Annotated in this window: 50 protein-coding genes and 1 pseudogene (1 of these 51 running past the window's edge); 20 read left to right on the top strand and 31 right to left on the bottom strand. The window is 71.0% G+C overall.

The annotated features are described in order from the left end of the window. Positions 1-194 precede the first annotated feature (194 nt). Both ACFWZH_RS25425 and ACFWZH_RS25430 read left to right on the top strand, forming a co-directional pair. Positions 195-1439 (top strand): D-alanyl-D-alanine carboxypeptidase family protein, encoded by a 1245-nt coding sequence (locus tag ACFWZH_RS25425; RefSeq protein ID WP_384435520.1) that lies wholly within the window; start codon positions 195-197, stop codon positions 1437-1439. Between the two features lie 293 nt (positions 1440-1732). Then, positions 1733-1936, top strand: a complete 204-nt coding sequence (locus tag ACFWZH_RS25430) for a cold-shock protein (protein WP_085922226.1) — start codon at positions 1733-1735, stop codon at positions 1934-1936. A 78-nt stretch (positions 1937-2014) separates the two neighbouring features. On the opposite strand, the gene ACFWZH_RS25435 is transcribed toward ACFWZH_RS25430, so the two are convergent. The 3 genes from ACFWZH_RS25435 to ACFWZH_RS25445 all read right to left on the bottom strand — a co-directional run bounded on the left by ACFWZH_RS25435 (position 2015) and on the right by ACFWZH_RS25445 (position 3984). Further along, a complete protein-coding gene (locus ACFWZH_RS25435; RefSeq protein ID WP_384435524.1) occupies positions 2015-2593 on the bottom strand; it encodes a GNAT family N-acetyltransferase in 579 nt (192 codons plus the stop codon). Between the two features lie 57 nt (positions 2594-2650). Then, entirely contained in the window at positions 2651-2845 is a 195-nt protein-coding gene (locus ACFWZH_RS25440) for an antitoxin (RefSeq protein ID WP_384435527.1), read from the bottom strand. A 113-nt stretch (positions 2846-2958) separates the two neighbouring features. Beyond that, positions 2959-3984 carry an alpha/beta hydrolase gene (locus tag ACFWZH_RS25445; RefSeq protein WP_384435530.1) on the bottom strand — a complete coding sequence of 342 codons (1026 nt, stop codon included), beginning with the start codon at positions 3982-3984 and terminating at the stop codon, positions 2959-2961. Positions 3985-4178: 194 nt separating this feature from the next. On the opposite strand from ACFWZH_RS25445, the gene ACFWZH_RS25450 reads away from it, so the two are divergent. After that, positions 4179-4493 (top strand): hypothetical protein, encoded by a 315-nt coding sequence (locus ACFWZH_RS25450; RefSeq protein ID WP_384435532.1) that lies wholly within the window; start codon positions 4179-4181, stop codon positions 4491-4493. 44 nt (positions 4494-4537) lie between these two features. Here ACFWZH_RS25450 and ACFWZH_RS25455 read toward each other — a convergent pair whose 3' ends face one another. Genes ACFWZH_RS25455 through ACFWZH_RS25480 form a run of 6 tightly spaced genes read right to left on the bottom strand, consistent with a single transcriptional unit; the run spans position 4538 to position 14130 of the window. Beyond that, on the bottom strand, positions 4538-7579 hold the full coding sequence (locus ACFWZH_RS25455; RefSeq protein ID WP_384435535.1) for an alpha-mannosidase: 3042 nt from the start codon (positions 7577-7579) through the stop codon (positions 4538-4540). Positions 7580-7639: 60 nt separating this feature from the next. Then, complete coding sequence (locus ACFWZH_RS25460) at positions 7640-9733, bottom strand: endo-beta-N-acetylglucosaminidase (protein ID WP_384435538.1); 2094 nt, start codon at positions 9731-9733, stop codon at positions 7640-7642. Beyond that, positions 9730-11016, bottom strand: a complete 1287-nt coding sequence (locus ACFWZH_RS25465) for a glycosyl hydrolase (RefSeq protein WP_384435541.1) — start codon at positions 11014-11016, stop codon at positions 9730-9732. Before ACFWZH_RS25465 ends, ACFWZH_RS25460 begins: the two co-directional genes overlap by 4 nt. Positions 11017-11061: 45 nt before the next feature. After that, positions 11062-11958, bottom strand: a complete 897-nt coding sequence (locus ACFWZH_RS25470; RefSeq protein ID WP_384435543.1) for a carbohydrate ABC transporter permease — start codon at positions 11956-11958, stop codon at positions 11062-11064. Next, on the bottom strand, positions 11955-12824 hold the full coding sequence (locus tag ACFWZH_RS25475; protein ID WP_384435546.1) for a carbohydrate ABC transporter permease: 870 nt from the start codon (positions 12822-12824) through the stop codon (positions 11955-11957). Before ACFWZH_RS25475 ends, ACFWZH_RS25470 begins: the two co-directional genes overlap by 4 nt. Positions 12825-12837: 13 nt before the next feature. Continuing rightward, positions 12838-14130 carry an ABC transporter substrate-binding protein gene (locus ACFWZH_RS25480; protein WP_384435549.1) on the bottom strand — a complete coding sequence of 431 codons (1293 nt, stop codon included), beginning with the start codon at positions 14128-14130 and terminating at the stop codon, positions 12838-12840. 352 nt (positions 14131-14482) lie between these two features. Here ACFWZH_RS25480 and ACFWZH_RS25485 point away from each other — a divergent pair, with 352 nt between their 5' ends. Both ACFWZH_RS25485 and ACFWZH_RS25490 read left to right on the top strand, forming a co-directional pair. Further along, positions 14483-15583, top strand: coding sequence for a LacI family DNA-binding transcriptional regulator (locus tag ACFWZH_RS25485; protein ID WP_384435552.1), 1101 nt, complete (start codon positions 14483-14485; stop codon positions 15581-15583). Positions 15584-15643: 60 nt separating this feature from the next. Continuing rightward, on the top strand, positions 15644-17104 hold the full coding sequence (locus ACFWZH_RS25490; RefSeq protein ID WP_384435554.1) for a phytoene desaturase family protein: 1461 nt from the start codon (positions 15644-15646) through the stop codon (positions 17102-17104). Positions 17105-17233: 129 nt separating this feature from the next. Here ACFWZH_RS25490 and ACFWZH_RS25495 read toward each other — a convergent pair whose 3' ends face one another. From ACFWZH_RS25495 to ACFWZH_RS25505, 3 genes are all read right to left on the bottom strand, one after another. After that, positions 17234-17686 carry a spore-associated protein A gene (locus ACFWZH_RS25495; RefSeq protein ID WP_384435557.1) on the bottom strand — a complete coding sequence of 151 codons (453 nt, stop codon included), beginning with the start codon at positions 17684-17686 and terminating at the stop codon, positions 17234-17236. A 255-nt stretch (positions 17687-17941) separates the two neighbouring features. Further along, a complete protein-coding gene (locus ACFWZH_RS25500) occupies positions 17942-18805 on the bottom strand; it encodes a lysozyme (RefSeq protein WP_384435560.1) in 864 nt (287 codons plus the stop codon). 442 nt (positions 18806-19247) lie between these two features. After that, on the bottom strand, positions 19248-19901 hold the full coding sequence (locus ACFWZH_RS25505) for a transglycosylase SLT domain-containing protein (protein ID WP_384435562.1): 654 nt from the start codon (positions 19899-19901) through the stop codon (positions 19248-19250). A 721-nt stretch (positions 19902-20622) separates the two neighbouring features. Between ACFWZH_RS25505 and ACFWZH_RS25510 the strand changes: the two genes are divergently transcribed. Then, positions 20623-21105 (top strand): hypothetical protein, encoded by a 483-nt coding sequence (locus ACFWZH_RS25510; RefSeq protein WP_384435565.1) that lies wholly within the window; start codon positions 20623-20625, stop codon positions 21103-21105. Between the two features lie 150 nt (positions 21106-21255). Here ACFWZH_RS25510 and ACFWZH_RS25515 read toward each other — a convergent pair whose 3' ends face one another. The 7 genes from ACFWZH_RS25515 to ACFWZH_RS25545 all read right to left on the bottom strand — a co-directional run bounded on the left by ACFWZH_RS25515 (position 21256) and on the right by ACFWZH_RS25545 (position 26853). Continuing rightward, positions 21256-21957: a transglycosylase SLT domain-containing protein gene (locus ACFWZH_RS25515; protein WP_384435568.1), complete on the bottom strand. Its 702-nt coding sequence runs from the start codon at positions 21955-21957 to the stop codon at positions 21256-21258. A gap of 486 nt (positions 21958-22443) precedes the next feature. Further along, positions 22444-23292, bottom strand: a complete 849-nt coding sequence (locus tag ACFWZH_RS25520) for an SRPBCC family protein (protein ID WP_384435571.1) — start codon at positions 23290-23292, stop codon at positions 22444-22446. Next, the gene (locus tag ACFWZH_RS25525) at positions 23289-23606 is read right to left on the bottom strand and encodes an ArsR/SmtB family transcription factor (RefSeq protein ID WP_384435574.1); all 318 of its coding nucleotides are present in this window, start codon (positions 23604-23606) and stop codon (positions 23289-23291) included. Before ACFWZH_RS25525 ends, ACFWZH_RS25520 begins: the two co-directional genes overlap by 4 nt. A 64-nt stretch (positions 23607-23670) precedes the next feature. Further along, a complete protein-coding gene (locus tag ACFWZH_RS25530; protein ID WP_384435576.1) occupies positions 23671-24573 on the bottom strand; it encodes an alpha/beta fold hydrolase in 903 nt (300 codons plus the stop codon). 88 nt (positions 24574-24661) lie between these two features. Beyond that, a complete protein-coding gene (locus ACFWZH_RS25535) occupies positions 24662-25903 on the bottom strand; it encodes a beta-ketoacyl-[acyl-carrier-protein] synthase family protein (protein ID WP_384435579.1) in 1242 nt (413 codons plus the stop codon). Continuing rightward, complete coding sequence (locus ACFWZH_RS25540; RefSeq protein WP_384435582.1) at positions 25900-26130, bottom strand: acyl carrier protein; 231 nt, start codon at positions 26128-26130, stop codon at positions 25900-25902. The genes ACFWZH_RS25535 and ACFWZH_RS25540 overlap by 4 nt, the downstream gene beginning before the upstream one ends. Before the next feature lie 270 nt (positions 26131-26400). Beyond that, complete coding sequence (locus ACFWZH_RS25545; RefSeq protein ID WP_384435585.1) at positions 26401-26853, bottom strand: MarR family winged helix-turn-helix transcriptional regulator; 453 nt, start codon at positions 26851-26853, stop codon at positions 26401-26403. Between the two features lie 129 nt (positions 26854-26982). Here ACFWZH_RS25545 and ACFWZH_RS25550 point away from each other — a divergent pair, with 129 nt between their 5' ends. Beyond that, on the top strand, positions 26983-27393 hold the full coding sequence (locus ACFWZH_RS25550) for an organic hydroperoxide resistance protein (protein ID WP_384435588.1): 411 nt from the start codon (positions 26983-26985) through the stop codon (positions 27391-27393). Positions 27394-27459: 66 nt separating this feature from the next. Here ACFWZH_RS25550 and ACFWZH_RS25555 read toward each other — a convergent pair whose 3' ends face one another. From ACFWZH_RS25555 to ACFWZH_RS25570, 4 genes are read right to left on the bottom strand one after another with little or no spacing between them, the layout of a single operon-like run. Further along, complete coding sequence (locus ACFWZH_RS25555) at positions 27460-28851, bottom strand: GH1 family beta-glucosidase (RefSeq protein WP_384435591.1); 1392 nt, start codon at positions 28849-28851, stop codon at positions 27460-27462. Continuing rightward, on the bottom strand, positions 28848-29747 hold the full coding sequence (locus tag ACFWZH_RS25560; protein ID WP_384435594.1) for a carbohydrate ABC transporter permease: 900 nt from the start codon (positions 29745-29747) through the stop codon (positions 28848-28850). Before ACFWZH_RS25560 ends, ACFWZH_RS25555 begins: the two co-directional genes overlap by 4 nt. Further along, complete coding sequence (locus tag ACFWZH_RS25565) at positions 29740-30666, bottom strand: carbohydrate ABC transporter permease (RefSeq protein ID WP_384435596.1); 927 nt, start codon at positions 30664-30666, stop codon at positions 29740-29742. The genes ACFWZH_RS25560 and ACFWZH_RS25565 overlap by 8 nt, the downstream gene beginning before the upstream one ends. Next, positions 30663-31982, bottom strand: a complete 1320-nt coding sequence (locus ACFWZH_RS25570; RefSeq protein ID WP_384435599.1) for an ABC transporter substrate-binding protein — start codon at positions 31980-31982, stop codon at positions 30663-30665. The genes ACFWZH_RS25565 and ACFWZH_RS25570 overlap by 4 nt, the downstream gene beginning before the upstream one ends. 151 nt (positions 31983-32133) lie before the next feature. On the opposite strand from ACFWZH_RS25570, the gene ACFWZH_RS25575 reads away from it, so the two are divergent. Beyond that, positions 32134-33447, top strand: coding sequence for an ROK family protein (locus ACFWZH_RS25575; RefSeq protein ID WP_384435601.1), 1314 nt, complete (start codon positions 32134-32136; stop codon positions 33445-33447). Positions 33448-33613: 166 nt separating this feature from the next. On the opposite strand, the pseudogene ACFWZH_RS25580 reads toward ACFWZH_RS25575, so the two are convergent. The 3 genes and pseudogenes from ACFWZH_RS25580 to ACFWZH_RS25590 all read right to left on the bottom strand — a co-directional run. Further along, a pseudogene (locus tag ACFWZH_RS25580) lies at positions 33614-34522 on the bottom strand (MFS transporter); the annotation flags it as partial. Between the two features lie 251 nt (positions 34523-34773). Then, entirely contained in the window at positions 34774-36480 is a 1707-nt protein-coding gene (locus tag ACFWZH_RS25585) for an amidohydrolase (RefSeq protein ID WP_384435604.1), read from the bottom strand. A 136-nt stretch (positions 36481-36616) separates the two neighbouring features. Continuing rightward, positions 36617-38146: an APC family permease gene (locus ACFWZH_RS25590; protein ID WP_384435607.1), complete on the bottom strand. Its 1530-nt coding sequence runs from the start codon at positions 38144-38146 to the stop codon at positions 36617-36619. A 199-nt stretch (positions 38147-38345) separates the two neighbouring features. Here ACFWZH_RS25590 and ACFWZH_RS25595 point away from each other — a divergent pair, with 199 nt between their 5' ends. The 4 genes from ACFWZH_RS25595 (at position 38346) to ACFWZH_RS25610 (ending at position 40959) form a co-directional block, all read left to right on the top strand. Then, positions 38346-39050, top strand: coding sequence for a helix-turn-helix domain-containing protein (locus ACFWZH_RS25595; protein ID WP_384435610.1), 705 nt, complete (start codon positions 38346-38348; stop codon positions 39048-39050). 388 nt (positions 39051-39438) lie between these two features. Beyond that, positions 39439-39675: a DUF6400 family protein gene (locus tag ACFWZH_RS25600; protein WP_384435613.1), complete on the top strand. Its 237-nt coding sequence runs from the start codon at positions 39439-39441 to the stop codon at positions 39673-39675. 2 nt (positions 39676-39677) lie between these two features. Next, positions 39678-39908 (top strand): hypothetical protein, encoded by a 231-nt coding sequence (locus ACFWZH_RS25605; RefSeq protein WP_384435616.1) that lies wholly within the window; start codon positions 39678-39680, stop codon positions 39906-39908. Positions 39909-40071: 163 nt separating this feature from the next. Next, entirely contained in the window at positions 40072-40959 is an 888-nt protein-coding gene (locus ACFWZH_RS25610; protein ID WP_384435619.1) for a hypothetical protein, read from the top strand. Between the two features lie 29 nt (positions 40960-40988). Here the strand turns inward: ACFWZH_RS25610 and ACFWZH_RS25615 are convergent, their stop codons facing one another. Next, complete coding sequence (locus ACFWZH_RS25615) at positions 40989-41840, bottom strand: hypothetical protein (protein ID WP_384435622.1); 852 nt, start codon at positions 41838-41840, stop codon at positions 40989-40991. A gap of 373 nt (positions 41841-42213) precedes the next feature. On the opposite strand from ACFWZH_RS25615, the gene ACFWZH_RS25620 reads away from it, so the two are divergent. The 6 genes from ACFWZH_RS25620 to ACFWZH_RS25645 all read left to right on the top strand — a co-directional run bounded on the left by ACFWZH_RS25620 (position 42214) and on the right by ACFWZH_RS25645 (position 47881). After that, the gene (locus ACFWZH_RS25620; RefSeq protein ID WP_384435626.1) at positions 42214-43062 is read left to right on the top strand and encodes a hypothetical protein; all 849 of its coding nucleotides are present in this window, start codon (positions 42214-42216) and stop codon (positions 43060-43062) included. Positions 43063-43065: 3 nt separating this feature from the next. Next, positions 43066-44004, top strand: a complete 939-nt coding sequence (locus ACFWZH_RS25625; RefSeq protein WP_384435630.1) for an SDR family oxidoreductase — start codon at positions 43066-43068, stop codon at positions 44002-44004. A gap of 626 nt (positions 44005-44630) precedes the next feature. Continuing rightward, positions 44631-45062, top strand: a complete 432-nt coding sequence (locus tag ACFWZH_RS25630) for a hypothetical protein (protein WP_384435633.1) — start codon at positions 44631-44633, stop codon at positions 45060-45062. Positions 45063-45266: 204 nt separating this feature from the next. Beyond that, positions 45267-45875 carry a TMEM175 family protein gene (locus ACFWZH_RS25635; RefSeq protein WP_384435636.1) on the top strand — a complete coding sequence of 203 codons (609 nt, stop codon included), beginning with the start codon at positions 45267-45269 and terminating at the stop codon, positions 45873-45875. A 132-nt stretch (positions 45876-46007) separates the two neighbouring features. Further along, the gene (locus tag ACFWZH_RS25640; RefSeq protein ID WP_384435639.1) at positions 46008-47405 is read left to right on the top strand and encodes an alpha/beta hydrolase family protein; all 1398 of its coding nucleotides are present in this window, start codon (positions 46008-46010) and stop codon (positions 47403-47405) included. Between the two features lie 191 nt (positions 47406-47596). Then, positions 47597-47881, top strand: a complete 285-nt coding sequence (locus tag ACFWZH_RS25645) for a hypothetical protein (protein ID WP_384435641.1) — start codon at positions 47597-47599, stop codon at positions 47879-47881. A gap of 71 nt (positions 47882-47952) precedes the next feature. On the opposite strand, the gene ACFWZH_RS25650 is transcribed toward ACFWZH_RS25645, so the two are convergent. Then, positions 47953-51600 carry a WD40 repeat domain-containing protein gene (locus ACFWZH_RS25650; protein WP_384435644.1) on the bottom strand — a complete coding sequence of 1216 codons (3648 nt, stop codon included), beginning with the start codon at positions 51598-51600 and terminating at the stop codon, positions 47953-47955. A gap of 125 nt (positions 51601-51725) precedes the next feature. Here ACFWZH_RS25650 and ACFWZH_RS25655 point away from each other — a divergent pair, with 125 nt between their 5' ends. After that, on the top strand, positions 51726-52367 hold the full coding sequence (locus ACFWZH_RS25655) for a hypothetical protein (protein WP_384435647.1): 642 nt from the start codon (positions 51726-51728) through the stop codon (positions 52365-52367). Between the two features lie 284 nt (positions 52368-52651). On the opposite strand, the gene ACFWZH_RS25660 is transcribed toward ACFWZH_RS25655, so the two are convergent. The 3 genes from ACFWZH_RS25660 to ACFWZH_RS25670 all read right to left on the bottom strand — a co-directional run bounded on the left by ACFWZH_RS25660 (position 52652) and on the right by ACFWZH_RS25670 (position 54998). After that, on the bottom strand, positions 52652-52939 hold the full coding sequence (locus ACFWZH_RS25660) for a peptidoglycan-binding protein (RefSeq protein WP_384435650.1): 288 nt from the start codon (positions 52937-52939) through the stop codon (positions 52652-52654). Positions 52940-53128: 189 nt separating this feature from the next. After that, positions 53129-54001, bottom strand: a complete 873-nt coding sequence (locus ACFWZH_RS25665) for an undecaprenyl-diphosphate phosphatase (protein ID WP_384435653.1) — start codon at positions 53999-54001, stop codon at positions 53129-53131. Positions 54002-54221: 220 nt separating this feature from the next. Then, positions 54222-54998: a TVP38/TMEM64 family protein gene (locus ACFWZH_RS25670; RefSeq protein WP_384435656.1), complete on the bottom strand. Its 777-nt coding sequence runs from the start codon at positions 54996-54998 to the stop codon at positions 54222-54224. 412 nt (positions 54999-55410) lie between these two features. Here ACFWZH_RS25670 and tuf point away from each other — a divergent pair, with 412 nt between their 5' ends. Next, positions 55411-55868 carry the 5' end (the start) of an elongation factor Tu gene (tuf, locus tag ACFWZH_RS25675; RefSeq protein WP_384435659.1) on the top strand. 715 nt of this gene lie beyond the right edge of the window, so 458 of the gene's 1173 nt are visible here — the first part of the coding sequence; it begins with the start codon at positions 55411-55413; its stop codon lies off the right edge, out of view.

The raw sequence follows: 55868 nt of genomic DNA on the forward strand, positions 1-55868 counted from the left end.
CCCCTGCTCCCCCCACAACCGGACCCGTTTCGCCCCCCCCCCCGCGGGGTAAAACGTGATTTGCAACCCCCCCCGGGGCGGGGTGGGGCGGGGGCGCGCGGGGGCCGCCCGGGCGCCCCACGGCGCACGGTGGCCGGGCATCGGATGGAGTACGCCAACCGGCGCGCGGCCAGGGGCGTTCTTAGCGTGGCCTCATGTCGAGCGTGAGGTGGGTCCCCGTCAGAATCGTGACCGCGCTGTCGGTTTGTGCCGCGAGCCTGCTGGCCGCGACCGGGCCGGCGCGCGCCGACGGCCCGCACGGCGTCGACGACCTGCGGGCCGGCGCGTACGCCGCCGGGCCGGGTGCCCCCGGGAGCCGGCTGGACCGCCGCGGCCTGCAGTTCCTGCCCCGGCCGGAGGTGCCCGCGCCGCCCAAGGTCTCCGCGCTGTCGTGGATGGTGACGGACCTGGCGAGCGGCAGCATCCTGGCGGCCGAGAACGCCCACCGGCCGCTGCCGCCCGCCAGCACGCTCAAGGCCCTCTTCGCGCTGACCGTGCTGCCGAGGTTCTCCCAGCGGGAGGTGCACACCGTCTCCGCCGCCGACCTGACCGGCATCGAGGCGGGCAGCTCGCTCGCGGGCCTGCGGCAGGAGGTGCCGTACCGCGTCGCGGACCTGTGGTACGGCGTGTTCCTGCGCTCGGGCAGCGACGCGGTGCACACCCTGGCCGGAATGAACGGCGGCTGGGACAAGACCATCGACGACATGCAGGAGATGGCGCGCCGCCTGGGCGCACGCGACACCAGGGTGGAGTCCGCGGACGGCTTCGACACGCCGGGCCAGTACTCGTCGGCGTACGACCTGTCGCTCTTCGGACAGGCCGGCCTGACCAACCCCGACTTCGCCCACTTCGCCTCGACGAAGTGGGCCGAGGTCCCCGAGGGCGCCCCGGACGCGTCCGAGATGCAGAACACCAACCGGCTGCTGGTCGGCTCGCACGGCGTCCGCCCGTACGACGGCCTGATCGGGGTGAAGAACGGCTATACGTCGCACGCCGGCAACACCCTGATCGCCGCCGCCGAGCGGGACGGTCGCCGGCTGCTGGTCACCGTCATGCACCCGCGGTCCGGCGGCCGCAACGCCGTCTACGAGGAGACCCGCGCCCTGCTGGACTGGGGCTTCGAGGCGGCTCCGCGGGCCGCGGCCGTCGGCATGCTGCCCACGATGGCGCCGGGGGAGCGGCAGGAGGGGCCGGAGCACGTCGTCCACCGGCCGCAGCCGCCCGCCGCACCGCACAAGGCGGCGGTCGCGGCGCAGGCCGCATCCGATGCCGAGGTGCGCCACCGGTGGCTGGTGTCGGCCGCCGGAGGCGTCGGCGCCGTGGCCGTCGCCGGGCTCGGATCGGCGCTGTGGTGGCGTCGGCGCGCGCCGCGCGAAGCCGGGGAGGGGGAGTCGGACTGAGGCTGCTTCCGCACCACCGGTCGTCGCACATCAGTCCGATGTGTCAGGGGTACGGGGGACGTCCGCTGGCCTTGCCCGGTGATGGGCGACGCGTCAGCAACGGTTGTACCGCCCGCCGGGCGTCGCTCGGTGTAGCGTCCTGATCAGCTGTCGTGGTTCCGAAGTACCGGGCGCCCGTGTCGCATTCACGGGCGTTCCTGCTGTGCGGTGCGTGTCCGGGCCAAGGCGATCACCTCCGGTTTCCGCGGTACGCGCGGAAACCGACGCAAGCCCATTGAACGAAGGAGACGTACATGGCTTCCGGCACGGTGAAGTGGTTCAACTCGGAGAAGGGCTTCGGCTTCATCGCACAGGACGGCGGCGGTGCCGACGTCTTCGCGCACTACTCCAACATTGACGCCACCGGCTTCCGTGAGCTGCAGGAGGGCCAGAAGGTGACCTTCGAGGTCACCCAGGGACAGAAGGGACCCCAGGCGGAGAAGATCCGGCTGGCGTGAGCGCGGCCGCAACGGCACCGGCGCCCGCTCCCGGACCCCCGGGGGCGGGCGCCGCCGTGCACGGTGCGCCACCGGCCCTCAGGGGCGGCGGCCGTTGAGGATCTTCTGGAAGAGCCGGTGGTCGCGCCAGGCCCCGTTGATGTGCAGATAGTCCTCGGCGGTGCCGAACAGGGTGAAGCCGCACTTGGTCAGCACCCGCTGTGAGGCGGCGTTGTGGACGAGGGTCCCGGCCTGCAGCCGGTGCAGCCCCAGCTCCGTGTCGGCGGCGGCGCAGACCGCCCGCAGCGCGGCGGAGGCGAGCCCGCGGCCCACCTGGCCCGCGTCGATCCAGTAGCCGACGTTGCCGCTGTGGAACGGGCCCCGCACGATGCCGGAGAGGGTGATCGTGCCGACGATGTCCGGCTCGGCCGCGCCCCCGTCCGGCTCCCGGACCAGCACCCAGGGCATCGACCGCCCGGCACCGCGCTCCGCGAGCATCTCCCGCAGCCGCTCCGCCTGTCCGGCGGGGGTGAAGAAGGCCTCGTCCCGGTCCGGCTCCCAGGGGCGCAGATGATCACGGCTCCGCAGGTAGGAACGGGCGAGGCCGGCGGCGTCCTCGGACACCGCCGGGCGCATCAGGACATCGGACGTGAGCCGGACGGACGATGCGGAGATCATCCGTACAGCGTACGGGCGAGGCGGCGGCCCCGGGTCGCCCGCGCGACAACCGCCGGTTCAGCCCTGTGGCGGCCGCTCCCTGCCCTGCCCGCCGCCGAACTCGTCCCTGAGCTTGTCCTGGCCGGTGTCGACCTGCCCCGTGTACTTGCCCCGGGTCTTGTCGTCGACCATGTCGCCGGCCTTGTCGATGCCCTTGTCCGTCTGGGATTCGTGGCCCTTCAGCATGTGCTTGATCTTGTCCAGCATGGACATGAGTCGTCCTCCTCACCACGGTCCCCCCACGACTCCAGCATCGCCCTCCACCAGGCGATCTGCATCCGCGCACCGGGGGCGCCGCCCCCCCCGCCCCCGGCCGCCGTCCCTCTTCAGGAGCCGCTCGCCACCGGCCCCTTCAGCTGGTCGCTGATGAACTTGATCGAGCCGTCCGCCATGCCCTTCTGGTAGTCCCAGGCGTTGTGCCGGCCGCCGGGTATGAGCTGCATCGAGGTATGTATCGGACCCTTGCCGTAGGTCCGGCGGAACTTCTCTATCGAGGCGGGGACGGTGGCGGACTCCCTGCTGCCGGCCTGGAAGGCGAGGTAGACGTCCGGGCCGCCCTTCTGCAGGAGGCGCTGGGCGAGCTTCTCCGGGTTGTTGGCGTCCTTCTCCGCCTGGTGCCCCGCCCACAGGGGCGAATCCGGCACGATGTCCGGGCCGCTGGCGATCGCCGCCTTGAACTTCTCCGGGTACTTCAGTACGGACTTCAGCCCCGCGAAACCACCCGAGGACGAGCCCATGAAGGCCCAGCCGTCGCGCGACTTGTACGTACGGAAATTGGCCTTCGTGAGGTTGACGACGTCCTCGGTCAGCCAGGTCCCCATCTTCTGCTGCCCGGGGATGTCGCTGCCGTCGTGGTACTGGGTGTCCGGGTTGAGCATCGGCATCACCACGATGAACGGCAGGCTCTTGCCCTCCGCGGTCCACTTCGTGATGTTCTCCTGCAGCGCGATGTCGCCGCCGACCCAGTAGTTGGTGACACCGCCCTGCTCCTTCGGGCTGCCCAGACCGCCCGGCAGGGCTATCAGCACCGGAAAGCCGCTCTTGGCGTACTTCGGGTCCTGATACTCCTTCGGGGCCCAGACCCAGACGCTGCCGGTGACGCCCGATTTCGCGCCCTTGAGCGTCGTGCGCGCTATATGGGTGCCGTCATCCAGCGTGCGGGTGATCCGGAAGTCGCTCTTGGGTCCGGTGGGCAGCAGGGTGTCGGCGTCCACGGGCTTGACCCGCGCGCCGCCCCCGTCCTTGGAGCCGGCGTTGAAGTCGACCGGGTTTCCGGTGTCCGAGCAGCCGGTGAGCAGCGCGCAGCTGGCGACGAGGGTGGCCGTGAGCGCGACGGCATAGCGATGTTTCAACGGTGACTCCGCGACGGGGTGATCAAGTACAAGTGCTCATAAAGAGGGAAAACCGATGGCCGGGGTTCCCTCGTCGGCCCCCTCGTCGCGCGGGCCCCGACCCCGGCTCACCCGTTCGGCGTACTGCCCCCTCGGCGGATTCGGCTCGGCCCGCTCGACGGGCACCGCGTCGCGGTCCGGCCGAGAATGCAGCGGTGAGCGATGAACACCGCAGTGCCGACCACACCGTGCCGCGCGCCGTGCCGGGTGACGAGGAGAGACGGCTTGCCAGGAAGGCGCTGGCCGGCCGCGCGCGGGACGCGAACGATCTGACGTTGCTGATGGACATGCTGGGCCTGGATCCGAGCCGCGATCCGGGCCAGGAGCCGTACGGCCTGGAGCTGGGCCCGGGCCCCTTGCCCGGCCGCGGGCGACGGGCCGGGCGCGGCGCCGGGCGCGAGCGGCGCGCCGAGCTGCGGCGCGACACCTGCCGCGACGCCCGGTCGCGCTCGGGCCGGCCCAGGCCCTGACATCCGCCCCGGGCCCGCCCACCGCCCGATCGGCACGTCGCCCCTCAGCGGTCCCCCGCCCGGCGCAGCCGCAGGGTCACGATCTGGAACGGGCGGAGCCGCATCCGTACCGTGCCGCCGTCCCGCTCGATCGCCGGGCCGTCGTCGGTCGGCCGTTCCAGCAGATCGGTGGTGACGGCGCCGGCCACCTCGAAGCCGGCCGTCACCGACGTGACCGCCCGCCCGCCGTGCGCCTCGTGGAGGCGCACGATCACATCGCCGCTCGCGTCGTCGGCGAGCTTGACCGCGGTGACCACCGTCGCGTCGTTGCCGACCGTGATCAGCGGCGGCACCGGCTCCGCGCCGGTGATCCGGCGCTCGGGCAGGTTGATGCGGTGTCCCTCGCGCACCGCGTCGCCGATGGCGGCGCCGGGCACCAGCGCATAGCGGAAGCGGTGCACGCCCTGGTCGGTCTCGGGGTCGGGGAAGCGCGGGGCGCGCAGCAGGGAGAGCCGCACGGTCGTGGTCGTGCCCAGGTCGCCGTCGTCCCGGACGGTACGGGTGACGTCATGGCCGTAGGTCGCGTCGTTGACCAGCGCGACGCCCCAGCCCGGCTCCTCCAGATGCACGAACCGGTGCGCGCACGCCTCGAACTTGGCCGCCTCCCAGCTGGTGTTGGTGTGCGTGGGCCGGTAGAGGTGCCCGAACTGGGTCTCCGCGGCGTAGCGCTCGGCGTGCAGGTCCAGCGGGAACGCGGCCTTGAGGAACTTCTCGGTCTCGTGCCAGTCGACCTCGGTGTCGATGTCCAGGCGCCGCTGCCCGCGCATCAGCGTCAGCGACTGCACCACCCGTGAGTCGCCGAAGGTACGGGTCACCCGCACCGTAGCCGCGTCCCCGGAGACCTCGCCGAGCACGACCTCGTCGGCGTCCGTCAGATCGGTGACGACATTGCGGTAGAACGCATCCACGTCCCAGGCATCCCACATGTTGGGGAAGTCCGGGTGGATCTGCAGCAGGTTCGCCGCCGCGCCCGGAGCCACCGCCTCACGGTCGGCCCGCCGGTCGTACGCGGAGACCACCAGGCCGCGGCCGTCGATCTCGATCCGCAGCAGGCCGTTGGCGAGCGTGAACCCGCCGTCGTCACGGGCCGCGGCGGACACCTCCGGCCCCTCGGCCACCGCGGGCGCCACCGCACCGGCCGCGACCCCGCCGCGGGCGTGCGGCGCGGAGTTGGCCACCAGCTCCCCGCCGCCGTCGCCGGCCAGCGCCGCCAGCGCGGCGGCGATGATCCCCTCCAGCTCGGCGGCGACCGACGCATACGTCCGCTCCGCCTCGCGATGCACCCAGGCGATGGAGGAGCCGGGCAGGATGTCATGGAACTGATGGAGCAGCACCGTCTTCCAGATCCGGTCCAGCTCGGCGTAGGGGTAGGGGTGCCCGGCCAGCACGGCGGCGGTGGCCGACCAGAGTTCGGCCTCCCGGAGCAGCTGCTCGCTGCGCCGGTTGCCGCGCTTGGTCCTGGCCTGGCTGGTGAGGGTCGCGCGATGCAGCTCCAGATACAGCTCGCCCACCCACACCGGGGCATGCGGATACTCCGCCTCCGCCTTCGCGAAGAAGTCCGCCGGCCGTTCCCACTCCACCGTCGCCGAACCGTCCAGGTCGCGCAGCCGGCGGGCCTTGGCGATCATCTCGCGGGTGGTGCCCCCGCCGCCGTCGCCCCAGCCGGTCGGCGCCAGCGAGTGCCGGGCCACCCCCTTGTCCTTGAAGTTCCGCGCCGCATGGGCGATTTCGCTGCCCGCCATCTGGCAGTTGTAGGTGTCCACCGGCGGGAAGTGGGTGAAGATCCGGGTGCCGTCGATGCCCTCCCAGCGGAAGGTGTGGTGCGGAAAGGCGTTGACCTGACTCCAGGAGATCTTCTGCGTCAGCAGCCACTTCGACCCCGCCGCCTTGATGATCTGCGGCAGCCCCGCGGCGAAACCGAAGGTGTCCGGCAGCCACGCCTCGTCGTTCTCGACGCCGAACTCCTCCAGGAAGAACCGCTTGCCGTGCACGAACTGACGGGCCATCGCCTCCGACCCCGGCATGTTGGTGTCCGACTCCACCCACATCCCGCCCGCCGGTACGAACCGCCCCTCCGCGACCGCCTTCTTGACCTTGGCGTAGACCTCGGGCCGGTGCTCCTTGATCCAGGCGTACTGCTGCGCCTGCGACATGGCGTAGACGAACTCCGGCTCGTCCTCCAGCAGCGCCGTCATGTTCGACGTCGTACGCGCCACCTTCCGCACGGTCTCGCGCAGCGGCCACAACCACGCCGAATCGATGTGCGCATGCCCCACCGCGCTGATCCGGTGCGCCGACGCCCCCGCGGGCGCCGCCAGCACCGCGCTCAGCTCCGCACGCGCCGCCCCCGCCGTCGCGTTGACCCGCTGCAGGTCCACCGCGTCCAGCGCCCGGCCGACCGCCCGCAGCACCTCCCAGCGCCGCGGACCGTCCACCGGGAGCTCCACCATCAGCTCGCCCAGCACCTCCAGGTCCAGGATCAGCTCCCACACCTCGGTGTCGAACACCGCCAGATCCATCCGCGCCAGCCGGTACTGCGGCTCGCTGCCCGCGGTCTCCCGGTCGCCCAACGGGGTCGGCCGGAAGGGGTGGACATCGAGGATGACGGGGTTGGACGCGGCCTCCAGATGCCACTCGACACGCTCGCCGCCACGGACCGGCGCGCCCACCCGCACCCACTGGTTGCGCGGATTGACCGCCTTGACCGGAGTGCCGTCGGGCAGATGGACCAGCGCCTCGCACTGGAAGCCCGGCATCCGCTCGTCGAATCCCAGGTCGAGCACGGCCTCCACGGTGCGGCCCGCCCACCGCGCGGGCACCTCGCCGACCACCTTGAACCAGGTCGTGCCCCAGGGCGCGCCCCAGGCATCGCCCACCGCCACCGGCGTGTGCGCGGCGGCCAGGCCCTCCGCCACCGGTACCGGCTCGCCCGGCGCGACCCACGCCGAGACCTCCAGGGGAACCGATTCCGGATACAGCGCGGGCCGAATGCGCTCGTCCAGGACCCGCTGGAGACGGGCTTCGATCAGTGCGCGATCGTCATGCATGGCGATGACTCCGTAGCGTCGAGGGGTACGGGAGGCAGAGACGGCCCCCAACTTCCGTCCCTACCAGGGGAGTTCGACCTCGGCAGGCTCCGAGACGGTGAACAGTTCCTGCACGGCGCGCACCTGGAGCCGGGCGGCCGGCTCGCCCTGCGCGCGCCGCAGCCCCGGTAGGTGGAAGGCCGTGCCGCAGGTGCCGCCGAGGAACCGGCGCGTGCCGTCCGGGAGCCGGCGGTGCAGCTCGTAGTGGCGCACCGGACCGGCGGCCCGCCGCCAGCGCAGCCGCAGCGAGGTCGCCCCGTCGACGGTGGCGGTGTCGGTGACCTCCAGTCCGGTGGGCGGGGCCGGGGCGGTGACCGCGTCATGGACCGCCAGTGCCCCCAGCCGCCAGGCCACCGGCGCGCCGCCGCGGCCGGTCAGCCGCACGCCCAGGGCGTGGACCGGGCCGGTGCCGAGCGGGCCGAGCCGCACCGAGTCGGTGCGCCAGCCGCCGCCCGGCTCCAGGGTGCCCGCCGGCAGGTACCGGTACGGGGCGGGCCGGCCCGGCGCCGGCGCTTCCCGTAAGGCGATCGCGACCTCGACGGCCACCGGGCCCGACGACGGATCGAGGCGATGGGTGAGATCGAGGACCGTCCCGACGCCGGTCGGCAGCCGGGCACCGAACAGCTCCAGCGTGGCCGGCGCGTCCAGGGCGCCGCGCACCAGCAGACTGCTGCCGCCGCGCCAGGCGTCGGCGAAGTCCAGCGACACGTCCGGGCGCCGGCCCTTGGTCCATACCGCCCAGCGTCTGGGCGGCAGCCGGTCCTGCAGCCCGAGATGGTTCCAGGGCGTGTCGGACGTGATCGCGCCGTCCTCGTACCAGCGCAGGCCGTGCCCGGTGTTGAAGGTGCTGGCGAACGGCAGCGCGCCGAGCGTCGCACGGTCGGCGACCGCGGTGGCCGGTGCCCGCCAGCCGCCGCCCTTGCCGCCGGGCCTGGTCGGATCCAGGCCCGCACCGGACCAGAACCGGTCGTCCGCGGCGTGGAACTGGCCCGGCGTACGCCCCGCGGGCAGGTGGGAGAGCGTCCACTCGGGCCGGTAGAAGCCGTACGACACGACATGGTCGCGCCCGGCGGGGACGATCGCGTCCCAGTCGGTGCGGGTGTCCCAGCCCGCCGACTCCACGTCGACCCCGGCCCACAACTCATAGCGGCTGCGGCCCAGCCGGTCCGCCAGGCGCCCCGACTCCGCCAGCCGCCCCGCGCTCCAGCGGAAGTCGACGAACAGCGCATCGGCGACCGGTCCCGCCGCGTCCTGGAAGAACGGCCGGTTCAGCTCGTTGAGCGCGCCCTGCCAGCCGACCTGCCCGGTCGTGTTCATCGCGTCGTACCAGGTGATCCGCAGACCGTGCGGGGCGCCCGCGGCCCGCAGCGCGCGCAGGAACGCCTGCATGTCGGCGGCCAGCGCGGCATCGCCGCCCTCGGTCTCGGCGTTGATGAACCAGCCGTCGAAGCCGTACACCGTCGCGACCTGCACCAGTTTGGCGGCGAGCGGGAAGCGCCCGGAGGCGTCCCTGCGCACCAGGTCGCGGGTCCAGCGCAGCTGCCCGCCGTAGGCGACCGGCGGGAGGAAGACGGTGCCGAGGACGGGGACGCCGTTGCGGTGCGCGGCGTCGACGACCGGGGCGTTCGGGGCGAGGATCAGGCCCTCGCCGGAGGAGCCGCCCCAGAAGACCAGCTCGTCGAGGTACGCCCAGTGGGTCGGTGCGTAGTAGTCGGCCGTCGCCGAGCCCTGTGACGGGTTGCCCGCGGTGTGGTCGAAGGCCGCCAGCGCGCTGATCCGGGCCTGGCCCGTGCGCGCCGTGGTGTTCGCCGGGACCGGGGTGAAGCGCTCGGCCAATGGCACCGTCGCCGTGTTGAACGCCAGGTCCCGGTCGGTCTCGGGCCGCCAGTCCGCAAGGCTCCGCCAGGTGATGCCGTCCCCGGGTGTGCCCGACGGCAGCGAGTCGGGGAACCAGTACGACGCGTATGGCTGCAAGGAGTCCGCGGCACGGGCCCCGGGGCGGCCGGCGGCCAGCGCCGAGCCGCCCCCGAGGGACGGCCCGAGCAGCGCGGCCGCGGCACCGGCCCCGGCCAGCAGTACCCGGCGGCGGGGCAGATGCGACGGTTGACGGTTCATGAGGTGCTCCTCCGGTGGGGGACGGACGGCGACGGGCGGCGCGCGGGGCCGACCTCGTCGGGTGTGCAGACCTCGGTGATCCCACGGGACGTCAGATGTGCGGTGTCGGTGGCGAGTTCGGCCAGTACGAGAGCCGGCCGGGCCCCCTGGGCGGCCAGCTCCGCCCAGGCCTCGAAGACCGGGCCACCGGGCGCGCACACCGAACGCCGCGGCGCCGCCTTCACACCGCCGGTGTCGACGACCAGTGCGGTGCTGCGCACCGGCGGCCGGTGCGCCCGGCCCCGGTACGCCTCGACCAGCGCCGCGATCGCCCGGCCCACCGGCTTGACCGTACGGTCGTTGCGCAGCAGGCCCAGCCCGTACTCCAGCTCGGGGAAGTCGGCGAGCGAGCGCGCCACATCGTGCGAGCACCACCAGGTGACGCCCCACAGGTCCGGGCAGTCCAGCGCGGCCGCGACGGTGGCCCCGGTGAAGCGCGCCGCGCCCTCCTCGGGGATGTGCGGGGCGGGGGCGCCGACCTCCTGGAGCCACACCGGGCGGTGCGGGTCCTCGGCCCAGGCCTTGGACAGCTCGATGAGGTACGCGGCGTGCTGCTCGGTGGCGGTGCCGGTCGGCCCGTGCCGCTGTGCGGTGCCGTTGAACACCCAGGAGTGCACGGCCGTGACGGCGCCGAGCCGGGCGGCCTGCGCGGGCGTGAAGGGGTGGCCGTCGCGGTACCAGACGTTGTCGTACTCGGCGTGCAGATGCATCCGGCCCGGCGCACCGCGCTCGCACGCCGCGAGCATCCGCCGCAGCCAGGCGTCGGCCTGCTCGTCGGTGATCCGGTCCGGGTCCGGGTGCGGACCGTCCGAGAACTGGTTGATCTCGTTGCCGAGCGTCATCCCGAGGAAGTTCGGCCGGTCGGCGAGCGCCGCCGCCAGCGTCCGCAGATACTCCTCCTGGCCCGCCAGCACCTCCGGGTCGGTGAAGATGTTCCGGCGGTGCCAGGTCTGCGTCCAGGCGGGAAGGAAGTCGAAGCTCGACAGATGGCCCTGCAGCCCGTCGACGTTGACGTCGAGGCCGCGTTCGGCCGCGGCGTCCGCCAGCTGCACCAGCTGCTCCACGGCCCGCGGCCGGATCAGGGTGCGGTTGGGCTGGAAGAGCGGCCAGAGCGGGAAGACCCGGATGTGGTCCAGGCCGAGGGCGGCGATCGAGTCGAGGTCGGCGCGCACGGCGTCCAGGTCGAAGTCGAGCCAGTGGTGGAACCAGCCCTGGGTGGGGGTGTAGTTGGCGCCGAATCGCATGGGACTCCTGTCGGTACGGGCGGGAATCGGGCGGGCCGGGGCGGGTCAGCCCTTGACGGCGCCCTCGCCGACGCCGCGGAAGAAGTAGCGCTGCAGACAGGCGAACAGCACGATCAGCGGGACGACGGCGATGACGGTGCCGGCCGCGACCAGCCGCTGGTTGTCCGCGAAGGTGCCGTGCAGAAAGTTCAGTCCGATGGTCAGGGTGAACTTCGACTGGTCGCTGAGCACGATCAGCGGCCACAGGAAGTCGTCCCAGGCGCCCATGAACGAGAAGATCGCCACGACCGCGAGGGTGCCCCTGACCGACGGCAGCGCGATCCGTACGAACCGCTGCCAGGCGTTGGCCCCGTCGACGAACGCCGCCTCCTCGACCTCGTACGGCAGATGCGCGAAGGCGTTCCGCATCAGCAGCACGTTCATCGCCCCGATGCAGCCGGGCAGCACCACACCGAGCAGGGTGTTGTTGAGCTGCAGTTCCCGCATCGTCACGAACTGGGCGATCATGATGCTCTCGACCGGCACCAGCATCGCCATGATGAAGACGACCAGTGCGGCCCCGCGGCCCCGAAAGCGCATCCGGGCCAGTGTGTAGCCGGCGAGCGCTGCCCCCGCGCAGTTGGTGACCACATTGGCGGTGGCGACCTTCAGGGAGTTCAGGGCGAAGTCCCAGACCGGGATGATCTCTGCGACGCCGGCGTAGTTGGCCAGTGTGGCGTCCTGGGGGATCAGGCTGGGCGGATAGCGGTAGATGTCCTCGCCCGGCCCCTTGAGGGACGTGGACAGCTGCCACAGGAACGGCCCGACGGTCAGTGCCAGCACGGCGAGCAGCAGGAGGTAGCGGAGCGGCAACCGCCACCACGGCAGCCGCCGCCGACCGTCGCGCCGCTGCCGCCGCCCGTCGCGCCGCCGCCGTGGCGCGACGGCCCCCGCGGCGTTCACGCCTCCTCCTTGCGGCCGGCGCGCAGCACCAGCAGCATCAGCCCGAGAGTGATCACGAACACCACCACGGACAGCGCGGAGGCATAGCCGACCCGGCCGCTGAGACCGGTCCCGGCCTGCTGGACGAGCATCACCAAGGTGGTGTCCTCCCCGCCGGGGCCGCCGGTCGGACCGGCCATGAGATAGACCTCGGAGAACACCTTGAAGGCGCCCACCGCGGACAGGGCGGCCACCAGCACCATCGTGCCGCGCACCGCGGGCACCGTGACGGTCACGAAGCGGCGCACCGCCCCCGCGCCGTCGACCGCGCACGCCTCGTGCAGCTCCGGTGGAACGTTCGCCAGCGCCGCCAGATAAATGATCATGTAGTAGCCGAGGCCCTTCCAGACGGTGACCGCCATCGCGCTGAGCAGCAGCAGCCAGGGGTCGCTGAGGAAGCCCGCCCTGCCGAAGCCCAGGCCCTCCAGAAGGGCGTTGATCAGCCCCCGGTCGTCCAGCAGCCACACCCAGATCAGACCGACCACGACCACGGAGGCGACCACCGGCGTGTAGAACGCGGCGCGGAAGAACGTGATCCCGGGTATCTGCCGCTGCACCAGCATGGCCAGCAGCAGCGGCAGGATCACCAGCAGCGGGACGACCCCCAGGACGTACAGCAGGCTGTTGCGCAGCCCCGTCCAGAACATCGCGTCATGGATCAGCTCCTGGTAGTTGGCACCACCGACGAACCGGCCCGCGGTGAGCGTGCGGGCATCGGTGAAGGAGTGCGCCACCGTGCTGAGGAACGGGTAGAGGCCGAACGCGGCCACGATCAGCAGCCCGGGACCGAGGAACAGCCAGGGACTGGCCGGCTTGTGCGTCTTCATGGGCCGTCCGGCCTCAGCCGGTCTTCAGCAGGCGGTTGCACTCGGCGACCGCGCCGTCCAGCGCCGCCTCGGGTGACTGCCTGCCTTGCACGGCCTTGGCGACCGCGTTGCGCAGCACGGTCTTCATCTGGTCGCTGAGCAGCACCGGGGTGTAATTCACCGCGGTCTTCAGCGACTTGGCCGACGCCACCCGTACCCGGGTCGCGTCGGTGCCGTCCTCCTTGGTGAAGTACGGGTCGTCCAGCGAGCCCTTGGTGCTCGGGAAGATGGTCACCTTCTTGGCGAAGGCCATCTGGTTCTTCCTGTCGGTGACGAAGTGCGCGAACGCGACCGCCGCCGGCTTGACTTCGCTCTGCGCGTTCACCATCAGGCCCTGGACGTACATATTGGCCTTACCGGTGTTGTTGACCGCGTCGGTGATACCGATGTGCCGGTAGAGGCCCGGTGCCTCCTTCTTGAAGTTCTCCAGATCGAGCGCGCTGCCCGGATTCATCGCCACCGACTGCTGCTGGAACTTCCGCCCCGACGACTCCGCCTGCGCGGTCAGCGCCTGCGAGTCCAGCGCCCCGGACGCATACAGCTCCTTGTAGTGCCGCAGCAGCTCCACGCCCTTGGGCTCGTTGAACGTGAACTCCGTGCCGCGGGCGTTCATCAGCCGTACGCCGTACCGTCCGAAGTCCTCGATCGACGGCGTACTGGCGAGCATCGCCATCTTCCGCCCGCTCCTCTTCGCCATCGCGACCGCGTCCTTGAAGAGCTGGTCGTAGGTGGTCGGGGGCTTCTCCGGGTCGAGTCCGGCCCTCTTGAAGAGGTCCTTGTTGTAGAACATCGGCCCGGTGTTCAGATACCACGGAAAGGCATAGACCCCCGGCAGCCCCGGCATCTCATGACTCTTCCACGCGCCGGGGAGGTACTCCTCGCGGTACTTTCCCGCCGCCTTTTCCAGGTCGAGCGCCACCCCCGCCTTGGCCAGCGGATAGGCGAGATCCGGCGATACATTGACGACGTCCGGCAGCGTCCCGCCCGCCGCATCCGCGCTCAACTTCTGCGGGTAACCCTCGGCCGGCTGATCCACCCACTTCACCCTGGTGTCCGGATACTCCTGCTCGAAATCCGCGATGACGCCCTCGAAGTAGTCCTTGAAATTGGCCTTGAGGTTCCAGGTCTGGAACGTGACCTGCCCCTCGACCTTCCCCGAGGCGCCGTCCGCCCCGTCGGATCCCCCTGAAGGACCGCATGCGGCCAAGGCGAGCACCGGGATGACCCATGCCGCCGTCGCGGCAGTCGCTCGACGGGAAAAACGCATGACTGGCGGCTCCTTTGCTCGAACCAGACACCGATGCGGAGACTGCCGCGCAGGACCATATAAATCAGTGGCCGAAAAAATAAGCCAGTGCTGTCGATCAGGAAAGCGGGCGGCGGATTTCTCGACGAGCCGCTCCGCCGAGTATTTCGCTGGTCCTCGGGCGACGATGCGGCAGACGCTACTAATGCGTTTTAGTAGGTGTCAACACCCAGGTCCCGAAAAACCTCTTCCCGTGCCATGCGAACGCCGTCTTCCGGACGTTCTCAACGGCTGTCCGAACGGGGTTTGACACCGCACTCGCCGCTGATCAGACTGGGCGCACTAATGCGGTTCAGGTCGAGGAGAGCCCGCCATGACAGCGCCCGGTGAGGCCGCCCGCCGGAGGCCGGCGCGCCGACCGACGATCAAGGACATCGCCCGCCGGGCCGGAGTCTCGGAGAGTGCCGTCTCCTTCGCCCTCAACGACCGGCCGGGCGTCTCCCAGGACACCCGCGCCCGGGTACGGCGCGTCGCGGAGGAACTGGGCTGGCAGGCCAACAGCGCGGCCCGCGCACTGTCCGGCGAACGCGCCGGGGCCCTGGGACTGGTGCTCGCCCGGCCCGCGCGGACCCTGGGCGTGGAGTCCTTCTTCCTCCAGCTCGTCTCCGGCATCCAGGAAGTGCTCTCGGCGCGCCGGATCGCGCTGCTCTTCCAGGTCGTCGAGGACCTCGACGCCGAGTGCGCGCTCTACCGCCGCTGGTGGGCCGAACGCCGGGTGGACGGCGTCCTGGTCGTCGACCCGCGCACCGAGGACCCGCGACCGGAGCTGCTCGCCGGACTCGGCCTGCCGGCCGTCGTCATCGGAGGCCCGTCCGCCCCCGGCCCAGGCGCGGCCGAGCGGACGGCCGCCCACCCGCAGTCCCTGCCCTCCACGGTCTGGGCCGACGACTCCCAGGCCATGGCCCGGGTCCTCGACCACCTCCACGCCCTCGGGCACCGCCGCATCGTGCATGTGGCGGGCCTGCCCGGCCTCGCCCACACCGAACGCCGCATCCGCTCACTGCGCACCGAAGCGGCCCGCCGCGGCCTCGACGCAACCCGGGTCCGCTCCGTGACCACCGACTACTCGGACGCCGAAGGGGCCCACGCCACCCGCCGCGTCCTCGACGCTCCCGAGCCGCCCACCGCGATCATCTACGACAACGACGTGATGGCCGTGGCCGGCGCCTCGGTCGCCGCCGGGCGCGGCATCCCCGTCCCCGACCGCCTGTCGATCGTGGCCTGGGACGACTCGGCGCTCTGCCGCGTCACCCACCCCCGGCTGACCGCACTGGTCCGCGACACCCCCGGCTTCGGACGGCTCGCCGCCCAGGAACTCCTCACCGTCCTCGACGGCGGACCGCCACGCACCGTACGGGGCGAACAGCCGCATCTGGAGGCCCGAGAGAGCACCGGCCCGTGCCCGGGGAGCTGACGCGGCGCTGACCGCCCGGTCCGCCCCGAGGCGGTCCTGACTCCTTGGCATGCTGAGGGCATGACATTACGGGCAGGGCGGGAGCGCGAGGCGGCGGTAGTGGTGGGTGCCGGACCGAACGGGCTGGCCGCGGCGGTCACACTGGCCCGCAGCGGACTGCGGGTCACGGTGTTCGAGGCGGCCGACGAGATCGGCGGCGGGGTCCGCAGCGGCGAGCTGTCCGTGCCCGGCGTGCTCTTCGACCACTGTTCCTCGACCCATGTGATGGGCGCCGGCTCCCCGTATCTGCGCACGCTGGACCTTGCCGCGTATGGGCTGGAATGGCGCTGGCCTGAGATCGATCTCGCCCACCCGGTGGACGGCGGAGAAGCCGGGGCGCTCTACCGGTCGGTCGGGCGGACGGCGGACGCCCTGGGGGCCGACGGGCCCGCCTGGCGACGGCTCTTCGGGCCGCTGGCCGCGGACGCCGAGGTGCTGACCGACGCGGTCATGCGGCCGCTCGTCACGGTGCCCCGGCATCCGTTCCGGCTCGCGCGCTTCGGCCTGCACGCCCTGCAGCCCGCCGCCCTGGTCGCCCGCCGCTTCCGCACCGAAGCCGGACGCGGCCTCTTCGGCGGGGTGGCGGCGCATCTCTTCGGGCCGCTGACACGGCCGGTCACCGCGTCCATCGGAGTGATGATCATCGCGGCCGGGCACCGGTACGGCTGGCCGGTCGCCAAGGGCGGCTCCCGCGCGATCGCCGACGCGCTGGCGGCCCTGCTCCTCGCGGAGGGCGGGCGCATCGAGACCGGGGTGCGCATCCGCTCACTCGACCAGTTGCCGCCCGCGGCAACGGTGTTGCTGGATCTGGCCCCGGCCGCCGCCGCGGCCGTGATCGGCGACCGGCTGCCGCCCCGGGTGCGCCGCGCCTACACCCGCTACCGGCACGGCCCCGGCGCGTTCAAGCTCGACCTGGCGGTCGAGGGCGGCATCCCGTGGCGCGCCGAGGCCTGCCGGCGGGCCGGTACCGTGCATCTGGGCGGCAGCTTCGAGCAGATCGCGTACGCGGAGCGCGAGGTGTACCGCGGGCGGATGCCCGAGCGGCCGTTCCTCCTGGTCTCCCAGTCGTACCTCGCCGACGCCGGCCGCTCCGCCGGCGAGATCCACCCCGTCTCGGCGTATGCGCATGTGCCCCACGGCTACCGCGGCGACGCCACCGCCGCGATGCTGGCGCAGTTCGAGCGCTTCGCACCCGGCACCCGCGAGCGGATCGTCGCCGCCACCGCCACCACCACCGCGGACCTGGAACGCGACAACGCCAACCTCGTCGGCGGCGACATCATCGGCGGCGCCAACATCCCGCTCCAACTGACGATGCGCCCCCGTATCGCCCTGGACCCCTACCGCACGGGCGTCCCCGGCGTGTACCTCTGCTCGGCGTCCACCCCGCCGGGCGCCGGCGCCCACGGTATGAGTGGCCACAACGCGGCCCGCTCCGCGCTGCGGGCGCTGGGCCTGGAGCGCTCGGACCGGCGGTTCTGATCAGTCAAGTCGCATGAGTGGCTGTGGAGTTGCAGCCGAGGGCGGACAGATCACGGCGGCGGGGCCCGCGCCCGGGGCCCCGCCGCCGTACAGCAGACGACGGCCGGTCAGCGGTCCGTCGGCGCGAGGTCAGTGGTGCGTGACGACCCCGGCTGCCATACGGCCGCAGTTGGAGCCGGAAACGCTGACGCTGACCGATTCGATCGTGCCGCCCCAGTCCACGCAAAGGCCCTTTGCGGACAGGTAGACCGGGCCGGCGTAGGAGGTGTAATTACCGCTGTCGTAAACCCAGTCGGAACTGCCGTCGGTGGCCGTGAGATAGGTGTACATGTACACCGGACTACCGGGGCTGTTCCGTACCGTCACGACGCAGTTCTTTCCGGTCCTTGCGCTGTACGTCAGGTACACGGTCCCCTTTCCGGTGACCGGTACGGAATTCACTACGCTGTAGCCGCTGCCGCAGGCCCCGTTGTACGCGGCGGCGGCGGTCGGAGCGGCGGAGGCGGTGGTGGCCGTCGCCATTGTGGCGAGGCCGGCCACGGCGAGTGCGGCGGATCCTGTGATGGCACGTGAACGCTTCATGGGAATACCCCCGTCGGGTGGTGTGCGTCGCGTGGTCGTATCGCAGTGTTGGACCGCGCTCGACGGTGGATGGTTGTACCCGGGCGTGAATTCCCCATTGTTCGAATCGTGTTGTCGAAGACGGTGTCGGCGCGGGTGCCGACGGCGGTATCGATCGCGGGCGCGGTGACGTGGGGCGACGGTATGCGGCCGGTCCCCGGCGCCTGCTGCGGCGCCGGGGACCGGGTGGGGTGTGCGGGTCGGATCGAGTTGGGCTCAGTGGCCGTTGGCGAGGACCTTCAGGCGGCCGTAGTTGCCGTTGAAGCGGTTGTGGTCGCCGACCGGGTGGCCGGAGGAGGTGTGCTGCCAGATGCTGTGGTACCGCCAGCCGCCCGGCAGCGAGCCGACCGAGGAGCCGTAGCGCGGGATCCACAGCGGGTTGCTCCGGCCGAACCTGCCGGAGTTGCCCGTGCACCGCTTCCACCAGTTGGTGGAGGTGTAGATGACCGCGTCGCGGCCGGTCTCCTCCCGGTAGGTCTCCACGAAGTCCTGGATCCAGTGGACCATCGCCTTGGCGCTCTTGCCGTAACAGGTCGCGCCGTAGGGGTTGTACTCCATGTCGAGCGCCCCGGGCAGTGTTCTGCCGTCCCTGGACCAGTCGCCGCCGTGGTCGGCGAAGTAGCGCGCCTGCGTGCTGCCGCTGGAGTGGTCGGGCAGTGCGAAGTGGTACGCGCCGTGGATCATGCCGGCCGAGTAGGAGCCCCGGTACTGGTGGGCGAAGTACGGGTTGGTGTAGCTGTTCCCCTCGGTGGCCTTGACGTACGCGAAGCGCACCCCGGACCTGCGCAGCGCCGACCAGCTGACGTGGTGGTTGTGGCTGGAGACGTCGACGCCGGCCACCGCCTTGCTGTGCGTGGCCTGTGGTTCGAGGCCGCCGCCGGCCCGGTCGACGCCCTCGCGGGCGGCGATGGTGGAACCCATCCAGTCCTGCTCGGGGTGGGCGGGTCTCTTTCCGGCATCCGACGCCGTGGCGAAGCCGGGCAGCGCGAGGGGCAGAGCGAGCACGGAGAGAAGAGAAAAGAGCGTTCCGGCCGCGAGGGAGACTGTGCGGCGGGCCGGACCGGATCTGCGCAAGGGCATCGCATGCCTCCGAGGCCTTCGGTTGAGTCACGTTCGGCAGCTTTTGAGCAGAGTTCTGCCGATAAAAGACTTATACGCAGAACTGCCTGACTCTATGACCCAACAGGCCGTCAGTCCGCCGACCGGCTGCGCATCTCACCCGTCCGGCCGTCAGAAGTGGTCACCCGGGCCCGGGTCCGGTTCGGAGTCGGGGCGGGGCGGGGGCGGGGTGACGATGGTCCCGGCCCGGCGCTCGGCGCCCGACGAACCGAAAGCGGAGCGGGCCCCGGCAGTGCCGGGACCCGCTCTGCTTTCGCTGCGCAGCGGCGAACGCGCCATTCCGCCGCTTCGCGAGCTGCCTCATGCCGAGCCGGTCGGCTCGTGTGTGGTGTCCGTCCTGTCCCTGGCTTCACCCGGGGCCGGCCTGTGTGCGCCGGCGCGACGGCTCGTAAACGCCGTCGGCTCAGTAGGCGGAGTTGACGTTGTCGATGGAGCCGTAGCGGTCGGCCGCGTAGTTGGCGGCGGCGGTGATGTTGGCTACGGGGTCGACGAGGTTGTGGGGGGTGCCGGAGACGTGGTAGCGGTCGAAGGTGGGCTGGATCACCTGGAGGAGGCCCTTGGAGGGGATGCCGTTGATGGCGTTGATGTCCCAGTCGTTGACGGCGTTGGGGTTGCCGCTGGACTCGCGCATGATGTTGCGGTGCAGGCCGTCGTAGGAGCCGGGGATGCCCTTGGCCTTCATGATGTCGAGCGACTCGCGGATCCAGCCGTCCAGGTTGTCCGGGTACTCCTTGACGGCCTTGCGCTCGGCGGAGCGGTTGGCGGCCTGGTGGGCGGTGTGCTGCTCGGCCACCGCGGTGACCTTGACGTGGTCGGCGACCGAGGCGGTCACCGGGCGGGCGGTCTTGGCCTCGTCGGTCTTCGCCGGCATGCCCTTGGCGTTGACGGGCTTGACGGCTGCCGGGGCGTGCTCAGAAGCAGCCTGTGCGGTGTCCGGGGCCGAGGCCATGGCCAGGCCCGAGGTGGCACCCGCGGCGGCCAGGACGGCCACGGCGACCTTGTGGGTGCGGGTAATGCGGGTGACACGGACAGCGCGGGACAGGTTGAAGCTGGGCATGCAGAGTGACCTCTTCCAGGTACGGGGACGGGGAGGCGGCCTTTTTGGGCGGCGCGTGATTCACCGGAGGTCATTGCTGCGTTCGCTGTGGGGGGCGTAAGTCGCAAGCTTGCTCTCGGTGCGTCGGAATCCATGTTTAGCGACGGCCCGGAATCGAGGCAATGGTGCTCTGTACTACTCATCTTCGTGAGATGAACCCTGGATGCCGAGGTAATGGACGGTTCTCTCCGTGAGGGCCGGGAATGACTGCGGGACATTCGACTAAGCACCTTCGTAAGTGACGTACATCGCGTGCCCCGCATCACTTGATAGCGGCCGTAAAGCCCCCGCTGCCGGGGCCCGTAAGTTGTCTGGCTCACACCGGAATTACCGCTCCGCAGAGCTACTTCATACGCGCATCGAAGGGGATTCATCCACCCGGCTGTCCGAGGGCGCCCCGGCTGATTGCCGGAAATGTGGTGCAGGGCACTTCTGACGAGGCCGAAAGGGCGGCATTTGTGCCCCAATTCACTTGCGGGGCGACCTGCGGGAAACCGTCGGTGTCGGCCTCGCGCGGTACGGCGCGGCTGCCTGCTGGGCCGTTGGGATCGCTCCGATACGTCGATACGGCGGTAGTCGCTGGTCCGTTCGCAGCAGCGCCCGGGGCTGTTGCATGACTACGGGCGCCGGCTCCCTGAAAGTGACATCGCACGCAGTAGTCACTCATCGTAAGGAAGTGCTCATGTTCCGTCGTACTGCCGTTGTTCTCAGCGGTCTTCTCGTCTCGGGATTCCTCGCGACGGGCGCTGCCACCGCGGCGTCTGTCGATGCGGACCGTCACCCTGCCCCCGCGCCCGCCAGCGAGGACCGCGACCGCCACCCCGCTCCGGCGCCTGCCGCCGCTGAGCAGGAGCACCGCGCTCCGGCGCCGACGGCTGCCGAGGAGGACCGCCGCGCTCCGGCGCCCACCACCGCTGAGGAGGACCGTCGCGCTCCCGCGCCCACCACCGCTGAGGAGGAGCGTCGCGCTCCGGCGCCCACCACGGCTGAGGAGGACCGCCGCGCTCCGGCCCCCACCACGGCCGAGGAGGAGCGTCGCGCCCCGGCGAAGTCCGTCGATGACAGCCGTAACCTCACCGCCCAGGACCAGGAGGGATTCGGCCTCGCCGGCGCGGTGCTCGACCGTCTGCTGGGCAGCAGCGCGGCGCGGAACGCCGGCTTCTGACGCCCACGCCGACACGGCGAGGGCAACGGCAACGGCACTGGCCCCACCCGCGAAGTGCGGGCAGGGCCAGTGCCGTTGCCATGTCGGAGGATCGCGCCGCAACACTCCGTGGGGTCCGCTCCGTCCGTGCCGGAGGTCGTCGTACCCGGCTCAGTAGGCGGAGTTGACGTTGTCGATGGAGCCGTAGCGGTCGGCCGCGTAGTTGGCGGCGGCGGTGATGTTGGCTACGGGGTCGACGAGGTTGTGGGGGGTGCCGGAGACGTGGTAGCGGTCGAAGGTGGGCTGGATCACCTGGAGGAGGCCCTTGGAGGGGATGCCGTTGATGGCGTTGATGTCCCAGTCGTTGACGGCGTTGGGGTTGCCGCTGGACTCGCGCATGATGTTGCGGTGCAGGCCGTCGTAGGAGCCGGGGATGCCCTTGGCCTTCATGATGTCGAGCGACTCGCGGATCCAGCCGTCCAGGTTGTTCGCGTAGCGCTTGGGTGCGGCCTTCGGCGCCTTCTTGGGGGCGGCCTTCGGCGCGGCTATCGCCTTGCGCTCCACGGAACGGCTGGCGGCCTCCTTGGCGGTGTGGCCCTGCTTCTCGACCGCGGTGACCTTGAGGCGGTCGGTCACGGACGAGGCGACCAGCTTGCTCTTCTTGCCGTCGTCGGCCCGGTCCTTCGCGGTCAGCGGCAGGCCGTTGGCGCTCACCGGCTTGACGGTGGCCGACGCGGTGGACGTGGTCGCGGCATCGCTCGGCGCAGCGGTGAACGCCAGGGCGGCGGCGCAGCTCGCGGATGCCACCAGCGCCGCGGAGATCTTGTGGGTGCGGGTGATGCGGGCAGGGCGGGGCAGGGTGAAGCTGGGCATGCGAGGTGACCTCTTCCAGGGCTTTGGTGGCGGGGGGAGCGGCCTTCGGTCGGCGCGTGAGAACCGAGGGTCATTGCCGCGCTCGCCGCTCTGGCTGAGGTCGCCGGCTCGTTCTCGGTGCTACCCGGAACATGTTTAGCGAGCGCCCTGGATGGTGGCAAAGGTGCCTTGTACTACCCATCTTCGTGAGTTGGGGCGATATGCCCCTTATAAACCCGTTGTTTCGCGGTGTGCGCCGGGAAGGGCATCGACTAGCGGAGTTCGTACGTGACGTAGGTCGCGTGCCCCGCATCACCTGGCGAGGGCTTCCGGACCCCCTCTCCGGCCCCGCTGGAGTTGCCTGGCTCACACCCCGGAAGCGGTGGAACGGCGCTCCGCGGACGCCGCGGCACGGCCGCCAGCGAGCGCTTCCGCGCGGCACCGGACGCACCCGTGCCCCCCACGGAATCCGCGGGGGGCACGGTGCGCAGCGGTGCGGTGCGGGAGTCAGTCCTCCAGCAGCCGTGCCGCGAGGTGCTCGATCCGGTCGTGCCAGGCGTCCAGCGCGGTGTCCGTGTCGAAGTCCCGCGGGCCGGTCTGGGTGAGGACGAGGCGGGCGCCGTGGCCGGTGCCGCTGCCCAGCTCCCAGCGGACCTGGCCGTCCGGATGCCAGCGGTAGGCCAGCACCGACGGGGCCCGTACCTCGGTGACCGGCCCGCCCGGCACCTTCTGTGGGGTGAAGCCGGCCGGCGCGGGCGCGCCGGCCACGGGCTCGTCTCCCGAGGCCAGCACCGCCCAGACGGTCTCGGCCGGCCGCACGAGCTGGCGCTCGAAGCGGATGCGCGGGCCGTCGGCGGTGTCCTCGACCGTGCCGTGCCCGAGGTCGAACTGCTCCAGATACGCCTCGTGCAGCTCGCCCGTGTCGGGCTCCACGGCCGTCGACTCGCCGTCGAGCAGCTGTGACAGCGCGGTGACGCACAGATGCCAGCCGGAGGCGAAGCTGGCGCCGCCGAACCGGTCGCCGAAGGTGTGCACCAAGGTCAGCAGCGAGCCGTCGCCGTCCGGGGTGATCTCCCAGCGCAGATGGTCCTCGCCCCAGGTGAAGGCGAACAGACGGGGCTCCTCGGCGTCGGTGACCGTACCGGTCATGGCGACGTCGCTCACACCCGGCATGGTGAAGGTCATCGCCCCGCCGGGCCGGAGCTCCACCGTGACCTCGGAGGGGAACCACTGCCCGAGCTGCGCCGGGTCGGTGATCGCCGACCAGACCTTCGCGGGCGGATGGGCGAGCCTGCGCTCCATGCGCAGCGCATGGCGTCCGCCGGACGTGGTGAGGGTGTCGGAGTGCGGGTTCATCGGGGGGCGTCCTTTGTGGCGTCGAGGTGCCGTTCCAGAGCGTCGAGGCTCCCGGCCCACAGATGCCGGTAGTGCGCGAGCCAGGCGTCCAGCTCGGCGAGCGGCTCGGGCCGCAGCTCGTACCAGCGGCGCTGGGCGTCCTGCCGGACCCGGACCAGCCCGGCCTCGCGCAGCACCCGCAGGTGCTTGGACGTGCCGGGCTGGCTCAGCCCGAGCTGGTCGGTGAGCTCGCCGACCAGCCGGGGGCGTTCCAGGAGCAGATCGAGGATCCTGCGCCGGCTCGGCTCTGCGAGTACGTCGAACGGTATGGACATGCCCTTAGTATGCCTCCCGAGTTATATAACTACAAGGGAATCTATGATTCGAGGCGTGCGGGTGTCATACGTACGCCGGGCCCGCCACCGACAGCTCCTCGCGCGCGACCGGTACCAGGCAGGGAGCCGATTTCAGCGGCGCGTCGGTGAAGAAGCGGGTGACCAAGTCGGCGACGTCCTCGGCGCGTTCGAGGATCACCCAGTGGTCGGAGTCGGGGATGGTCACGACCCGGCTGCCCGGGACGGTGGCGGCGAAATCGCGATGCCGGGCGGCGGAGGTGACGGTGTCGTGCTCACCGCTGAAGATCAGCGTCCGGACGCCGGTCAGGCCGCCGGTGAAGTCCGGGTGTTCCGACAGCGCGCGGCGCAGGGAGTCGGCGGCGGCGCGCGGCGAGCGCTGCGCGGAGTGCAGCAGCGAGCGCCGGACGTAGCGGTAGGCGAGCCGCCGCCGGGCGACATGCCGTTCCTCGTCGAGACACATCAGAGCCTTGGCGGCCATGGTGGCGAAGGATTCGAAGTCGCCGTTCTCCAGGCAGCGGATGGCCTGATGGCATTCGGCCAGCAGCTCGGCACTGAGCTCGGCCGGTACGCCGCCGAGGGCGATCCGGGCGATGCGCCGGGGGAAGCGCTGGGCGCAGGCGAAGGCGAGGGTGGCTCCGAACGAGTAGCCGAAGAGATTGATCTGCGGCACGCCCAGGTCGTCGATGATGCCCTCGACCGCCTTGCACAGGAGGGCGACCACCGGCCCCGGGGGCAGCGGTCCCGCGCTCCCCATGCCGGGCAGGTCGGCCGTCACCACATCTGCCACCGGCCCGAGATGATCCTCCATCGCCGGCCAGCCGTGCATGCCCTGAAGAGCGCCGCCCAGGATCATGACGGGTTCGGTGACCCGGTCCGGCTGCCGCAGCACCCGATAGGAATAAGGCACCGCGCTCACCGACAACAAACGGATCGATTCGTCTGACATGGCTGTTTCCTTTTCGCGGAGACCTGCGGAACGGGCTGCGTGTGCGGGTGAACGGGGGGTCATTCCGGGCTGATCCATGAGGGACGGCTCAACCGCGAGTCAGTACGAGCGCGGCGTTGTGCCCGCCGACGCCGAGCGCCATCTTGACCGCGCAGTCGAACCTCCCCGGCCGGGCCTCGTTGCGCACGACCTCGATCGGGAGTCGAGGGTCGGGAACGTCGAGATTGGCGGTCGGCGGCACCAGCTGATGTTCGAGGGCAAGCACGGTGAGTGCGGTCTCGATACCACCGGCCGCGCCCAGCGTGTGCCCGGTCATCGCCTTGGTGGAGGTGACCAGGGGATGGTCCCCGAGCACCCGGTGCAGCATGCTGGCCTCGATGACGTCGTTGAGCACGGTCGAGGTGCCGTGCGCGTTGACATGGCCGACGTCGCGGGCTGCCACGTCGGCGTCCGCCATGGCGGTGCGCAGCGCCTGCTCGATGCCGTTGCCGTCGGGGTCCGGTGCCACGGCCGAGTAGGCGTCGTTGGATGCGCCGTATCCGGAGACATGGGCGCGGACGGTGGCCCCGCGGGCCCTGGCGTGCTCCGGCCGCTCCATGACGAGGAGCCCGGAGCCCTCACCCATGACGAAGCCGTCCCGCTCCGCGTCGAACGGGCGGCACGCCGCGGACGGGTTCTCCCGGCGGGTGGAGACCATCTTCAACTGGCAGACGCTGGCGATCAGCAGACGCGTGAGGGCGGATTCGGCGCCGCCGGCGATGGCGATGTCGCACGCCCCGGTGCGCAGCAGCTGGTGCGCGGTGCCCACGGCGACGCTGCCGGAGGAGCAGGCGGTGGTCACCGCCAGGCTGGGTCCCTGCGCGCCGAGGTCCCGGCAGACGCTGCTGGCGGCGCCGTTGACCGTGGTCAGCGGGGCGAACTTGGGGGAGACGCGGCGCGGGCCGCGTGCTGCCAGGGCCTCGTGCTGCTCGTCGTAGAAGGGCAGTCCACCGTGTGCGGAGCCGATGACGACGGCGACGCGGGCGGCGTCCCAGGTGGCGGTGTCCAGCCCGGCGTCGGCGACGGCCTCGCGCGCGGCGATCACCGCGAGCTGCGAGAAGCGGTCCATCAGCCGCTGGGTGGCGACACCCAGCACCGCGGCGGTGTCCAGATCGGCGATGGTGTAGGCGAAGTCGCAGGGGAGATCGACGAGTTCCGCCAGGTGTCGTACCTCGCTCGGCACGACCTCCTCGGTGACGGTATGCCAGGTGGCCTTCGTGCCCACGCCCGCGGCGGTCACCAGCCCCAGCCCTGTCACCGCCGCGTGGAACGGCGTCCGGTGGGTCGTCACGCGGCGACACCGCCGACGGCCGCCACCAGCTGGCCCACGGTGTTGCGCGGGGTCAGGGCCACGTCGTCGAGGTCGATGTCCAACTGTTCCTCGATCATGACCCGGAGCTCCTCCAGGGCCAGCGAGTCCATCCGCAGATTGCGCAGCGGGGTCTCGGCGTTGAGGCGGGCCGCGGGGATCCCGAATCGCTGGACCAGCAGGCTGTTGACAACTTCTGCCGCATTCACGTGGCGCTCCTCGGTTGTTCGTAAAGCGATGCTGCCAACCGCGTCCTGGCGGGTGTTCGCCGACGACCCCGGCTGGTTTAGCCACCCTTTATACGCCTTTGTCCCTATTTCGCCCCAACATTGGTCGCTCAATGGGGTGATGGCGTGGCTGGGCGCGACAGAGGGGCGCGCCCCGCGTTGCGGTGACGGCGGAAAGCCTACGGGCCTGATCCGGTGAACCGGTGAGAGGCGCGGCCGGGAACCGCGTCGAAGTCGCGCCGGACGCCGAGGTCAGGCCTCGTCGAGCGCGCTGGTCACGCGCCCCAACAGGGTTCGCAGAGTCCGGAGTTCCTCGATGGTCAACCCGGTGGCGGCGAGCATCCTGCGGGGGACCGGCAAGGCCTGTTCGCGCAGGTCATCGCCGTCGGGGGTGAGATGGATGGTGACCGAGCGCTCGTCTTCGGCGCTGCGCTCGCGGCGGACCAGGCCGGCCGCCTCCAGTCGCTTGAGCAGCGGGGAGAGCGTGCCGGAGTCCAGTCGGAGGCGTTCGCCGATGGCCTTGACCGGCTGGGAGCCGTGCTCCCACAGGACCAGCATGACCAGGTACTGGGGGTAGGTCAGCCCCAGGTCCTTCAGGGCGTCCCGGTAGACGCCGCCGAACGCGCGCGACGCGGCGTGCAGGGAGAAGCAGACCTGGTGGTCCAGGCGGAGCAGTTCGGCGTCGGGCACGGGAGTCGTGGTCATGGCGTCCAGGGTAGCGCCATGCGAGCGACTTAGTTGTGCACAACTTAGTTGCGAGCAATTTAAAAGTGTGCGATCGTCGATGACGTCGGGCGGCCGGGAAGGCCGCCGCGCTAGCGAAGGGGAACCCTCATGGACGCGCTGTACACCGCTGTCGCCACCGCCAACGGCCGGGAAGGCCGTGCCGTCAGCTCCGACGGCAAGATCGACCTGGCGCTGGCCATGCCGCCGGAGCTCGGCGGCAACGGCGCCGGCACCAACCCGGAGCAGCTCTTCGCCGCCGGATACGCGGCCTGCTTCGCCAGCGCGATGGGCAATGTCGGCCGCCAGATGAAGCTCGACACCAAGGACGTCTCGGTCACCGCCGAGGTCTCGATCGGCAAGGACGCCACCGGCTTCGGCCTGGCCGTCGTGATGCGGGTGGAGCTGCCGGACGCCCTCGCGGGCGAGACCGGGCGCCGCCTGGTCGAGGCGACCCACGAGTACTGCCCGTACTCCAAGGCCACCCGCGGCAACATCGATGTCGAGCTCGTCATCGAGTAGCCCGCCCGCCCTCCGGCCGGTCCCCGTCACGGAGGCCGGCCGAAGGCCGTGCCGGCGCGGTGGCGGTCAGGCCGCGCGCGGAGTGCCGCGGCGCGGACGGCTCCCGATCAGCTCGGCGTAGTGCCGGCCGCTGTCCTTGAGGGTGCGGGCCTGGGTCGCGTAGTCGACGTGGAACAGGCCGAAGCGCTTGTCGTACCCGTAGGCCCACTCGAAGTTGTCCATCAGGGACCAGGCGAAGTATCCGGCCAGCGGCGCGCCCCGGCGGGCCGCGCGGGCGCACGCGGCGATGTGCCGGTGCAGATAATCGGTGCGCTCGGGGTCCTCGACGGTTCCGGCGGGAGTGACCACGTCCGGGTAGGCGGAGCCGTTCTCGGTGACGTAGATCCTTCGCGGTGCGTACTCCTGGGTCAGCCGCAGCAGCAGGGTCTCGATGCCGCCGGCGTCGATCTCCCAGTCCATACCCGTACGCGGCACGTGCGGCCGGCGTACCGGGCGGGCGAACGGGGGCGGGCCGGCCGGCTCGGCGGCGACCACGGCCGGGAAGTAGTAGTTCAGCCCCAGCCAGTCCAGCGGCTGCGCGATGGTCTCCGCGTCACCGGGGCGCTCCGGCAGCTCCACCCCGTACACCTCGCGCATGTCCGCCGGGAAGCCGCGGCCGTGGACGGGGTCGAGCCACCAGCGGTTGGTGTGCCCGTCCATCCGCCGTGCCGCGGCGGCATCGGCCGGTGATCCGGTGGCCGGCTCGACGGTGCTGAGGTTGTTGACGATGCCGACCTCGGGGTCGGTGGCCCCGGCGCGGATCGCCGCCGTCGCCAGGCCGTGTCCGAGCAGCAGATGGTACGAGGCGCGCACCGCCGCGGTGAGGTCTTGCAGGCCCGGCGCCATCCGGCCTTCGAGATGACCGATCCAGGCCGAGCACAGCGGTTCGTTCAACGTGGCCCAGTGGCGGACCCGGTCGCCGAGCCTTCCGGCCACGACCGAGGCGTAGGCCGCCAGGTGCTCGGCGGTCTCCCGCGCGCTCCAGCCGCCGCGGTCCTGCAGCGCCTGCGGCAGATCCCAGTGGTAGAGGGTGACGGACGGGGTGATGCCCGCCGCCAGCAGACCGTCGACGAGCCGGTCGTAGAAGGCCAGGCCCTCGGCGTTGACCAGGCCGTCGCCGTCCGGCACGATCCGCGGCCAGGCGATCGAGAACCGGTAGGCGCCGACGCCCAGTTGCCGCAGCAGACCGATGTCCTCGCGCCAGCGGTGGTAGTGGTCGCAGGCCCGGTCGCCGGTGTCGCCGTTGTGGGTCCGGCCCGGGGTGTGCGAGAACGTGTCCCAGATGGAGGGCCCACGGCCGCCCTCGGCGACCGCCCCCTCGATCTGGTACGCCGACGTGGCCACGCCCCAGGCGAAGTCGTCCGGCAGGGCGGCGAAGTCGATCCGGTCGCTCACAAAGATCCTTTCGGCACGGTTCATTTGACGGCCCCGGCGGTGAGCCCGGCGACCAGATAGCGCTGGAGCAGCAGGAACCCGGCGACCACGGGGACGCTGACGACCAGCGACGCGGCCATGACCTGGTTCCAGTAGACGTCGTTCTGGGTGGCGTAGCCCTGCAGACCGACCGACAGGGTGCGGGTGGTGTCGTTGGTCATGACGGAGGCGAACAGCACCTCGCCCCAGGCGGTCATGAACGCGTACACGGCGACGGCGACGATCCCGGGCAGCGCGGCCGGGACGACGACCCGGAAGAGCGCGCCGAGCGGCCCGCAGCCGTCCACGTAGGCGGCCTCGTCCAGCTCCCGCGGCACGGAGGCGAAGTATCCGGTCAGCATCCAGATGGAGAACGGGAGCGAGAACGTCAGATAGGTCAGGACCAGTCCGCCGCGGGAGCCGTAGAGGGCGACGCCGGTGGAGTTGCCGATGTTGACGTAGATCAGGAACAGCGGCAGCAGGAAGAGGATGCCCGGGAACATCTGCGTCGACAGCACCGTCACGGTGAACACCCGCTTGCCGCGGAAGCGGTGGCGGCTGACCGCATACGCCGCGAAGACCGCGATCAGCACCGAGCAGACGGTGGCCGAGCCCGCCACGATCAGCGAATTGGTGAAGTAGCGGGCCAGCGGGACGGTGCGCCAGATGTCGAGATACGGACGGATCGTCAGCTCGCTGGGCAGCCAGTGGAAGGTGCCCGAGACATCCTCCAGCGGTTTGAGGGAGCTGCTGAGCATGACGTAGACGGGGAGCAGGACGAAGCCGGTCAGCGCGGTCAAAAGGATCCGGCGGGTCCAGAGGAACGAGCGGGGCGGCGCGGTGGGCGAGCGCCGGTGGGGGGCCGGGGTGCGCTCGCGGGCCGCGGGGGAGCGGTCAGCCATCGGCGGTTCTCCTTCCGCGCGAGGTGGCCAGCAGGTAGCCGGCGGTCACCACCAGCAGGAAGAGCAGCAGCAGGACGGACATCGCCGCTCCGGTGCCGAAGTTCCAGGTGACGAACGAGGACTGGTAGATGTGGATGGACAGCAGGTCCGCGGCCTCCGGAGCGGCCTTGCCGAACAGCACATACGGCGTGTTGAAGTCGTTGAAGGTCCACAGGAACAGCACCAGCACCAGCACCTGGTTGACCGGCCGCAACGAGGGCAGGGTGATCCGCCGGATCTGCCGGATCATGCCCGCGCCGTCGAGCGCCGCCGCCTCGTAGAGGTCCTTGGGGATGTTCTGCAGTCCGGCCATCACGACCAGGAACGCGAACGGCCAGGTCTTCCAGACCGCGACCACCAGCAGCGCCAGGAAGCTGTTGCCGCCCAGCAGCCAGAAGGGCCGCCCGTCGGTGAGCCGCAGCTGGTCGTGCAGGACGTGATTGACCAGGCCGTTGTCCCTTTGGAACATGAACGCCCAGGTGATCACCGCGGCGTAGACGGGCAGTGCGTACGGCGTGAGGAAGACGGCGCGCAGCAGGCCGCGGCCCCGGAAGTTCTCCTGCAGCATGATCGCCGCCGTGGTGCCGATGAGCCAGCACAGCCCGACCGACAGCACGCTGAACGCCACGGTGATCCAGAACGAGTGCAGCAGCGCGGCGCCGACCGGGGCGTCGAGGTCGACGGTGACCCGGTAGTTGCCCAGCGCCTTCCAGGGGGCCAGGCCCCAGTTGCCGATGTGGAACTGCGTCAGCTCCTTGAAGCTCATCACGATGCCGATCACCATCGGCACGAGATGCACCAGCAGCTCCAGCACCAGCGCGGGCAGCAGGAGCAGATAGGGCAGTCCGGCGCGGCGCAGCCGGACGGGCAGCCACCTCACTTCGCCATCTGCTGTTCTGCCTTGGTCAGCCGCGCCCTGACCGACTCGGTGGTGACGGGGTGGCCGGCCGCCGCGTCGGCGAACAGATCCTTGATCGCCGTGCCCACGGACGTCTCGAACTGCGCCTCGTCGGTGACCTGGGGGAGCGGCGCCGCGCTCCTGGTGAGCGTCTCGCGCAGCACCTTGGTGTCCGGCCGGTTGAACGCCGCGTCCCGCTGGGCGGCCCTGACCGGCGGGACGGAGCCGTAGGCCTTGTTGAGCAGCCGCTGCTCGGCGTCGCCGGTCAGGAACTTCACGAACTTCCGGGCGCCGTCGAGGTTGTCGGTGTTGCGGAAGACGGCGAGGTTGATGCCGGCGAGCATGGAGTTGGTCTGCCGGCCGCCGCCCGGGGTACCGGACGCGACGGGCACCGGAACGACGCCCCAGTCCTCGGGTTTCATCCCGTCGGCCGCGAAGGTGGTGGCCGCGGCCTGCCACAGCACCATGGCGGTCCTTCCCTTGGCGAAGTCCCTGAGCGACTGGTTCTGCCCGTACTCGGCGTTGCCCGGGGCGATGATCTTGTCCTTGGCCATGAGGTCGACGTACTGCTTGACCGCCGCGACCGCGCCGTCGGAGGTGAAGGTGGGCCGGCCGGCGGCATCGAAGAAGTCGGCGCCGTGCTGCTTGCCGAGGACGAAGGCCTGGTGGATGTTGTTGGCCAGCTGGCCGCCCTCGGCGCCCAGTCCCCACTTGCCGTCCTTGGAGATCCGCTTGCCGGCCGCGACCAACTCGTCCCAGGTGGTGGGTGGTTGGCTGATACCGGCGTCCTTGAACATCCGCTTGTTGTAGTAGAGCGCGTACGTCAGCGAGTACAGCGGCACCGCGGCCGGGTCCTGGTGCGCGGCCCCCGTGGCGCCCAGCGCCGGTGCCACGAACCGGTCGCGTCCGCCGATCTCGTCGAAGTTCCGCTTGTCCCAGGGGAGCAGCGCCCCGGTGGCCTGGAGCGAGGCGGACCAGGTGTTGCCGATGTTCAGGACGTCGGGACCCTGCCCCGAAGTCGTGGCGGCCAGGATCCGGTTGAGCAGGTCGGGCCACGGTATGACCTCCAGCTCGACCTTGATCCCGGTGCGCCGTTGGAACTTCTTGAGCTCGGGGCCGAGGATCCGCTTGTCCGCCTCGACGTTCGGCCCCTGGTTGGACGCCCAGTAGGTCAGCGTCCTGGGGGAGTCGTTGCTGCCGCTCCCGCCACCGGGGCTCGTCCCGCCGCCGCATCCGGAGGCCACGGCGGCGAGCGCGGTGACGGTGGCGGTGACGGTCGCGGCTCGGAGTCTGCGCATGACGGATACGCCTCTCTCTGAGGAGTCCGAGGTCGGCCATGTTCAGTTCCTGAACGGCCTCATGGCTTAACTTAGAGTGTGAGTTAAAGCCCGAGAGAAGGGCGCGTCAAGGGACCGCACCCCGGTAGATTGCGGGCGGGAGGGGGACCAGATGACCGAGCACACCCAACGGACCGTGCGTGACCTGCGCCGGGCCAACCGCTCCGCGGTTCTGCAACGGTTGTATTTCGACGGCCCCTTGAGCCGGCAGGAACTCGGTCCCGCAACGGGCCTCAGTTCAGGCTCCGTCAGCAATGTGGTCGCCGAACTCGTCGACGACGGACTGCTGGAGGAGGCCGGTGTGGTCGGCTCGGACGGCGGCCGGCCGCGCACCCTGCTGCGCATCGCCCCGGCGGCCGGCCGGCTCATCGGCGTGGACGTCGGCGAGACCCGGGTCGGGATCGAGCTCTTCGACCTCTCGATGGCCGAACTCGCCCGTGCCGAACTCCCGTTGAGCGATCACCGCTACGACGTGGAAGCGATCACCCGGCACATCGCGGACGGGATCGCCACCGTGCTGGGGGAGAGCGGTACCGACCCGGCCCGCCTGCTCGGCGTCGGTGTGGGCGTCCCCGGCATCGTCGACCGGGCCGGTCCCGGTGGCGCGGTCGTCCACGGCCAGACCATCGGGTGGGACACCGTCCCACTGGAGGACCTGCTGCGCGACGCCGTCGAACTCCCCGCCGACGTACCGCTCTTCATCAACAACGGCGCCAAGGCGCTCGGCCAGGCGGAGATGTGGTTCGGCGGCGGACGCGGCACCCAGGACGCGGTCATCGTGCTCCTCGGCTCCGGCGTCGGCGCCTGCATCGTCACCGGCGGCGCCGTCCACGGCGGTGCCCGCGACAGCGCCGGTGAATGGGGGCATCTGACGGTCCAGGTCCGCGGCCGGCGCTGCCGCTGCGGAGCCCGCGGCTGCCTGGAGGCGTACACCGGGTCCGGGGCGCTGCTGCGACGCTGGCGGGAGGCGGGCGGCCGGCCGCCCTCGGACGCCGACGAGGAGACGGCGATCGCCGCCCTGGCCGACGCCGCCTTCCCCCCGTACGGCAGCGCCCCCGACCCGATCGCCCGCGATGTCCTGGACGAGACCGCCGAATACCTCGGGGCCGGGATCTCCGACCTGATCAACCTCTTCAGCCCGGAACGGGTGCTCATCGGCGGCTGGGTCGGCCTCCGGCTCGGCCGGCACCTCCTGCCCGCCGTCCGCACCCACGCCACCGCCTACGCCCTCGCCCACCCCGCCGGCCGCGTCACCATCGGCCTGGGCCTGCTCGGCCCGGACGCCGTCACGGTCGGCGCGGCGACGCTGCCGCTGGCGGACTTCCTCCAGCGCGGTGGTCGGCGGCCGGCGCGGGAGCCGGAGCGGGCGGCGACACCTGGGTGGCGGACGGTGCTGGATGCCCGGACCCGGCGCACACCGGGGTGAACCGCCGCCCCCGGACCAGTGCCAGCGCCACCGCACAGGCGGCCAGGCCCGCCGCACAGCTCACCCCGAACGCGGCCCGGAACCCGTACGCCTGGGCCAGCGGACCGGCCGCGAGGGCCGCCACCCCCTGCCCGACGATCAGCCCGGACCCCAGCAGCGTCATCGCCTCGCCCATCCGCGCGGCCGGTGCGACCCGCTCGGCGAGCCCGAACACCGCGATCAGATGCGGTGCCACCGCCGCGCCGATCCCGGCGATCGCCAGCGTCGTGCCGGCGAACCCGGACACCGCCGGCAGCGGCAGCACCAGCAGCGTCTGCGCCACGATCGCGAGCCGGAGCCGGACCGTCAGATCCCGCTTCCCCGGTCGCGCCGTCGTCACCAACCCCGCCAGCGCGCTGGTCACCGCCATCGCGCCCCAGACGAAGCCGGCCATGCCCGCCTCGCCCAGGTGCTCGGACAGCGCGCTGACACCGGCGTTGGCGCCGCCCCAGATGATCCCCTGCGCCAGCGCCATCACACACAGCACGATCAGGGCGGGCGACGCCAGCGGCGCCCCGGCCGCCGCCACCGGTCCGGACCGCACCGGCCCCGGAGCCGTCGGATGCAGCGCGAACAGCACCCCGCACACGGCGCTGAGCAGGGCCGCGAGCGGCAGCGCCGCCGAGGGGTGGCACACCACCACGACCGTGGCCGCCAGCGCCGGCCCCGCCATAAAGCTGATCTCGTCGATCGTGGTGTCCAACGACAGCGCACGCGCGGTCAACTCCTTCCCCTCGGGGCGGGACGCGGTCAGCGCGATCCACCGCGTCCGGGACAGCGGCCCCACCTGCGGCATCGTCAACCCGGCCCACCCCGCCAGCAACGCCTGCGCCGCCACCGGAAGCCCGCCCAGCACCGACCCCACCAGCGCCACGACCGCCGCCGCGTTCGCCGGAGCGGCCACCAGGATCACCGGCCGGTGCCCGCGCCGGTCGGCCAGCCGCCCGATCGGCGGACCGCCCACCGCCTGGCCCAGCCACAGCATCCCCGCGACCACCCCGGCCCGCCCGACACCGTCCCGCTCCGTCAGCAGCATCAGCGTGCCGATCGGGCAGAGCGCCGCGGGCAGCCGGGCCAGGAACGAGAGCACCGGCAGCCAGGCCCCCGCGACGGAGAACACCGCACGAAAACCGCTCACCGCAGACACCGCATCCCCCCGAACGAGCAACTCGCCCCAGTAGACCCGCGGCCCGGCCCCCGGGCCATCCGCACGTCATCCGAAACGACGCCGCGGAAAGCCCGCCCCATGTGGAGGAACGCCCAAGAACGCCCGCGCCGCGCCCGGCCTCAGGCGTCGTCGGCCGCGTACACCCGCCGCCCCCCGACGAACGTCTGCAGGACACGGGTCCCGGCGATCTCCTCGTCGGCGCCGTCGAAGGGATCGCGGTCCAGGACGACCAGATCGGCCAGCATTCCGGGCCGGATGGTGCCGGTGTCGTCGAGGTGGTTGGCGTAGGCACTGCCGGCCGTGTACGCGGCGAGCGCCGAGCCCAGATCGATGCGTTGCTCGGGCAGGAAGACCGGTGCCGAGGACGGGGCGTCCGGCGTACGGCGATTGACCGCGACATGCAGCGCGGCGAGCGGGTCGGGGGAGCTGACCGGCCAGTCGCTGCCCGCCGCGAGGGTGGCGCCCGAGCGCAGCAGATCGCCGAACGGGTACTGCCGGGCCGCCCGTTGGGCACCCAGGAAGGGAATCGTCAACTCGTCCATCTGCGGTTCGTGGGCCGCCCACAGCGCCTGGATGTTCGCCGTCGCCCCCAGCCGGCGGAAGCGCGGGACGTCATCGGGGTGCACGACCTGGAGATGGGCCAGGTGCGGCCGGGTGTCGCGGGGGCCGTTCGTCCGCCGGGCCGCCTCCACCGCGTCCAGCGCCTCGCGTACGGCCCGGTCGCCCAGCGCATGGAAGTGCACCTGGAAGTCCTCCGCGTCCAGCAGGGTGACGTAGGTCCGCAGCTCCTCGGGGTCGATGAAGGAGATGCCGCTGTTGTCGGAGGCGCAGCCGCAGGCGGTGAGGTAGGGGGTGAGCATCGCGGCCGTGTGGTTCTCGGCGATCCCGTCCTGCATGATCTTCACGCTGGTCGCGCGCAGCCGCCCACCGGTCAACTCGGCCCGCCTTGCGATGAGTTCGGGGATCTGCTCGACGCCCCGGGCCCGGTCCCACCACAACGCCCCTGTCACCCGCGCGGTCAGTTTCCCGTCCTGCCGGGCGGCCAGGTAGGCGGGGACGGCGTCGACCGTGCCGGGCCCGTCGCCCAGCATCGCGTCCTGCCAGGCGGTCACGCCGTAGGAGTGGAGCAGTCGCTGCGCCCTGAGCAGGCCGGCGGTCTGCTCGTCGAGGCCCGGCTCCGGAATCAGGTCGGCCACCAGCCGCATGGCGCCCTCCTGCAGCATGCCGGAGGGCCGGCCGTCGGCGGCCCGCTCGATCCGACCGTCGGCCGGGTCCGGCGTACGGGCCGTGAGCCCGGCCAGCTCCAGCGCACGGGAGTTGGCCCAGCCGCCGTGGTGATCGCGGTTGACGAGGAACACCGGGCGGTCGGGCACCAGGGCGTCCAGGAACTCCCGGGTCGGCATCCCGCCGGGGAACGCCTCCAGCGACCAGCCGCCGCCGGTGATCCACGGCACGTGCGGATGTGTGGCGGCATAGCGGCCGATCAGCTCGCGGTAGGCGTCCGCCGTCTCCGCCGCGCTCAGATCGCACAGGGCCAGCTCCATGCCGCCGCCGACCGGATGGACATGCGCGTCCTGGAAGCCGGGGACGAGCAGCCGGCCGCGCAGATCGACCACCTCGGTACCCGGCCCGATCAGGTCGCGTACCTCCGGCTCGTGTCCGACGGCGACGATACGGTCCCCGCGCACCGCCACCGCGCCTGCCCGGCTGCGTGCGGCGTCGACGGTGTGCACGGGGCCGGAGAGGAAGACGAGGTCGGCCGGGGAGCCGGGGGCGGCGGTGGCGTCCGAGGTCGGCTCGGGCTCGACGGTGGTGCTGAGGTCCATCTGGTGGTTGCTCCAGTCGCGTGGGGTGTGTGGTGTGGTGGTGCGGGTGCGGCAGGGGGCGACCGGCCGCGGTTCGGGAGGCCGGGGATGTGGCGCGGGACGTGGTGGGCCGCGGTCCGGCACCCGGCGCGGTCGGTCAGCTCCGTGAGGGGCGGGGCATCGGGGCCGCTTCGCCGTCCATCGGCAAGGTGATCGCGTCGGCGTCGGTGCCCCGACCGGTCGTGAAGTACGGCGCGCGGCGTACCCACTTGGCCCATGCCGCGGTCGCCAGGCCCACCAGGACGAAGAGCGAGGGGAGCAGCAGCATGAACCAGCCGTTGTCCGGGCTCGGCTCGAAGTGGTCGCTCAGCGTCGCGTAGTACCGGACGAGGTAGCCACCGAGCCCGAACAGCGCCAGCGCGCTCGCCGCGGGGACGACCACGTCCCGCAGCGCGCGGACCGGTCCCTGGCGCAGGCTGCCGCGGAAGCGCACCGCGCAGGCCAGGGCGGTCAGCCCGTAGTAGAGGGCCACGGTCAGGCCGATCGAGTTGACCGCCGTGAGGATCATGTCGTTGAGCTGGGGGATCCCGACGGCGAGTACGGCGAGCAGCGCGGCGACGGCCATGATCAGGAGGGTGCCCACGGCGGGGGAGCCATAGCGCGGGTGCACCCGCTGCCATACGGGGCCCAGCGTCCGGTCACGGGCCATCGCCAGCGCGCCGCGGGCGGTGGGGATGACGCTCGACTGGAGGGAGGCGAAGGCCGAGCACATCAGCGCGGCCAGCGGCAGGGAGGCCCAGGGCTCGGGCGCCAGTCTTCCGCCGAGGAAGGTGAGCGCCTGCGGGCCGTTGCGGATGAGTTCGTCGGTGTTCATCACCCGTTGGAAGGCGAGCGCACCGACCAGGAACAGCCCCAGCATCGCCACCAGCGCGATCAGTCCGCCGCGCGCCGCGTCGGAGGCGTTGCGGGTCTCCTCGTTGACGCTGAACGCCGCGTCCCAGCCCCAGTAGATGAACACCGCGATGACCATGCCCTGGGCCAGCGCCTGAGGTGAGGCGATGTCGAAGGGGTTCAGCCAGGACAGCGAGAACGGCTGGTCGCCGATGACCAGGGCGTAGCCGCAGAAGACCAGCAGGGCCGCGTACTCGAAGACCAGCAGCCACAGTTGCAGCCGGGTCGCGGCCCGTACGCCCGTGATCGCGGTGAAGGTGACGGCGACCAGCGCGATCAGGCCGACGGCCGTGCTGATGCCGGTGGAGGAGGGGTCCAGGCGCAGCCCCAACAGGCTGTACAGGCCCAGCTTGTTGAGGAACTGGAGCACGACGGATCCGGTGACGGCGCCCGTGTAGGCCATGAAGATCACATTGCCGACCAGCACCACCCAGCCGGTCAGAAAGCCGGGCCAGGGGCCGATGGACCGGCCCACCCAGGTGTAGCCGCTGCCGCAGTTGGGCTCGGTGCGGTTGAGCCGGGCGTACGACAGCGCGATGCCGAGGATGGGCAGGAAGGCCAGCAACAGCAGGGCGGGGGTCTGCCGGCCGGCGTACGCGGCCAGCGACCCCATCCCGATGCCGATGCTGGTGGTCGCTGCGGTGCTCGACGCGGCGATCGCCACCCCGTCCTTCACCCCCAGTGAGCGGCGCATTCTCGCCGGGCCGGGGTCCTGCTGCTGCACTGCGGAGGGCATGGCACTGACTCCTTGGACGGGGGCCGGACCGGTCCCGACGGGCCGGGTGTCCGCCGATGAAACAGTCCGCGCATTCTTGTGTCAACGGTGTTGACGTAACCTGATGATTAACTGGCCCGACCGGGCCGTGACGCGGCCCGGGCACGGCGCGGGGCGTACCGGGCAGAGCCGGGCGCCAAGGCGAGGCGAGGGGTGCGGTGTGGCGGCGAGCGAGCGCGTCCCGGCCGAGCGCAAACGGCGCCGGCCGACCGGTTCGGGTGTGGTCCTGTCGGCCGACCTCATCGTCGACACCGCGCGCGAGCTGATCGACACGCAAGGGGCGCAGGCCTTCACCGTGCGCAAGCTGGGCGCGGCCCTCGGCGCCGATCCGTCCGCCGTCTACCGCTACTTCCGCAACACCGAGGACCTGCTGCTGGCGCTCGCCGACCGGCTGATCGGGGAGTCCATGGCGGGCTTCGCACCCAGCGGCGACTGGGCGGCCGACCTGCGCGACTTCGGTATGCGCGCCTACCGTTCCGCGCTGCGCCACCCGCAGATCGCGGTGTTCAGCACCGTTCGCGTCACGGGCCGCCCCCACGAGCAGCGCGCCGTCGACACCGGCGTCGGGCTGCTGCTCCGGGCCGGTTTCGACGACGCCACCGCCGTCCGCCACTACCACGCCTTCGTCGACACCGCCCTCGGCCATGCGGCCCTGGACGCCGGCGTGCTGCGGCTGGCACCCGCCCAGCGCGCGGCGGACGAGCAGGCGTGGCAGGACGCGTACGGCAGCCTGCCGGCGGACGACTTCCCCAGCCTGCACCGCGTACGCGAGCACCTCCCCGTCATGGCGGGCTCGGCCGTCGAGTCCGCGCTCGATCTGCTCATCGCGGCGTTCCGCGGCGAGGCGGCGCGGCGGCCGGAGTGAGACGAGGACCCGGCTGCGGTGGTGGTGAGGCGAGGGCACGGCCGCGGTGGGCGAGGTGAGACGCGGGTCCGGCCGCGGTGCGGTGCGGGGAGGGGCGGCCGAGGATGAATTACGTCACCTCGGAAAATGCCTCGCATATCGGGCGGCGAGGGGATACTCCCGCCGCGAGGGGAGCCCAGGTGCCCCATGGCCACCCCGAAACACCCCACAACATTCACTTTCGCCCGACATAAAACCCCTCACTCTGCGTCATGCCCCATCGCACCACGTCACCACCTCCTCCCGTCCGCCGGTCCCGGGAGCCGCGCTGCCCGCCTGACGCTTCCTCAGCGCCGTCCCACTTGATAGACACGTCGGAATCATCCGCACGTGGTATGGGACGCGCACCATGAACGACCGCAACACCTCGGACCACCACATATTCGAGCTCGACCTCGCCGATCACGAGGCCCGCCGGCGGACCGAGGTCCTCGCGGCGCTGGGCGACAGCTGGGACCCCATCGCGGTCATGGAGGGCGAGGCGGAGGCGAACCGCCTGCTCTACTCGGGCCTGGACGCCGACCAGCAGGCCACCTACGACATGCTGGTCGCCGCGGGCGTGCTGCCGTCCTCCGGACAGGGCTGAGCATGCTGCCCCTCGACCCCACCGCCGACATCGGCCGCCGGGCCTGGGTGCCGTGTCCCCGCTGCCAGGACCACGAGGGCTGCGGAACCTGCCTCGACGGCCGCACCTGCCACGAACACTGGCGCTACCTGCTGTCGAACAAGGGCAGCGTGCTGCATCTGCAGTGCCCCACCTGCACCCACCTGTGGGCCTGGGAGTCGGGCTTCGGCGCCGGCGCCCGCACCGACGGCTGAGGCCCGGACGGGCCACCGGTCCTGATCCGCCGGACGTCGAGGCAGGCGATTGCCACGGAGCCTCGATCCGGTTCGGTCGGTGGGTGGGGCGGTACGGGTGGTTCGCGTCGTCGGGTGCCCGGGGGTGCTGCGCCGGACGTGCGGCGGCGGTAGCGTGATCTTCATGGAGCTGCATGCGCGATCGCTTTGGCTGGTGACCGAACCGCTGCACGCGGTCTGCTACTTCGACGAGGAGTGCCGCGGCCTGGGCAAGGCGCTCGGCCTCAAGGGCTTCTGGATGGGGTACTTCGCCTCCCGCACCGCTCCGTTGGGAGCCGTGGAACCCGCGGCCGCCACGGCCGTACTCGGGGTCTTCGCCCCGCAGATGGTGGCCCGCGCCCTGCCCGCCGCCTGGAGCATCGCCGGCCCGACGCACGTCCTCGACGAGCGCGGCAGCCGGGCTGCCCGCGCCCTGCGCAGGATCGGCCCCGAGCTGGAGCGCGGCGCCGCCGAACTGCTGCCGCCGCTCCAGAAGATCGTCGACGACGCCCCCGCCCTCGCACGGCCGCTCTTCGCCGCCAACCGGGCACTGTGCGACCAGGCCGACCCCGTCGAGCGACTGTGGCAACTGGTCACCACCTTGCGCGAGTTCAGGGGCGATGCGCACCTCGCCGTACTCGCCGACGAGAGCCTCGACGGCTGCGAAGCCCTCGTCCTGGCCGCCGCGTCCGGTCGCGTACCCGAGGACACCATCCGCCAGGACCGGGGCTGGAGCGAGGAGGAGTGGGCGGCCGCGGCGGACCGGCTGCGCTCCCGCGGCCTCGTCGACACACGGGGCGGCGCCACCGAACACGGCCTGCGGGAACGCGAGCGCATCGAGCAGGGCACCGACCGGCTGGCCGCCCGGCTGCTGAACTCCCTGCCGGAAACGGAGATCCAGGCCCTCCTGCACGCGCTGGAACCCGTCGTCCGACGCATCCTCGCCGCGGATGTGCTCCCGTTCCCCAACCCCATCGGGCTCCCGCACCTCGACGACCCCCTGCCCCCGCCCACCGTCGGCGACGCTCCCTGAGGCCTGTCCGGTGCCGGGGCCGGAAAAGGCTAGGCGCGCTGCCTGCCCGCCTCCTTCAACTTCTGCTCCAGATCCATGGTTTCGGAGGCGGGCGGGGCCTGGACCCGGACCGGCTTGTTGATGTCGAAGAACCGTATGGTCACATCGAGCGGGCCCTGTGTTGCCCGCGCACGCTCCCGGAACTTCACCATCCGGTCATCGGGGCCGACCCACATGTCGAGCTTCAGCTCACTCACCCCGAGCTGCCTGTACTGCTCGACCACCTTCTTGCGGCGCTCGGCGGCGAGCGCGCTCTTGGCGGGCCGCTTCGTCAGCAGATCCGCCACATCGACCGTGCCGGAGTAGTGCGTGGTCCGTACCCCGTCGACGGTCTCCTCGCCGACCTTCTTGACCTCGTCGGACTGGGGGAGCAACGACGCCTGCGCCGTCGGGTCCTGGTCGGCCTGCCGCTGCATTCCCCCGAAGCCGCCTGCCCTGCCGCCGGCGTTCTTGTGCTTCATGGGGAACTTGATCCAGCGCTTGCCGTCCATCGCGGCCGCCGCGTCCTTGCCGCCGCCCAGATACAGCGAGCCGCCGACGAGCCGCACCGAGAACTCGCCCTCCTCCTGGCCCCCGGACGCCTTCATCCGCATGTCCATGGCCCGCGGGCGGAGGCTGAACGACACCTTGCCCTCGACGACTCCCTGGCCGGGGACCTTGCCCGAGAGGCGATAGGACACCGAATTGAGCTTGGCGCCCTTGTTGACCGCCTTCTGCACCGCGGCGACCGGCGTCGCGTTGATGCTCTGTGACCCGCCGGACCGGGCCGCGGACTTGCCGCCGGACGCCGTACACGCGGCCGTACCGCCGCACACCATCACGCCGGCGAGCAGCGCCCCCACCGTCCGGACCGACGTACGGGAACGCCCGGCACCGCGATGCGAGACGCCGGACGGAGAGTCCGCGACACCGGAACGCGGTCTGGCGGAAGAAGAGTTACGCGAAAGATCGGACACGGTCCCCCCACGGACACCTGAAACTGTGAAGATATGACTGATCAAGACGGTAACCCACCGCACTGACAATCCACGCCGAATATTCGCGCCACCCCGCTGGCCTGCGGATTCACCATGCGCCCGCCTTGGTGGCACCCCTCGTCCGGACACACGGAGTGATTTTCATCTGGTGGTTCGATGGGTGCTTTGGTGTGCTTTGCTATGCAAGATCGGGACACCTCCGCGCAAGAGGCGTTGAATGGGTATGGATCCTAGAGACTTGTGGGACCGCAATGCCGTTCTGGCGGAAGCGTTTTGTTTGGGTGACGAGCGCGTGCGGGAGGCGCAGGCCAGGCTCGACGAGGCCCAGGCAGACCGGTCGAGGGTTTTGGCGGCGTTCGCGGTGACGGTGGGCAGTACCGGCGCGGTGGCCGGACTGTTCGGTTTGAACGAGCGGGAAGTGCGGATCGCCCGGCGCACGGTGGGCAAGGACGATGCCCGTGCCGTCGCCGAGAAGCTGCTGGCCACCGCCTCACCGACCGCCACACCGCCCAGTGAGCCGGACGACGCGCCCCCCGCGCCCGATGCCTCGGCCGAACCGCCCCTTCAGAACCCGTCCACCGGAACCCGATCCACCGGTTCGTCCCGCGACGCCACCGGCAGCGGCATGACGGGCACATCAGACCAGAACTGGTCCCCGGCGATGGACGCGGTCCTCATCGGCAGTTGGCAGACCGGTGTGGACCTGCGGGAACTCGCCTCCGAATTCGGGATCGACCTCACGCGCCTGGTTACCCGTGCCCAGCAACTGTCCGCCCAGGGGCGGTTCTATCCAGGCCCGGCGGAATCCCATGCGGGACGCCACCGGCGCGGCCCCGGAGATGTTCATGAAGCCGAGTACACCATTCCCGCACAGCAGACGGCCGCCTGGAACGCCGCGCCCTCGGCACACCAGATGGCGTCCGCCTGGCACACCGGCACGATGCCCTCGACCGAGTGCGTCCCCGACGTGACCGCCCTTGCCTCCGAATGGGACAACGCCCTCGCCCCCTGGGGCTCCATCACACCCCCGCACGAGGAGGCCGCACCCGCGCACCAGCCCTGGACCCAATACCACCTCAGTTCTTGACCCATGACGAACGACGAAGCTCCGGCGGGCACGCTGGACGGGAGAGTGGCGCTGGTGGCCGGCGCCACCCGGGGAGCCGGACGCGCCATCGCGGTGGAACTCGCCCGCGCGGGCGCCTTCGTCTACGCCACCGGGCGCAGCAGCCGGACCGCGGGACGGTCGGAGATCGACCGGCCCGAGACCATCGAGGAGACCGGTGACCTGATCGTCGCGGCCGGCGGTTCCGGTACGGCCCTGAGGGTGGACCACCTCGACAGCGACCAGGTCGCCGACCTCGTCCGGCGCGTCGACCGCGACCACGGCCGTCTCGACCTCCTCGTCAACGACATCTTCGGCGGCGACAGATACGCCCAGTTCGGCACCACTCTCTGGGAGCACGACCTCGCCGGCGGGCTGCGCATACTGCGCATGGGAATCGACACCCACGCGATCACCAGCCACCACGCGCTGCCGCTGCTGATTCGCCGCCCCGGTGGGCTGGTCGTCGAAATGACCGACGGGACCGCGGAGTACAACGCCGCCTACCGCCACCACGAGGGCTTCTACTACGACCTGGTCAAGGCCGCCGTGCAGCGCATGACCCTCGCCCAGAGCTATGAACTCGCCCCGCACCGGGCCACCGCCGTCGCGGTGACCCCCGGCTGGCTCCGCTCGGAGCACATGCTGGAGGCCTTCGGCGTCACCGAGGACAACTGGCGCGACGCGACCGCCGACGTGCCGCACTTCTGCATCTCCGAGTCCCCGGCCTACGTGGCGCGGGCGGTGACCGCACTCGCCGCCGACCCGGACGTCGCCCGCTGGAGCGGCAAGGTCGTCTCCAGCGGCCAACTCGCCCCCCTCTACGGCTTCACCGACACCGACGGCACCCGGCCGGACTGCTGGCGCTACCTCGCCGAGGTCCAGTCCCGCGGTCTCCCCGCCGACGACACCGGCTACCGCTGACCGGAACCCCGCCAAGGGCGCTGAGGCCGGTCCCACGGAAGCGGCCGCCACGGCTCACCCCGAGGTGCGGTAGTGGTACGTGCACACCTCGCTGAAGCCCGTCCGCCCGTACAACCGCAGCGCCGGGGCGTTGTCGCACTCCACCTGCAGATACATGCGGTCGGCCGCTTGTGCGCCGGCCCAGTCGGGGCAGCACCGTGCCCACCCACCACGAACACCGGGGCGCGTGGCGCAGCCGCCATCCTGCGACATCCTTGACGTACTCGGCCGGAAGAGCCCGAGCCGCCCTCTCCTGCAGGGCTCTGACCGTTCCCGGACCGCTGCTGCGCATGGCGCACGGCACCGACAGGCACCTCCCTTCCCCGCACCCGGCAGGCACCGTCCGCCGATACCGAGGTGCCCGCCGTGGCAGAGTAACCCGCATGCTCATATCAACGCCTCGACGGCGAAGACACCTCGCTACCGCCTTACTACTGGTGAGCGCCGCCCTGCCCCTGACCTCCTGTGGTCAGCAGCGCGTCGCGGCCGGCGCCCCGGGGGCGTCCCCCAGTGCTGCTCCCGAGGGCACCTCCGGTTCCACTCCCAGTTCCACTCCCAGCCCCTCCGGTGCCGGTGCGTCCCCCTACGTGGAACCCGGAGCCCACGACGGAGCCCCGCACTACGGCGACAACAACGCCTACCGCCGCCCTCGCGACATGTCGCCTGCCAGCGGGAAGGACGCCCAAAGGGAAGCCGACCGCATCGAGCCCGTACTCGAACGACTCTGGAAGCAGCGGAAGTGGGACCCCAAGAGCGTCCGCACGGCCCTGCTCGCCCTCGGGTACGAGGAACTGCGCACCGGCCCCAAGGGGGAACAGCTCGGCGGGAAGCTCGAAGTGCGGAGCATGGACTCCCGCTACGAGGGCGACCACTACGTCACACCGGAAGGCGCCCAGATCGGCCTCCACGTCCACAAGGACGCCTGCGTGACCGCGTTCGTGCAGAAGAGCAACTATCAGGTCCAGGTCAACGGGCCGTACATGGAAACGGGCTGTTTCGAACCGCCCACCGGTCACTGACACACCTCGTGGGCGCGCCGACCCGTCTGGCCGTCCGCACGACGACAGGCCTCGTGCACGAGGTTCGGCCCTCCTGCACGAGGCCGGCGTTCACCTCCCGCCGCCAGAACCGGTGGTGCCACTCGTCGGCGTCCGCGGCCGGCTTGGTGCTCGACACGTGCCGGATTGCCGTCCCCAGGGTGGGGCGGGTGCTACGACGGTGCCATGAACGAAGGCGAGCGGCGACGCTTCATCCCGCCCGGGGCGGACCATGTGCCGAAGGGCAGGATGCTTGCCCTCTCCGACGGCGTGATGGCCATCGCCATGACCTTGCTCGTACTGGACATCAAGCTGCCCGAGGGACTGAGCGGGACCGAGCTGCGCCGGGCACTGGGGGAGGTGCAGTCCCAGGCGAGCGCGTTCCTGCTGAGCGCGGTGGTGATCGCGCTGTTCTGGCGGGCCCACCACGCGGCACTGCGGAACGCGGGGGCGCTCGACCCGGCCCTGTTCTGGCTCAATGTGGCCTTCCTGGTGCTGGTGTCGTTGATTCCGTTTCCCACCCAGGTCCTGGAGAACTACGGCGACCGGTTCCTGGGACCCGGCTTGTACGGGGCCGTCATCGGAACGGCCGCGCTGGTGGTGTACGCGATGGACCTGCGTACCAGCCGCTCGGCCGGTGTGTCGTGGCGCGGTGTCCCGCTCCCCGCCCAGGCCGTCGTGTTCCTGCTCTCGGTGGGGATCGCCTGGGTCTCGCCCTTGGCCGCGATCTGCAGCTGGGCCGCCACCGTGCCGCTTGCCGTGCTGGCCGACCGGATCGCGGCACGCGGCCGCTGACCGGATCGCGGCACCTGGCCGCTGACCGGACGTTCACGGGCCCGGCCGTTCGCGCCCCGGCTTGCCCGTTCGGGGGAACCGGCTGTGTCGTGCCGGAAGGCGCGGGTGGCGCAGCTCCTACCGTCAGCCGGTATGACGCAGGTATCGCAGGACGCGTCCGGCCTGAGCCGGCGCACGGCGCTCACCGGGCTCGTCGGCGGAGCCGGGGTCGCGCTGACAGCCGGTTGCATGCCCATGAACAGCAGCTCCGCACAAGGCCCCGCCGCCGGCCCTACGGCGTCGGCCGCCGGCGCCACGCCCGGGGCGATGACGCTCTTTCAGAACCCGGCGTACAACTTCAGCGCCCTTTGGGCTCTCGGCGGGGCCGGGTTCAGCGGTAGCGAGGTGGGCGAGGTGCTCACCGCCGTCAACACGATCAACAAGGCCGGCCTGTCCGCGCAGACGTACGTCGAGACCTTCAAGAAGCTCGGCGACCGGCTGTTGGAGGCCCCCGAGGGCAGCAGACCCGACCGGCAGACCCGACGCTTCCGTGCGCTGCGGGCCGCTCAGTACTACGCCCAGGCGCTGTTCTTCGTCCTCGGCTCCGACGACCCCGGCAGCGAGGAGCAGCTCTACAGGGACGGGCGCGGCGCCTGGGACACGTTCTGCAAGCTGTGCGACCCGGCGCCGGTGACGGCGAACGTCCCGTACGGAGCGACCCCGCTGCCGGTGTGGTTCTTCCGCCCGGACGACTCCGGCACCCGGCGCCCCACCGTGATCCTCACCAACGGCAGCGACGGACAGAACGTCGACATGTGGGCCTATGGCGTCTCGGCCGCCCTGGAGCGCGGCTGGAACGCCCTGGTGTACGACGGACCGGGCCAGGGGCAGCTGCTCTTCGTGAACCGGGTGGTCTTCACGCCCCGCTGGGAGACGGTGGTCACACCGCTCGTCGACTGGCTGGTCGCCCGTTCCGACGTGGACGACGACCGGATCGCCCTGACCGGCCTGAGCATGGCGGGCGACCTGGCCCCACGGGCCGCGGCCTTCGAGAAGCGGATCGCCGCCCTCGTGGCGATGCCGGGATGCCTGGTGCCCTGGCTGGGCTTCCCGCCGGAGATCCGGAAGATCCTCACCCCGAGCAAGGCGGAGACCAACGACATCTGGAACAAGGAGGTCGCCCCCGAGCTGTCCGCGGCCGACGCCGCGACGCTGAAGAAGCGCTTCGAGCCCTTCTCCGTCCCGGCGATGCTCGCCGCCCGCCAGGGCAAGCTCTTCACCGACTTCTACACCCCCGCCAAGCGCGTCGAGGCACTGACCATCACCGGCGTCGTGGGCCGGATCACGACGCCCACCCTGGTCCTCGACTACGAGGACGAGCAGTTCTATCCGGGACAGCCGCGCCAGATGTTCGACAGGCTGACCTCCCCCAAGGACTACGTGAAGCTCACCGCGGCCACCGGCGCCCAGCTGCACTGCTCCCCGATGGCCCCGCAGCAGCACTGCGACGTCGTCTTCGACTGGCTGCAGGAGACGCTGCCGTCGCGCTGACCGCTGACCGCTGACCGCTGACCGCTGACCGCCGATCGCCGACGGGGATCCGGCCGTCGTTCCGGCACGCCGTTCGGATCACCGAGGACGGCCCTTCAGGTGATTTCCGGACTCCGCACGAGCCGGGCAGCCGCCACAGGGGTACGGCGTTCCCGCAATCACGCCCCGGAACCCGCATGAGGAGATCGGCCATGTACGCAGCAGTCCGACGGTACGAAGGGGTGACCGATCCGGCCGAGGCAGCACGCCGCGTCAGCGAGGGATTCGTACCGCTCATGCGCCAGGTCCCCGGCTTCGTGGCGTACTACTGGATCGACGCCGGGAACGGAGTCATGGTCTCGACCAGCGTCTTCCGCGACCGCGCCGGTGCCGAGGACTCGGTCTCCAGAGCGGCGGACTTCGTACGGGACCACCTCGCGACACTGCTCCCCAACCCACCCCAGATCACGACCGGGGAGGTCGTGGCCTCGGCGTGAGGGCTTTTCGAGCCGGCCGGACAAGAAGACCTCAGCGATGCCTCGCCCGAGGTGAGTTCACATTCCCTTTGCTAGCAGGGGGAATGGGGTGCGCCCGGGGGAAGTTCACGCTGGAAACGTGTCCAGTGATTGGCGCGGGCGAGGGCGCAGAGGCGGGTGGCGGTGGCCTGCGCATTGGTGTCCCAGAGCCGTACGGAACCGTCATAGCTGCCGGTTGCGAGGGTGTCTCCGTCAGAACTGAAGGCCAGCGATGACACGGCTTCGGAATGGCCGGTGAGCACCGCTGATATCCGGTGCGAGGTGACGTCCCACAGGCGTACGGTCTTGTCGGCACCGGCGGTGGCGAGGGTCTTTCCGTCCGGGCTGAAGGCGGATGAGAAGACGGCGTTGGAGTGACCGGTCAAGGCGGCAATGGTCCGGCGGGACCCGATGTCCCACAGACGGACAACGCGGTCCGCTCCGGCAGTGGTGAGCTTGGTGCCGTCCGGGGAGAACGCGGCCGTGAGCACGCCTTGCGAGCGTGTGGGCAGCGTCTCCGTGATGTGGTGTGATGCCAGGTCCCACAGCTCCACAACGCCGTCATTGACCATGCCGTTGCCCGTGACGGCCAGCGTGCGACTGTCGGGTGAGAAGGCGAGGGAGGACTCGCCTCCCGCATGTCCTTTGAGGGTTGCGACGGACCGGTGGGTCGCCGTGTTCCACAGATGTACGGAGCCATCGTCGGTGACGGCGGCCACGGTGCTTCCGTCCGGCGAAACGGCGAGCGCCGAGATGGTTGTGGTGGGACCTTTGAGCGTGGCCATCGTCCGGCCTGTGCGCACGTCCCATAGTTTCACGGTCTTGTCGGCGTGAACCGTGGCGAGGAACCGACCGTCAGGTGTGAACGCCGGCCGCTGCGCTGTTTCGACAGCGGTGGGGAGCACCGCCAGTTGCCCAGGGGGCCGGGTTTTCCAGAGAGCTACCGAGCCATTGTCGGTGGCGAGGGTGCGGCCGTCCGGGGAGAACGCCACCGACGTGGCCTTGTGCGTTTGGCCGGGCAGCGTGGCTGTGAGGTGCCGAGATGCCGGATCCCACAGGTCCACCGCGCCCACGTCGTGTGTGCCGGTGGTGGCCAGCCTTCTGCCGTCCGGAGAGAAGGCCAGCGCGTATTGCGCGTCCGCATTCTCGATGACCTCAGGAGCGGGGCGGGCGGCGGAAAGCTTCCGCAGTTGCACCGCGCCGTCCGGGCCGGCGGTGGCCAGGGTGCGGCCGTCCGGAGAGAACGCCATCAACGTCACCTTGTGCGTTCGTCCGGCGAGTTCGGTCTTGATGCGGCGTGAAGTGACATCCCACAGCTGTACGTTGCGGCCGTCGCCGGCGGTGGCCAGGGTCCGGCCGTCCGGGCTGAAGGCGATCGCATAGGACCACTCGATTTCGCGGGAGAGAGGCAGGGTGGCGATCAGCCGGCGTTCGGCGGTGTTCCACAGCTTGACCGTGTGGTCGTTGCCGGCGCTCGCCAGAGTGCGCCCGTCCGCCGAGAAAGCCACCTTCATCACGAAGCTGGCATGGCCCTTGAAGGTGGTGACGACTCGCCGGGATTCCACCGACCACAACCGGATGGTGGAGTCGGAACCTCCCGTCGCCAGAGTGCGGCCGTCCGGTGAGAATGCCAGCGACCAGACGGTGTCCGAACGCCGGGTGGAGAGAACCGTGGCTCGGTGGGACGCCAGATCCCACAGACGCAGCGTGCGGTCGTCCCCGGCGGTTGCCAGCCTGCGCCCGTCGGGGCTGAAGGCGACCGCGTTGACGGTAGAGGCGTGGCCCCTCAGAGTGGCGAGCATCCGGTGCGACGCCGTGTCCCACAGCTTGACCGTGTGGTCGTTGCTGGCGGTGGCAACGGTCCGGCCGTCGGGCGAATAGGCGATCGCGTTCACGTTGGCGGTGTGACCGGTGAGCTGATTGGCGTGGTAGGCGGCCGAGGCGCTGAGCAGGCTGCCGCGGGCCTCGACACTGTGCGCCTTGCGGTATCCGTCGAGTGCCACCAGCGCGGCCGCCTCGGGGTCCTCCCGGAGGAGTTCGCTGGACTGTGCGGCCCGCTGTCGGGATTCGGCGAGGAGGCGCTGCCGGTCGGCGTCGTCGGCCTTCCATGACGCGGTGGTCGCTGCGCCGATGGCGAGGACGAGGAGTACGGTGAGCGTCGCGGTCGTCGAGCGGGCGCGTCTGCGTCGTGACCGTTCGATTCGGGAGCCCGCGTGAAGGAACGCGGCTTCGAGCGCGTTGAGTTCGCTGTGGTGTGGGCCGGTGAAGGCGTCTTGGGCCTGGGTGAGCCGGGTGCCGCGGTAGACGGTTCCGGGGTCGCGGTCGAGGTCGTGCCAGGTGGTGGCGTCGTGGGTGAGCCGGCGGTGCAGGCGGATGCGGTCGCGTTCGTCGTTGATCCAGCCGAGGAGCCGGGGCCAGGCGGTGATGAGGGCCTCGTGGGCGAGGCGGACGTGTCCGTCGTCGAGGGTGAGCAGGCGGCTGCGGGCGAGGCGGTCGATGACGGCCTCGGTGTCGGTACCGGCAGCCTTGTCAGTGGTGGTGAACTCGGCGTGGGGTGTGGGTCGGTGGGCGTCCTGGGTGCCGTTGCCGGGGGCTATCAGGCGCAGCAGGATGCGGCGGGCGAGGACGGCCTGGGCCGGGGTGAGCTGGTGGTAGGCGTCCTCGGCGGTGCGGGCGATGGCACCGTGCAGGCCGCCGGCCGCCTCGTAGGACTGCCTGGTCAGGGTCCGTCCGCGGCGGCGGCGCCAGGTCTCCATCAGGGCGTGGGACATCAGCGGCAGCGCACCGGGCTCGTCCGCGACGTCCTCCAGGATCCGGGCGGTCAGCTCACGTTCCACATTCAGGCCACACGCTCCGGCCGGCCGGACGATCGCCGCACGCAGTTCTTCCGAGCCCATCGGGCAGGCCAGGAGAGTGGCGTCGTTGAGTGCCGAAGCCAGGGCCGGGTGTCCGGCGCACCGGCCGAAGAAGTCCGCACGAAGGGCGAGGACCACCCGCAGCCGGCCGCCGTCCTCCCGGGCGGCCAGTAGCCGCTCCAGGAAGAGCTCGCGCTCGTCGGAGTCGGTACACACGGTGAACAGCTCCTCGAACTGGTCCACCAACACCCAGGTGTCTCCCGGGCCGTCAGCCGGCACCAGCCGCTGGACATGCGCCATCGGATGCGCGCCCGGAGTCAACACCCGTACCGCGGAGGGCATCTGGGCCGCCTTCTGGTCCGTACGACGCAGCCGGGGGATGAGGCCGGCGCGCAATAGGGAGGACTTGCCGCTGCCCGACCCACCCACCACCGCGCTGATCCGATGCCGACGGGCCATCTCCTCCAACCGCTGCGTCATCTCCTCGCGGCCGAAGAACAGTTCCGCGTCCTCGGGCTCGTAGCGTGCCAAACCGCGATACGGCGGCTCACCGTCCTCCTCGTACGGGCGGGGCTGCGCGGCGAGCTCCTCGTTCACCTGCTCCCAACGGTGCCGCCACTCCTCCTCGACACCTCCGCAGGCACGCACGTAGGCCAACAGCACCGGCAGGCTCGGCAGCCGTTCGCCCGCCGCGGCCTTCGACAGTGCGGCCGCCGAATACTCCACCCGCCGCGCCATCGACCGGTATCCCGGTCCGCCGGCCTCGTCGCGGAGCTTGCGCAGCTCGTAAGCCAGACGCTGCACCGGACCGTCCTGCGGATCGATGGCCTTCTCCGGACGACCCACGCGCCACACTCTCCCTCTTCGCCCCGCTTGCCTCGTCACCCTAAAGATCAGCTCACCAGGCCCGCAAACAGCGCGCTGTTCCGAGGGGCGCCGTAAGACGAATTGATTCCTGCAGGTCAGACGGGGTGCGAATCAACTCCCCGGCCCGTGAACTAGATGACGTCGGGCCGCCCGATCAGCCAGCCGGGCAGCCGACGGCACAGTCAGCCGAAGCACCATCCACGACCTGGGGGACTTCCTTGTCATTCCGACGCACCGCCACAGCTGTCGCCACCGCCGCCTTGCTGGGCCTGGGCGGCCTGGCGGACACGGCGCACGCCGCCTCCGCGCCCACTGCCCCGACATCCACGGCTGCGGCGCAGCACGCCGGAGATGCCCACCGTCAGGGATGGGCCACCTACGTCAAGAACGCCAAGAACGTGGCCGACGCCGGTGTGCCGAAGCCGAGCAGGACGGTTCGCTGCACCTTCGTCTACTCGGAGGGCGGCAGGAAGACCCACGGCAAGGTGTGTTTCGATCCGAACGGCGACAAGTTCTACGTCAAGGACATGCGGGCCGACGGAATGAGCATCTATATGCGCGTCATGTACGCGGGCAACCCGCAGACCGTCTTCGACTGCAGGGATTTCAAGGGCGATGACGCGGGCTGGACGGCTTGCGAATTCTCCGGGGAGCTGAAGGAGAACCGGCGTATCAACTTCAACGCTCTGGCCTACAAGGGCAACATATTGGAGCTCGAAGGGCTGACCGGAACCGCGCAGAACTGAACGACCGACCGGGGCGGAGCTCTTGGGGCTTCCCTCGCCCACCGGCTCCGTCGGTTCCGGTGGGCGACGACGCCCAGTGCCGGTCTCCAAGGTCGCCGCCCCATGTCGGCGACCCTCCGCACCCTGGACAGCTACCCACGGGGGAGGTAGCTGCCCAGGGTGTCGCGTCATGGGCGCGTGGTGCAGATGGCGGGCTGGTCGGGCTCACTTTGTCGCCCTTTTCGCGGTCCCGGCTGGTCAACGTGCGCTCGATGGAGTGTGCGGCGGAGACGCAGCTGAGTGACTCACTCCGGATAGGGAACCCGGAGCTTGGCCCAGGACGTTGCTCCCGGCCAGCCGTCCGCGTCCGCGCCCTGGTACCCGAGCTTCCGCTGCCACCTGGCGTAGGAGTCGCGGTGGTGTGTCGTCCAGTGATGTCCGCTGAGAGGGTGGGCCGAGGGTGGGCCGGCCGGACCGAATTCGGTGCATCCCTCTTCGCCCAGGCGCGTTGCCATCATGCTGATGATCGGGCTGTTCGGCTCACTTTTGAACCATTCGGCCCCCGGGAAGGGAACGTAGCCAGATGTGTTCATACTCGTAAATTAGCCGTGCCCACCATTGCCTGCATCTTCACGTCCTTGCGGTTCGGTGAGTTCATGCGACTGGCGGAGCCTGAGGATCCTTGTCGCTGCACCTTGCTCGACCGCCGGCGTGGACGCTCGTCGAGCCGCATGACGTCGACTTCGGCAACGAAGCCGTCGTGGAGCCGACGGGTGCCGAACTCAGCCCGCCGTCTCGCCCGCGTTCGGGGTCAGTACTCCTGCCGCGACCAGGGCGAACAGGGCTATGCCCAGGAGGATGCGGTAGACGACGAAGGGCATGAAGGACTTGTTGGAGATGAACTTCATGAACCACGCGATCACCGCGTAGCCGACCACGAAGGCGATGATCGTGGCGAAGATGGTGGGGCCCCAGGAGACATGGCCCTCGCCCGCGTCCTTGAGCTCGAAGACGCCGGAGGCCAGTACGGCCGGAATGGCGAGCAGGAAGGAGTAGCGGGCGGCGGATTCGCGGGTGTACCCCATCAGCAGGCCGCCGCTGATGGTGGCGCCGGAGCGGGAGACACCGGGGATCAGAGCCATGGCCTGGCAGACGCCGTACAGCAGACCGTCCTTGACGCTGAGGTCGGTGAGGGTCTTGCGCTGTTTGACGGCCCGGTGCTTGCCCCCGGTCTCGTCGCGGGCGGCCAGGCGGTCGGCGATGCCGAGTACGACACCCATCACGATCAGGGTGGTCGCGATCAGTCGTAGATCACGGAACGGACCCTCGATGGCGTCCTTGAGTGTGATGCCCAGCACGCCGATGGGGATCGAGCCGACGATGACCAGCCAGCCCATCTGGGCGTCGTGATCGTGGCGCAGCTCACGGTTGAACAGCGAGCGGCTCCAGGTCGAGATGATCCGCCCGATGTCCTTGCGGAAGTAGATGATCACGGCCGCTTCGGTGCCGATCTGGGTGATCGCGGTGAAGGCCGCACCGGGGTCCTGCCAGCCGGCGAACGCCGCGGTCAGGCGGAGGTGCGCACTGGAGGAGATGGGCAGAAACTCGGTCAACCCTTGGACGAGTCCGAGGACGAAAGATTCAAACCAAGTCATGGAATTACGCGATCCAAGGGTGATCGAGCGCTTGCCTGCGCGAGCGGGGACAGCGGACGCCGGCGGGGGACAGGGGTCTTTGCCGACCGGGGCAGCGTAACGTCCGAAGATGTCCGGGTGACCAAGGGGTCCGGTACGAACCGTGCCGGCCGCTGTGGTGGGGGTCACAGTGCGCGAGTTGGGGCCCGCCCTACCTGATGAGGACCCCCGGTCGACCCTGTCAGTTCCCGGTCCGGTCCGCTCCCGCCCGCGCTTCCACTCTCGTACCCGCCTCGGTTCCCGCTGCCGCCTCCGACTCGTCTCCGCGCAGCGACTTGCGTTTGCACCAGGCCACCACCAGCGCGGCCAGCCCGCTGAGGACGATGAAGGCCATGGAGAGGACGAAGGCCGGCGACGTGGGTGTCGAGGCCCGGGCGCCCGCGATCACGTAGGCCGTGGTGTTGGGGATGCTCCCGAGCGCGGTCGCGAGCAGATAGGGGAGCCATCCGACACGGGAGACCGCGGCGGAGTAGTTCGTGGCGCAGAACGGCAGACCGGGGAAGAGCCGGAGCATCAGCGTCGAGCGGAACCCGTGCTCGCTCAACTGCCGGTCGGCGGCGGTCAGCCAGCGGGTCCGCAGCAACGGGCGCAGTGCGTCCTGGCCGAGCAGCCGGCCCAGTCCGAACGTCAGCGCCGCGCCCAGCACCGTGCCGGCGAGCGCGGCCACCGGCCCCATCGCACTGCCGAAGAGCGCGCCCGCGCCGAAGCTGAGGACCGAGCGCGGGACGAAGGCGCTGGCGCACACGCCGTACGCCAGCACGAAGGCCATCAAGGCCGTCGGGCCGGACAGCTGCGAGGGCCAGCCGCCGATCAGCAGCCGCTGCGGATGCCACATCAGCATCGCCGTCGCGGCGCAGGCCAGCAGGGTGAGCAGCAGGCCCAGCCGGGCCCAGGGGGAGAACAGCACACGCGTGCAGCGCGCGGCGAGGCCGTCGGGCGTTGCGGCGGGGTCGAGCATCCCGGGAGCGTAACCGACCCGGCTGTCGGGGAAGCGTCATTCTGTCCGCACGGCCCGTAAATGGGGCTTCCCGGCCGAGCACCCCCGGGCGCCTGGAGTCATGCTCCTGCCAAGCGGTAGGCGTCCGCCGAGACGAGCCCCGTCGCGATAAATCGTTCGACGCGGGGACCGCCGCCCGGCACTCTATGACGCATGTTCCGGTACGCCTTCCTCTCGCCGTCGTCCGCAGTCGCGGACGCGCCGAAGGCTGCCGCCGACTTCCTCGCGGCCCTCGCCGCAGCCACCGACGGCGCACGAAGCTGACCCTCTCCGGATCGTCCGGCGGACCCCGCAGGGGGAGGGTCGGCCCGGCCCAGGGGTCCCCACGGCGCCAACGCGCCGTTCTCACCGCATCGTTGCGAGGAAGAACACCATGCCCAAGACGGCATACGTACGCACCAAGCCGCATCTGAACATCGGCACCATGGGCCACGTCGACCACGGCAAGACCACCCTGACCGCGGCCATCACCAAAGTCCTCAGCGACCGGGGCAGCGGCACCTTCGTGCCGTTCGACCGGATCGACCGGGCCCCGGAGGAGGCCGCCCGCGGTATCACCATCAACATCTCGCACGTCGAGTACGAGACCGACACCCGGCACTACGCCCATGTCGACATGCCCGGCCACGCCGACTTCATCAAGAACATGGTCACCGGCGCGGCCCAGCTCGACGGCGCGATCCTCGTGGTCTCCGCGCTCGACGGGATCATGCCGCAGACCGCCGAGCATGTGCTGCTCGCCAAGCAAGTGGGCGTACGGCATGTCGTCGTCGCCCTCAACAAGGCCGACGCCGGCGACCCGGAGCTCACCGACCTGGTCGAGCTGGAGGT

It is taken from the genome of Streptomyces sp. NPDC059008 (assembly GCF_042749045.1).
Classification (GTDB): domain Bacteria; phylum Actinomycetota; class Actinomycetes; order Streptomycetales; family Streptomycetaceae; genus Streptomyces.

Excerpts from the sequence above, each read along its gene's own strand:
- ACFWZH_RS25670 (WP_384435656.1), bottom strand. The coding sequence starts at position 54,998 with ATGCTCGACCCCGCCGCAACGCCCGACGGCCTCGCCGCGCGCTGCACG.
- ACFWZH_RS25510 (WP_384435565.1), top strand. The coding sequence starts at position 20,623 with ATGTTCCGTCGTACTGCCGTTGTTCTCAGCGGTCTTCTCGTCTCGGGA.
- ACFWZH_RS25505 (WP_384435562.1), bottom strand. The coding sequence starts at position 19,901 with ATGCCCAGCTTCAACCTGTCCCGCGCTGTCCGTGTCACCCGCATTACC.
- ACFWZH_RS25555 (WP_384435591.1), bottom strand. The coding sequence starts at position 28,851 with ATGAACCGTGCCGAAAGGATCTTTGTGAGCGACCGGATCGACTTCGCC.
- ACFWZH_RS25455 (WP_384435535.1), bottom strand. The coding sequence starts at position 7,579 with ATGCATGACGATCGCGCACTGATCGAAGCCCGTCTCCAGCGGGTCCTG.
- ACFWZH_RS25660 (WP_384435650.1), bottom strand. The coding sequence starts at position 52,939 with ATGAACACATCTGGCTACGTTCCCTTCCCGGGGGCCGAATGGTTCAAA.
- ACFWZH_RS25590 (WP_384435607.1), bottom strand. The coding sequence starts at position 38,146 with ATGCCCTCCGCAGTGCAGCAGCAGGACCCCGGCCCGGCGAGAATGCGC.
- ACFWZH_RS25520 (WP_384435571.1), bottom strand. The coding sequence starts at position 23,292 with ATGAACCCGCACTCCGACACCCTCACCACGTCCGGCGGACGCCATGCG.
- ACFWZH_RS25460 (WP_384435538.1), bottom strand. The coding sequence starts at position 9,733 with ATGAACCGTCAACCGTCGCATCTGCCCCGCCGCCGGGTACTGCTGGCC.
- ACFWZH_RS25600 (WP_384435613.1), top strand. The coding sequence starts at position 39,439 with ATGAACGACCGCAACACCTCGGACCACCACATATTCGAGCTCGACCTC.
- ACFWZH_RS25640 (WP_384435639.1), top strand. The coding sequence starts at position 46,008 with ATGACGCAGGTATCGCAGGACGCGTCCGGCCTGAGCCGGCGCACGGCG.
- ACFWZH_RS25585 (WP_384435604.1), bottom strand. The coding sequence starts at position 36,480 with ATGGACCTCAGCACCACCGTCGAGCCCGAGCCGACCTCGGACGCCACC.
- ACFWZH_RS25475 (WP_384435546.1), bottom strand. The coding sequence starts at position 12,824 with ATGAAGACGCACAAGCCGGCCAGTCCCTGGCTGTTCCTCGGTCCCGGG.
- ACFWZH_RS25430 (WP_085922226.1), top strand. The coding sequence starts at position 1,733 with ATGGCTTCCGGCACGGTGAAGTGGTTCAACTCGGAGAAGGGCTTCGGC.
- ACFWZH_RS25485 (WP_384435552.1), top strand. The coding sequence starts at position 14,483 with ATGACAGCGCCCGGTGAGGCCGCCCGCCGGAGGCCGGCGCGCCGACCG.
- ACFWZH_RS25635 (WP_384435636.1), top strand. The coding sequence starts at position 45,267 with ATGAACGAAGGCGAGCGGCGACGCTTCATCCCGCCCGGGGCGGACCAT.
- ACFWZH_RS25605 (WP_384435616.1), top strand. The coding sequence starts at position 39,678 with ATGCTGCCCCTCGACCCCACCGCCGACATCGGCCGCCGGGCCTGGGTG.
- ACFWZH_RS25570 (WP_384435599.1), bottom strand. The coding sequence starts at position 31,982 with ATGCGCAGACTCCGAGCCGCGACCGTCACCGCCACCGTCACCGCGCTC.
- ACFWZH_RS25645 (WP_384435641.1), top strand. The coding sequence starts at position 47,597 with ATGTACGCAGCAGTCCGACGGTACGAAGGGGTGACCGATCCGGCCGAG.
- ACFWZH_RS25480 (WP_384435549.1), bottom strand. The coding sequence starts at position 14,130 with ATGCGTTTTTCCCGTCGAGCGACTGCCGCGACGGCGGCATGGGTCATC.
- ACFWZH_RS25425 (WP_384435520.1), top strand. The coding sequence starts at position 195 with ATGTCGAGCGTGAGGTGGGTCCCCGTCAGAATCGTGACCGCGCTGTCG.
- ACFWZH_RS25435 (WP_384435524.1), bottom strand. The coding sequence starts at position 2,593 with ATGATCTCCGCATCGTCCGTCCGGCTCACGTCCGATGTCCTGATGCGC.
- ACFWZH_RS25495 (WP_384435557.1), bottom strand. The coding sequence starts at position 17,686 with ATGAAGCGTTCACGTGCCATCACAGGATCCGCCGCACTCGCCGTGGCC.
- ACFWZH_RS25575 (WP_384435601.1), top strand. The coding sequence starts at position 32,134 with ATGACCGAGCACACCCAACGGACCGTGCGTGACCTGCGCCGGGCCAAC.
- ACFWZH_RS25525 (WP_384435574.1), bottom strand. The coding sequence starts at position 23,606 with ATGTCCATACCGTTCGACGTACTCGCAGAGCCGAGCCGGCGCAGGATC.
- ACFWZH_RS25545 (WP_384435585.1), bottom strand. The coding sequence starts at position 26,853 with ATGACCACGACTCCCGTGCCCGACGCCGAACTGCTCCGCCTGGACCAC.
- ACFWZH_RS25610 (WP_384435619.1), top strand. The coding sequence starts at position 40,072 with ATGGAGCTGCATGCGCGATCGCTTTGGCTGGTGACCGAACCGCTGCAC.
- ACFWZH_RS25440 (WP_384435527.1), bottom strand. The coding sequence starts at position 2,845 with ATGTCCATGCTGGACAAGATCAAGCACATGCTGAAGGGCCACGAATCC.
- ACFWZH_RS25490 (WP_384435554.1), top strand. The coding sequence starts at position 15,644 with ATGACATTACGGGCAGGGCGGGAGCGCGAGGCGGCGGTAGTGGTGGGT.
- ACFWZH_RS25465 (WP_384435541.1), bottom strand. The coding sequence starts at position 11,016 with ATGCGATTCGGCGCCAACTACACCCCCACCCAGGGCTGGTTCCACCAC.
- ACFWZH_RS25500 (WP_384435560.1), bottom strand. The coding sequence starts at position 18,805 with ATGCCCTTGCGCAGATCCGGTCCGGCCCGCCGCACAGTCTCCCTCGCG.
- ACFWZH_RS25560 (WP_384435594.1), bottom strand. The coding sequence starts at position 29,747 with ATGGCTGACCGCTCCCCCGCGGCCCGCGAGCGCACCCCGGCCCCCCAC.
- ACFWZH_RS25625 (WP_384435630.1), top strand. The coding sequence starts at position 43,066 with ATGACGAACGACGAAGCTCCGGCGGGCACGCTGGACGGGAGAGTGGCG.
- ACFWZH_RS25665 (WP_384435653.1), bottom strand. The coding sequence starts at position 54,001 with ATGACTTGGTTTGAATCTTTCGTCCTCGGACTCGTCCAAGGGTTGACC.
- ACFWZH_RS25515 (WP_384435568.1), bottom strand. The coding sequence starts at position 21,957 with ATGCCCAGCTTCACCCTGCCCCGCCCTGCCCGCATCACCCGCACCCAC.
- ACFWZH_RS25530 (WP_384435576.1), bottom strand. The coding sequence starts at position 24,573 with ATGTCAGACGAATCGATCCGTTTGTTGTCGGTGAGCGCGGTGCCTTAT.
- ACFWZH_RS25550 (WP_384435588.1), top strand. The coding sequence starts at position 26,983 with ATGGACGCGCTGTACACCGCTGTCGCCACCGCCAACGGCCGGGAAGGC.